Below are 40756 nucleotides of genomic sequence, written 5' to 3'. Positions count from 1 at the left end.
TAGCAGCGTAAGCGGATGCGGTTACACCAAGAGCCATTGCCATTGCGAGTACTAAGGATTTTTTCATTGTAATTTCCTCCTCTTATCTTAAGAGATTTTTATTTATTACAAAATCCTTCGCAAGTCCCCGCCTGCAAGTTCGGTAAGAGTTGCCTTGTTTCCTCTACCACGCAAAGCTTCGCCTATGTCAAGGATTTCATAATCAAGGGGTGAAATTTTAGATTGGAGTAACTCGTTTTTTGACTTACTCTAATCTAAATCATACTTATATTATAATGGCGGGTTACTAGCTAGTCAAGAGTCTTTTTCAGAAAATTTTTAACAGAATAAGAATTATTCCTAGTAAGAATCTTTACAACGACAAAGCAGCGCCTTGCACCGGCCTGCCAGCGCTAGAGTAAAACACTTGCCAAAGTCATTTTTAACGCGTTTTAAAGTATACTTACGAAAACTCCCGAAAAATTGAAAGTATACTTTCGTAAATTCGCCAAAAATCGTAAGTATACTTTCAATTTTGCTTGTGCTGTGCTTTTGAGTGGTTTATAATAGAATTGTAAGGCGGTGATATTATGGCTATTATTAAGCAAGAAAATATTTTAAAAGTCCTTGCAGGCTTCAACCCTTGGTGGAAAACTGGTGCAGTAGCCCCTGCATTTCTCAAAAGCTACAAACGAATTTCCTATTATGAAACACTGGAAAAAATTTCTCATACCACTATACGTCGCAACGTCATTCTTTCCGGTGCCAGACGTGTTGGTAAAACAACCATTATATATCAGGTTATCGATAATTTGCTGAAGCAGGGTGTTGCGCCTGAGCAAATCGTTTTTATCTCCCTGGATCATCCTATTTTGAAATTAAGCAGCATGGATGCCATATTAGAATGCTATCACGAAAATATTCATCCTGACAAAGATGTTTATTACTTTTTTGATGAAATCCAATATGCTGCTGATTGGCCCGGTTGGTTAAAAATCATCTATGACACACAACCTGAAAGCAAGGTTATCGCAACCGGTTCTGCAAGCCCGGCTCTGGTAAAGGGCAGCACCGAAAGTGGTGCCGGCCGCTGGTCTGTAATTCAGGTGCCAACGCTTTCTTTTTATGAATATTGTTCACTTATCGGCATCAGTATCACAAATCTTCCCGAAAATCTGTTGCTTTCACAGCTGCTGACGATGACTCAGGCCGAGCGTACCAATATTATGCTCAAATTAGAAAGCCTCCGACTGCACTTTAACCGCTATCTTCTTGTTGGTGGCTTCCCGGAGCTTGCTTTAGCTGAGGATGATTTTTTTGCGCAGCAGATTATGCGTGAAGACATTGTAGACAAGGTTTTAAAGCGAGATTTACCAGCCTTGTATAATATCCGCAATCCTCTGGAATTGGAGCGCATCTTTCTCTACCTGTGCAACGTTTCCTCTGAAATCGTTTCCTATGACAGCATTGCCAAAGAGCTGAATGGTGTATCGCGCCCTACTGTGGAAAATTACGTCCGCTACCTGGAAAGTGCTAATTTAATCTACATCAGTAATCCGGTCCATATCGAAGGCAAAAAAATTCTCAAAAGCAAGCCGAAAATCTATATTGCTGATGCAGCTATACGCAATGCCGTGTTGATGAATGATGACCTGCTCACAAATACTGCAGAAATGGGTAAAATTGTAGAAACAACTATTTATAAGCATGTCAAAACCTTCTGTTATCGCAAGGCTACCAGCGTAGGCTATTATCGTGCTACCGGTTCAGAAAAGGAAATAGATGTCGTTGCGGAATATCCTGCTGATAAAGATATTTTGATTGAAGTAAAATATCGCGAGCAAGCACCTATCAGCAACAATGACGCTATCTGTACCCTTGCAGGCAAAGCAGAGCTTGGCATAATTATTACTAAACGTCAGGATGATTATGGTGTACATGACACACCTGACGGCAAGCAGCTTTTGCGCATCCCTGCCTACGCCTTCTGCTACCTTTTAAGCTTGGCAGAAAAGAATAACATTACCTCTTTTTAAAGTATACTTGCGAAAATTCCTGAAAAATTGAAAGTATACTTTCGGAAATTCGCCGAAAATCGTAAGTATACTTTCAATTTTGCTTGTGCTGTGCTTCTTTCTGCGCAAGCGCAAAAAAAAACAGCAGCGCCATGCGTTCGGCACTGCTGCTTTCAGAGGGTTGATGTTGTGAAAGGATGTATAAAAAAGAAAAGGGGTATTGTGTATCAGCTAGAGGGATTGGCTAACTGATGAATTTATTATAAAGCCAACTGACTGATTAGTCAATGGATAATCTGTGAACTTTGCATCCTTTTGATGAACTCTAAAAAATCATTTTATCACTGCCATCAGTGCATAAAAAATCGGCGGTACGATAAGCGCCGGCAGCATGTTCAGCGTTTTGCAATCGCGCAGCTGTAAAATTCCCAGGCCGCTGCTCATCAGAAAAATGCCGCCCAAAACAGAAATCTCTCCCATCAGCGCCGGTGTCATGTAAGGAGCAATCACGCCAGCGAAAAGATAAATGCTCCCCTGCCACAACAGCAACACCAAAGCCGCCGCCGCAATGCCAATGCCGTAGGCCGAGCCAAGAATAATTGACGAAACAAAATCAAGCGTCGCGTTGGTAAACAGATAGGTATTGTTGCCGTTGAGCCTGCTTTCAATCGGCCCCAAAATAGAAAGCGTGCCGATGCAGAACAGCAAAATAGCGGTTGAAAGTCCTTCCGCCAGCTTGCTGCCACCTTTGGCGCTTGCCAAAAGCTTGTGAAAACGTCCGTCGATATCCAGCCACGTTCCTATAACAGTACCGATGGCGATGCTGGCGATGAATAATACCGGATAGGTTGTTTTCGGCATATTGCTGACAAAGGCGTTCGCTCCCAGGCCCACGGTTGCCAAACCAAGGCCGTCGAAAAGCGCTGTTTTGTAGCGTTCATTAACACCTCTGCTGAGAAAGCTGCCGATTACAGAGCCGGTTAAAATTGCACTTACATTAACGATTGTTCCTAACATTTTTTAAATCCCCTCAAGTTTACAAATACTTCCTGCGCAGGCTACAAAGATTTTACACTTTCCCCGCTCAGGCATCTTTACAGATACCCTTTTATTTTATACTATATTAGTACCAAATACAATTCCTACAAGGGGGGTAAACACGAATGAAAAAAACACTTCTCACGTTATTTTTGGCAATGGCAGTAGCAGCAGGTGCGTCGGCTGCACAGCAAACTGAAGTTGACAAGGGCGAGCGCTTTGACTATAAATATCCTGTTTTCACGCAGGAAAATCCGCAGGCAGCAGAGCGCATGAATCGCGATATCCAAAAAATGGTCAACAAATCGCGTAAGGATTTGCGCCACCCGGATATGCGTGCTGTCGGCAGCAATTATGAGGTGATTTACGAAAACGACCAATTTGTCTGCCTCACCTTCAATACCTGGTACTATTATGACAGGGCTGCTCATGGTATGTATTATACCCACGGCATTGTTTATGACAAGGCTACCGGCAAGCGCGTTCCCTACACCCGCTTCATGGAAAAGCTGGACGCCGAGCAGCTGAAGCAGGATATCAAAGCTAAAAAGCTGCCTGTTTACGGTGCAGATTTGAAGACTGTCAGCGAAGCGCCGTTTATTGATAACATCGATAAATTTAAAGTCAGCAAGGATTATATCATCACCGAGGATGGTCATCTTTATCTGATGTACCAGCCCTACGAGCTTGACTGCTACGCTGCAGGCGTTACCTATGTCCAAGTAAAATAAGCATAAAAAGCAAAGCACTGCTCTGCATTTCCCGTAAGGAAATGTGAGCAGTGCTTTTTTACAGCATATTTACTTCTTATCCAGCACGCAGATTTCAATACCTGACGCAGCCATCATATCCTCCGCCAGCTTATCCGGGTAAGGATTAGCATAAACAATGCGCTTAATGCCTGCGTTAATCAAAATCTTGGTGCAGACCACACAGGGCTGATGCGTACAATAAATTGTACCACCATTGACAGACACACCATGATAGGCAGCCTGCACAACAGCATTCTGCTCTGCGTGAATACCGCGGCACAGCTCGTGCATCTGCCCCGAAGGCACATGCAGCTGCTCGCGCAGGCAGCCCGTAACCTCACAATGAGGCAGATCCTTAGGCGTACCGTTATAGCCTGTCGCTACAATCTGCTTATTTTTGACGATTACCGCGCCTACACTGCGGCGCATACAGGTTGAACGGCTGCTGACTACTTGGGCAATCTCCATAAAGTAATCATCCCAGCCAGGTCTTGTTTTGCGTTCCATAATTTTTTATACCGTACCAAAAATTCTGTCGCCTGCATCGCCCAAGCCCGGCACGATGTAGCCATGCTCATTGAGATGGTCATCAAGCACAACAGTGTAGATAGGCACATCAGGATGTGCTGCATTCAGCTTTTCTACACCCTCGGGAGCAGCAACGAGGCACATAAAGCGCAGGTTCTTCATACCGCGCTTTTTGAGCTGGTCGATAGCAGCAATGGCACTGCCGCCGGTTGCCAGCATCGGGTCAACAACAATCGTATAAGCGTCCATATCCGCAGGCAGCTTGCAGTAATACTCCATCGGCAGCAGAGTTTCTTCGTTACGGCTCATGCCGATATGACCAACATTGGCTTCAGGAATAACACTGAGTACGCCCTCCATAAAGCCCAGGCCTGCACGCAGGATAGGCACAACAGTGACACTGCCTTTAATACGGCAGCCAGTGGTTTCGCACAGCGGAGTGGTAACCTTTACTTCTTCCACAGGTAAATCTCTGGTAGTTTCAAAGGTCAGCAGCGCTGCAACCTCACTGATGATGTGGCGGAAGGTTACGCTCTTGGTATCCTTGTCACGCAGGATAGTCATTTTTGCTTGCAACAAAGGATGGTTTACTACATTGATTTGCATTGGATATATCGCTCCTTTTCTGATTAAGACGAAGCGGATAAGCCTTTATCGGTCGTCTTAATTATAAATTAGTATATAACGGATACTTAGCGCACAGTGCAGCAACGCGTTTTGCAGCCTCTGCATGCTTATCAGTATCTTCAGGGTTATTGAGCACCAAGCCCATGATAGCCGCAACCTCTTTGAAGTCCTCTTCCTTGAAGCCACGGGTAGTAGCAGCCGGAGTACCCAGACGGATACCGCTGGTTACAAACGGGCTGGCAGGATCAAACGGAATAGTGTTTTTATTGCAGGTAATGCCAATATTATCTAGCAGCTTTTCTGCTTCCTTACCGGTCAGATTTTTGTTGCGTACATCAACCAGAATCAGATGATTGTCAGTACCGCCGGAAACCAGACGGAAGCCTTCAGCCTTCAGACCTTCGGCAAAAGCCTTGGCATTCTTGACAATGTTTTCTGCGTACTCTCTGAATTCAGGCTTCAGAGCTTCGCCAAAAGCAACAGCCTTAGCAGCAATAACGTGCATCAGCGGGCCACCCTGGATGCCGGGGAAAATAGCCTTGTTGATTTTCTTGGCATATTCCTCATTGTTGGTCAGAATCAGACCGCCGCGAGGACCACGCAGAGTTTTGTGGGTGGTAGTGGTTACGATATCAGCATACGGAACCGGAGACGGATGCAGACCTGCTGCAACCAGGCCGGCGATGTGTGCCATATCAATCAGCAGCAGAGCGCCGTTAGCATGAGCAATATCAGCGATGCGTTTGAAATCGATAATACGCGGATAAGCGCTGGCACCGGCAACAATCAGCTTCGGATGATGCTCTTTAGCCAGCTTGTCCATAGCTTCATAATCAATCAGCTCGGTTTCCGGATCAACGCCATAATGTACAACATTAAAATAGGTACCGGAAATATTTACCGGGGATCCATGGCTCAGATGACCGCCTTGGGACAGGTCCATACCCATGATGGTATCGCCGGGTTTCAGGAAAGCAAAGTACACGGTCATATTGGTGCTGGCACCGCAGTGAGCCTGTACGTTAGCATATTCAGCATGGAATAATTTTTTGGCACGTTCGATTGCCAGAGTTTCAACCTTATCAACATATTCACAGCCGCCATAATAACGATGACCGGGATAGCCTTCTGCATACTTGTTGGTCAGTACGCTGCCCATAGCCTCCATTACTGCGGGAGTAACGATGTTTTCGGATGCAATCAGTTCGATTTTGTCACGTTGGCGGTTCAGCTCCGCATCAATGTAACCTTTCAGCTCAGGATCAACTACGCTAAGTTTTTCCAGATTCATTTTAAGTCCCTCCTAAAAATAAAACATTAAATATCAACCAGTTTTATCCACAGGCTGTGGATAAGCGCTCAGAAATTCTGCTCTACTAAAAGACGCAGATGGTGCCTTATACCATAGGAAATTTGTAAATCGTTCATAAGATTTCAGATGCTAGGCAGCATTTCCGACAGCGTATTTTTCATACGTCGAGGAAATGATAACTACACAGATGATGCTATGGACGATTGTAAATTGCTCAGAAGGTGCCAGATGCCAGGCGTCACTGCCGACGGCGTATTTCTATACGTCGAGGCTGGAACAACAACGCAGATGGTGCCTTATGGGCGATTGTAAATCGTTCAGAAGTTATCAGATGCTAGGCAGCATTTCCGACGGCGTATTTTCCATACGTCGAGGAAATGATAACGACGCAGATGATAAGTTATGGACGATTTTCCAGGTATTGGGCACGCGGTCCCCCAACCAACGGCGGACGAGTTTTAGCGGCAGTCAGCACTGCTTCGCCAATTTTTTTATATTGCAGGCGTACAGGAACAGCAACTCGTTTGAGATGCATGCCGATGAGCGTCTGGCCAATATCAATACCAAGATGGGCAGAAATTTTTTCTACCACTACAGGTTCAGCAAAATTTTCGTAAGCGGCAGTTGCCATAGCGCCGCCGGCATGAGCCACCGGACGCACGGTAACCTCCTCAAGATTGTAGCGTTCAGCTGCAGCAGCCTCCACTACCAAGGAACGGTTGAGATGCTCGCAGCATTGTACGGCAAGATAAAGCTCGTGTGCATCGCACACTTCCTTCAGCGCCTTGAACATAGCAACAGCTGTTTCACTGCTGCCGCCGGTGCCGATTTTGTTGCCGAGTACTTCGCTGGTACTGCAGCCAAGCACGAAAATCTGTCCCTTTTTAGGCTTTGCTATGCTAATGAGCTCTTCAGCAGCTGCTGCCAGCTCCTTAGCTATTTGCATATTTGTTTCCATTGTTGCTTTACTTCTTTTCTGTTTATTTTCAGAAACGCAAGAATCGTTTAGGCTGCGACGCAGAAACGATTATTTTGCTTCCAAATCCATGATTTTATTTACACGGCGTTCATGACGACCACCGGCAAATTCGGTTTCCAGCCAGGCGTCGGTAATCATTTCTGCCAGACCTACGCCCAAAACACGCTCGCCCATGCAGAGAACGTTGGCATTGTTATGCTCGCGGCTCATTTTAGCGGAGAAAACATCACCGCACAGAGCAGCGCGAATGCCCTTGCATTTATTGGCAGCGATAGAAATACCGATACCGGTACCGCAAATCAGGATGCCCTTTTGCGCACCGCTTGCACCGCTGGTAATATCCTCGCACAGCTTAGCAGCATAATCGGGATAATCTACGGAATCTTCGCTGTAGGTACCATGGTCAACAACCTCGATGCCTTTATCCTCTAAATATTTTTTGATATGCTCCTTCAGATGGAAGCCGCCATGATCACAAGCCATTGCAATTTTCATAAATAATCTTCTCCTCTCCTGCTTTTTAATGCCGGGATTATCTTTAACCTTTATTGTAACATAAATGTCGGTAAATTTACATTATTTTTTAAATGCAGGCTGCCGTTTTCCAGCGTTATAATCTGATAGCCCGCAGCCTTACGCAGGCGGTTCATAATTGCCAGTCCCAAGCCGTCCTCCTCTACGCCTTCGGCGAGGATGACATCCGGACAGGTACGGTCAAAGTCTCGCAGCAGATAGAATAAATCCGCTGCCAGCTGCTCGCGGCTGTCGCCCCAGCAGGAAAGCTGCAGATGCTGCTTTTCAACAAGCTCTGCCAGCTCGCTCTCCAGCTCACGTCCGCACAGCACGCCGACGGTTTTGCCTTCAGCCAACGCCTTGGCAATAACCTGTGGCAAACATTTGCAAGCTTCGCCTTCAAACAGGTAAACAGGTGCTTTCGGCGCATAATGACGGTACTTCATTCCCGGTGCCTTCGGCTTAAAGTTTTTATCTCCCTGCAGCGCCGGATCGATTTCTACCGCGCCCATAACCTCCGTCAGCATTTCATAGGTAATGCCGCCCGGTCGCAGGATAGTAGGCACAGCACTCGTTGTATCCACCACGGTGGATTCCAGACCGATGCCGCAGTTACCGCCATCAAGCATACCGGCAATTTTGCCCTGCATATCCTCCAGTACATCCTGAGCATTCGTCGGACTCGGACGACCGGAAATATTAGCCGACGGCGCCGCAATAGGACAACCACAGGCACGGATAAAATCCTGGGCGAATTTATTGGATGGGAAGCGTACAGCGACAGTTTCCAGCCCTGCGCTTACAGCGTCAGGCACAATAGCAGATTTATTGACAATCAGCGTCAGCGGTCCCGGCCAAAAATGCTCCATGAGCTTTTTGGCATTAGCGTTCAGTCCGGTAGTCAGCTGCGCAATATCTTCCTTTTTAGCAATGTGCAGAATCAGCGGATTGTCATTCGGTCTGCCCTTGGCAGCAAAAATCTTGCCCACAGCCTCAGGATTCAGTCCATCCGCACCCAGGCCGTAAACTGTTTCCGTCGGAAACGATACAACCTCACCCGCACGGATTAATGCCGCTGCCTGCTGCATAACCTCCTGATTATCAGAGTTCTTTTGTAATTTCCAGTAGGATGTTTTCATATTTATCCTCACCCTCTTTTTCTTTTAAAGCAAAAACCATGCGCGGAATACCTGCATAGTCCATACGCACGGCAGTTTTGGCAAAGCCATGCTCCAGGCACAGCTTCTGCACTGCCTCGCTTTGGTCAATGCCTATTTCAAAAGCCAGCAATCCATCCTCAGCCAGATGCTCTGCTGCTTCGGCACAGATGCGGCGGTAAAAATTCAGTCCGTCCGCACCGCCGTCAAGCGCAGTGCGTGGCTCCTGCTGTACATCCTGCGCCAGCGTTGCAATATCGGCAGCAGGAATATACGGCGGATTGGAAACGATGATATCAAACTTTTTCTCCACAGGCACGTTGCTGAATAAATCGCTTTGGCGGAAGGCCACGCGCTTGTCTACGCCAATCGCTGCAGCATTTTCCTTTGCCACCGCCAGGGCAGCGTTGCTGATATCCACACCCACGCCCACGGCAGCAGGCAGATAATCAAGCAGCGAAACGATAATTGCACCACTGCCTGTACCGATATCCAGCGCCTTGACAGCGCCATCGGCGCGCAACATCGGCGCTGCCTTCACCAGGCTTTCCACCAGCAGCTCCGTTTCCGGACGCGGCACCAGGGTAGCAGGCGTAACCTTGAAGCTGTTGCGCATAAAAGCACGCTCGCCGATAATGTAGGCCAGCGGCTCATGCTTGGCGCGGCGCTCTACATAAGAGCGCATCTTGTCGCGCTCCTCCTCACTGAGAGGCTTGTCAAACTCGGTATACAGCTTGATGCGTTCACATTTCAAGACAGCACAAAGCAGCACTTCGGCATCAAGGCGTGGATTTTCCACGCCCTTAGCCTCAAAGTGCTGCTTAGTCCAGTTTAAAATTTCCATAATCGTCCAAACTGGCTTCCCCATTTTATTTCACCTGCCGTAATTGTTCGCTTTGCTTAGCAGTAATCAGCGCACCCAGTAGCTCGTCCAGGTCGCCGTTGACAATGCTGTCCAGCTTGTGCAGTGTCAGACCGATGCGGTGATCGGTAACGCGTCCCTGCGGATAGTTGTAGGTACGGATACGCTCGCTGCGGTCGCCTGTGCCTACCTGGCTCTTGCGGTCCTCGGCAGTAGCGGCACGCTGCTCCTCCTGCGCCTGCTCCAGAATACGCGCACGCAATACGCGCATACATTTCTCACGGTTCTTCAGCTGGGATTTTTCATCCTGGCACTGTGCCACAATGCCTGTCGGAATATGGGTAATACGCACTGCAGATTCGGTTTTGTTTACGTACTGGCCGCCGGCACCACCTGCACGATAGGTATCGACACGCAGGTCTGCAGGATTAATCTCTACATCAACCTCTTCAGCCTCCGGCAGTACAGCCACGGTAACGGTAGAGGTGTGTACACGTCCCTGAGATTCGGTTTCCGGCACACGTTGTACACGATGTACGCCGCTTTCAAATTTCATACGGCTGTAAACGCTGTCGCCGCTGATTTGGAAAACGACCTCCTTGAAGCCACCCAGCTCAGTCGGGTTGGAATCCATAACCTCAACACGCCAACCACGGGTTTCTGCATAGCGCAGATACATACGGAAGAGAACACCGGCAAAAAGCGCAGCCTCATCACCACCGGCACCACCGCGGATTTCCACGATAACGTTTTTGTCATCGTTCGGGTCGGAAGGCAGCAAAAGAATGGTGAGCTTCTCCTCATATTCTTCAATCTGCGGCTTAAGCTCCTTCAGCTCCTCCTTAGCCATTTCCACCAGCTCTTCGTCATCGCCTGCTGCGAGCAGCTCCTCTGCCTCGTCACGTGCCTTTACCATATCGCGGTATTCACGGTAAGCGGTAACAATCGGCTCCAGCTTGGCATGCGCTTTGGTAGCCTTCAGCCAGTTGGTCTGGTCGGCAATAACCTCGGGATCACTGATTTTTGCTTCTAAATCTAAATATCTGTCTTCTAGTGCCTGCAATTTGTCGAGCATTAGAAATTCTCCTCTCAAGTGTTATGTTAGTCTTATAAATTAAATTTGAAGAAATCCGTTATTATAAAGCTCTGCTGATACAAGCCCCTCTCAGTCGCCCTACGGGCGCCAGCTCTCCCCAAGGAGAGCCTCATAGAGCAGCCTGCAAATCTATAAAATCACTTTTACTCTATAATTTCTTCAGGCGGCAGCACTGCCTTCAGGGAAGCAATCGCCACCTCAATCTGGCTGTCATCAGGCTGACGCGTAGTCAGCTTCTGCAACAAAAGTCCCGGCATAATCGCCATATGCACCAGCTTGTTATCGTTATGCGCTCCGGCAAAACGGATAATCTCATAGCTGACGCCCGCAATCACCGGCATCAGCACTACGCGGGAAGCAATGCGCTCCAGCAGGCTGGGCCAGCCCAGGAAGGTAAAAATAAACATGCTTATCAGCATGACAATCATCAGAAAGTTGGTACCGCAGCGCGGGTGCAGCGTGCTGAACGGACGCACATTTTCTACACGCAGGGGCAATCCTGCCTCATAGGTATAAATAGTTTTGTGCTCCGCACCATGATACTGAAATACGCGCTGAATATCCTCCATCGAGGAAATCGCTGCAATATAGGCCAGGAAAATAACCATACGCAACACGCCCTCAGCCAGGTTGAGCATCATCGGATCCTCAGTCAGCTCATGCAGAAAACGCATCGACCAGGTTGGGATAACAATAAACAGACCTACAGCCAGCAATACGGAAGTAGCAATAGTCATCGCCATTTCCTTGCCCGTCAGCTGCTCGTCCTCTTCACCGGAAACCTGCGCTGAATAGGCCAAGGCCTTGATGCCGTCATATAATGATTCAAATAAAGCAATAACGCCGCGAAGCAGCGGTTTTTTCAAAATAGGATATTTATCACGGATACTGTTGACAGGATTTACATCCACGGCAATTTCTCCGTCAGGTTGGCGCACGGCAACAGCCACCTTATGTGGTCCGCGCATCATAACGCCCTCAATTACAGCTTGTCCGCCTACAGATAATTTTTTCGTGCTCATAGATATACTCCATAAAACTAAATAAAGCAGAACCCGCATGTGCAAGCCCTGCCTTATTGTATAGATTATTGTTCTTTGTTGTAACGTTTGTTGAACTTCTCGATACGACCACGAGCAGCTACGTTACGTTGTTGACCAGTGAAGAATGGATGGCATTTAGAGCAAACATCCACGCGTAATTCTTTCTTAGTGCTACCAGTTACGAAGCTTGCACCACATGCGCAGGTAGCAGTAACTTCACCGTAATTCGGATGAATCTTTTCTTTCATTCTTTACACCTCTCTTTGCTAAGAACATTATATTCATAATTTAGAAGCTGCCTTGCTTGGCAAAGCGGCTTGCATTAACACTAGATTAGTGTAACATATCCTACAAGTAAACGCAAGCTATTTTTTACTAAAATCGGCAACACCCTGCAGATAATTAATAAACTGCTGCGCTGTACGTCCGGAAATGCCGCCGTGATGCAGCTCCCACTTCCGCGCTTCGGCACAAAGGAAGTCGTCATCAAGCTCCAGTCCCTGCTTTTTAGCCAGCTCGCAGACGATTTTGTAGTACTCCTTCTGCGTAGGCTGTCCATAATAAATCGTGCAGCCAAAGCGGTTAACAAGAGAAAGCTTTTCCTGCATCGTATCCGACTTATAAATGCCGTCCTCCTGTGTTACATCGTTGCGGTCCTTCCACGTTTCGTTAATCAGATGTCTGCGATTAGATGTAGCGTAAATCAAAATATTATCCGGACGCACCTCCAGACCGCCTTCGATGATAGCCTTCAGATATTTGTATTCGATTTCAAATTCCTCGAATGACAAATCATCCATATAAATAATGAAGCGGTAGTTGCGGTTCTTGATTTGGGCAATAACCTGCGATAAGTCGCGGAACTGATGCTTGTAGATTTCAATCATCCGCAGGCCCTGATCATAATATTTGTTGATCAGCGCTTTAATGCTGCTGGATTTGCCTGTACCACTGTCGCCAAACAGCAGCACATTATTTGCAGGGCGGCCTGCTACAAAAGCCTCTGTATTTTCCAGTAAACGCTGCTTCTGGTCCTCATAACCGATGAGATCGTCAAAGGTAATCTGCTCTGTATTGGATATCGGCACCAGCTCCGGCTCGCCCTGCTGCGCCTCCGCTATGCGGAAGGCCTTGTTCAGCCCCAGCTTGCCCACGCCATAATCATGATAGAATTTGGTAACGCAGGCGAAAAACTCATCAGCATCGGCAGCGCCTTCCAAAGCAGTACTGAGTGCCTGAACTTTCTCACTGATATTTTTGTTATAGCGACGCTCCTGCTTCACCACCGCCTGATAATTGCTGATTAACGAAAAGCAGTTAATCTCCAGCGCATGCTCCAGCTCGCTGAAATCATAAGCAAAAAGCTGCTGAAAGATTTTGAAGTCATGCTTGGCAAACTGATTCACGCTGCCATCGCAGGCACCAACCTTTTCGCAGGTAATGGCAAAGGGATTTTCACAGCTGACTAGCAAAAATGCCAGATAATTGTGCCAAAGATTTTTGTCAAAGCCATAAACAGTGCCAATATCAAGCAGCTTATGTACCTGCTCATAAATTTCCGCTGTCAGCTCCTCGCGATTATAATTCCCGCCGGCAAATTCAGCGCAGATTTCTGCCAACGGCTCCAGCAAATTGTCCGCCGGCAGGTTGCGGTAAATAACTAATTGTGATACAAGCTTATGCATATCTTTCCCCTCAAATATCTCTATTTTATAAATTCAAATTTTTCCGTATCGAACATTCCCATATCCGTAATGCGCAGCTTAGGAATAACCGGCAGTGCCATAAAGCTCAGGCTGATGAACGGATCGATGCCGTCTAAAACTCCCTGCGCATGCGCCTTCGCCGCAATCTCATCAAGACTGCCGATAAGCTCCTCGGCAGGCGCGCTGCTCATCAGGCCACAGATATTCAGCGGCAGTGTATCAATAACCTCGGTGCCCTTGACTAAAGTATAACCGCCCTGTACGCGTACCAGCTCCTTAGCGGCAGCATTCATTGCTGCCGGACTGGTGCCGATAACAATCAGGTTGTGTGAATCGTGCGCCACAGTTGTCGCTACTGCGCCATCCTTCAGCCCATAACCACGCAAAAGGCCGAGGCCAACATTGCCGGTGCCGTGATGTCTTTCCAGCACGGCAATCATATACACATCACCTTGTTCCAGAGCAGCGGCAATATCCTTGCCCATAATGGTACTCTTTTCGGTAAAAATTTCACCGGGAAGCATAGTAATAACAGGATATTCCCTGTCGTCTGCAAAATGCGATAAAGAGAAAGTTTCCACGTCAAAGGCAGCAGGCTTCACGCTGCCCTGCAGGCTAGCATTAGGAGTAACAGGCGTAATCTTTTCGCAAGCCTTGAGCGCATCCACGCCCTTATGGAAAACAGCCTGCGGTTTCAGGCTTTGCAGGTTGTCAAAAACTACCAGATCCGCCTGCCAGCCGGGAGCAACGGCACCCACGCGGCGCAGGCCGTAAATACGTGCTGCGTTGATGGTTGCCAGACGCAGAGCACGCACAGGCTCCATGCCTAATTCTATCGCCATTTGTACGCAATGGCGGATGGTGCCCTCGTGGCGGATATCGGCAAGATGCTTGTCATCTGTACAGAAGGCCAGACTGCTTACATCAATACCTTCTTCAATAACGCCGCGCAAAATTGCCGTCAGATTACGCGAAGCACTGCCCTCACGCACCAGCACAGCCAGACCGTTACGCAGCTTTTCCTTCGCCTCGTCCCAGCTGATGCTTTCATGGTCGGTATCAATACCACTGGCGACATAGGCAGCCAGCTCCTGGCCACGCACACAGGGTGCGTGACCGTCGATTACGCGGCCCAAACTCTGAAACAAGTCCAGCTTTTTCTGTACCTCGGAGGAATTATAAATAACTCCGGGCACGTTCATCATCTCGCCCATTCCGAGTACACCAGGCTCATTGACAAGCTTAATCATATCGCGCGCATCCATCACACAGCCGCTGTGCTCAAAGCGTGTCGCGGGCACGCAGCTCGGCAGGTTCACATAATAGTTCAGCGGCATCTGTCCGCCGGCCTCCAGCATATAGTGAACGCCTGCCGCGCCCGCTACGTTGGCAATTTCGTGCGGGTCGGTAATCAGCGTGGTTACACCCCAGCGCAGCTCCTCGGCACAGTAATGCTCCGGCACAGCCATCGAACTTTCTACATGGCAATGTGCATTAATCAAACCGGGCGCAACATATGCTCCCTGCAGGTCGATGATTTTTTCTGCCTGGTCATAACTGCCGACACCGGCGATAACGCCATCGGCAATAGCAACATCAGCTTCATAAATTGTTTCGGTCAGCACGTCAACAACCCTGCCGTTCTTTAAAAGAATATCAGCAGGGCTGTTACCGAGTGCGACCGCTCTTACACGGTCCATCATATTAATTACCTCAATCCTTTTACACGTAAATATATTTCAGGATAAAGATTACTGCCAGCACATACACAATCCAGCTGGTTTTTTTGTTTTTGTATTCACCGCTGAGCAGGTTAATTGCCACATAGGAGATAACGCCCATTGAAATACCTTCGGAGATAGAATACATAAAGGGCATTGCTACTGCTGCAACAAAAGCAGGAATAGCTTCTGTCATATCATCAAAGTCTACATTCAGCAGGCTGCTTACCATCAAAAAGCCTACAATTACCAGTGCCGGAGCGGTAGCGAAGGCAGGAATTGCCAGGAAAATCGGTGCAAAGAACAGGCTGAGGAAGAACAGAATTGCTGCAGTAACAGCAGTCAGACCGGTACGGCCGCCGACAGCAACGCCGGCACTGCTTTCTACGAAGGTAGTAACGGTAGAGGTACCCAGCAGCGCACCACCGGTAGTAGCGATGGAGTCGGCCAGCAGAGCGCCTTCGATTTTCGGCAGCTTGCCGTCCTTGTCCAGCATTTTAGCCTTAGAAGCAACACCAATCAAAGTGCCGAGAGTATCAAACAAATCTACAAACATGAAGGAAAGCATGATTGTAATAAAGTTAAAGGTAAAAATAGCACTGAAATCCAGCTGCATAAAGGTCGGTGCCAGGCTAGGAACGGAAATGCCGTTAGCAAAGCTGGGCATAACGGAGAACATACCGAGCTTCGGATTCGGTACATAAATGCCGGTCAGCTCACAAATCATGCCTAAGCCCCAGGTAACCAGAATACCAACGAGGATACCGCCGGGAACCTTTTTAGTCATCATTACCGCAGTCAGCAGAATACCGATAAGCGCCAGCAAAGCACCGATACCGGTGGAGCAGAAGGTGCCGTCTGCCAAAGCAGCCTTAAACGGATACAGGCCGACAAGAGTCGGTCCCGCAACAACGAGCTTGGAATTCTGCAGGCCGATAAAGGTAATGAACAGACCGATACCGCTGGTAACGCCGAACTTAAGTGCAGGCGGAATGGAGTTGAACAACGCTTCGCGCACCTTAGTCAGGGACAGAACAATGAACAGAATACCTTCGACAAAAACTGCTGCCAACGCAATCTGCCAGCTGTAACCCATCTGTCCTACAACAGTATAAGCAAAAAAGGCGTTCAGGCCCATACCCGGAGCAAGAGCAAAAGGATAGTTAGAGAACAGCGCCATGAGCAGAGTACCAAGACAAGCACCCAAAGCAGTAGCGGTAAATACAGCGCCCGCATCCATACCGGCAGCACTTAAAATGCCGGGGTTAACAGCTAAAATATAAGCCATCGTCATAAAGGTGGTGATACCGGCAAGAATTTCTGTGCGGACATCCGTCTGATGTTCCTTCAGGCGGAATGTTTTTTCCAAAAAGTCTGTCATTATTATAGCCTCCTATGCTATCTATTTGCCCAAGCTGCAGGGCCCGGGCACAATAATAAAGATTAAGACTGCCTGCACAGCCGTCAAGCCATTAATAACTCAGAATCTCCGGACCGTTTTCGGTAATCAGAATCTGATGCTCCCATTGAGCGGAAAGACTGCCATCACAGGTATAAACAGTCCAGTTGTTGGCTTCGTCAACAAAGATATCTCTGTGTCCCATGTTAATCATCGGCTCAATAGTAAAAATCATTCCCGGCACAAGCACCATACCGGTTTTGCGCTTGCCTACATGGCAGACGAACGGATCCTCATGGAATTCTACACCAACGCCGTGGCCGCCGAATTCTTCGACAACGGAATAGCCGTGCTTATGTGCCAGCTTGGAAACGGCAGCGCCGATATCTCCCAGGAAACCCCAAGGCTGAGCTGCTTCAATACCGCGCAGCAGACATTGCTTGGTGATTGCAACCAAATCTGCAGCCGGCTTAGCAACCTTGCCAATCATAAACATGCGGGATGCGTCAGCATAATAACCATTGTAGATAGTAGAAACGTCTACATTCACAATATCACCGCTGCGCAGCACGTCATGCTCGCTGGGAATACCATGGCAAACCTGGTCATTGATAGAGGTACACACGCTCTTCGGGAAGCCTTCATAGCCCAACGGTGCAGGAATAGCGTTATGTGCTACTGTATATTCGTAAACGATTCTGTCGATATCAGCAGTAGTCATACCGGCCTTAATATATTTGGCAACCTCATCCAATACACCGGTATTGATTTTGCAAGCTGCACGAATACCTGCAATCTGCTCCGGGGTTTTAATCATATCGCGGTCAGGAACCTCGCAGCCCTGAGCCTGCAGCAACGCAATTTTTGCATCATTCATTTTGTGGCAGTCTGCATATGCTTTACCACTGCCACACCAACATAATTCTTGGTCCAAAGAAAACACTCCTTATCTAAATAATTGTTACAACTTGTACATTACAACCTTATAGCTTCTATTTTACCACATATTTAAGGGAAAAATCACATTTTCGGCTTAAAATTCTCTTACAACGTTCGGTTTTTTGTGTTAAAATTATTTTATATGACTCAAGGTTAAGAAAGGAAATTTTTATGGAAGCATATGCAATGTATTTTATCGATTTAATTTTGCACCTGGACAAGCACCTGCCGGAAATTATGATGGCCTACGGTCATCTGATTTACGCCATCCTGTTCATGGTAGTGTTCTGCGAAACCGGTCTGGTAGTCACCCCATTTTTACCGGGCGATTCGCTGCTTTTCGCCTGCGGTGCCCTTGCCGCTGCCGCACCCGAAGGCATGGATATCAAAATTATCGTGCCCATCTTTTTAGTTTCGGCTGTGCTGGGTGATGCCTGCAATTATATGATAGGCGAGCATCTCGGTATGCACATGATTAAGAAGAACATCATCAAAAAGGAGCATGTCGACAAGGCCAGCGCATTTTATGACAAGCATGGTCACAAGGCTATTTTCCTAGCTCGCTTCGTGCCGATTGTCCGTACCTTTGCACCCTTCGTTGCCGGCATCGGCAAAATGCACTATCTGACCTTTGCTCATTACAATGTCATCGGTGCTGTAGTGTGGGTATTTCTCTTTGTCGGCGGTGGTTATTTCTTCGGCAACATCCCTGCCATCAAGCATAATTTTACGCTGGTAACTTTGGGCATCGTTGTCTTTTCCCTGCTGCCTGTGTTATATGAATTCGTAGGCAAGAAAATTTTAGGCAAGAAATAAGAAGGTCTTGGAATTTTGGTAACAGGCTCTCCTACGATAGACAAGGTGAATTGCCCGCAGGACAAGAGAGAGCACCCTGTGGTGGTTGGCATTGCGCAGCGCGCTATTTATAATTAAGATAGTATATTCCCCTCTCAGTCAGCTTCGCTGACAGCTCTCCCCGAGGAGAGCCTTTACACTATCAAGCTATTAAAATACACATATAAAACAAAAAATTGAAGGTGATTTAAAATGACTTATCGTTTCAACAGTGACTACACTGAAGGCTGCCATCCTGCAGTCCTCGAAAAGCTTGTGCAAACCAATATGGAACAGACTGACGGCTACGGCCTTGATCCCTACTGCGACGAAGCACGCAAATTGATTAGAGAAGCCTTCGCCTGCCCGAACGCTGATGTGCATTTTCTCGTTGGCGGCACCCAGACCAACCTGACGGTTATCTGCGCAGCCTTGCGTCCGCATCAGGCTGTTTACGGCGCTGTTCCCAGCCATATCAATACGCATGAGGCCGGTGCTATTGAGCATGTAGGCCACCGCGTACTGCCGCTTCCGAGCGAGGACGGCAAGCTCACTGCTGAGCAAATCCGCCACGAATGGAAAATGTACGATACCGATCCCAGCCGTGAGCATTGGGCACAGCCGAAAATGGTTTATATCTCCCAACCGACCGAAATCGGCAGCATGTACAGCAAAAAGGAGCTGCAGGATTTATACCAGGCCTGCAAGGACTGCGGTCTTTACCTCTTTGTTGACGGCGCACGCTTAGGCTATGTTCTCGGTGCTCCCGACAACGATATGACTGCTGCCGACTTGGCAGCCAACTGCGACGTATTCTATATCGGTGGCACCAAATGCGGCCTGCTCTTCGGCGAAGCAGTTGTTATTTTGAACGACGCACTCAAGCCCGACTTCCGTACCATCGCTAAGCAATGCGGTTCCATCATGGCCAAAGGACGCCTGCTCGGCGTACAGTTCGGCGCACTTATGAAAGATGACCTTTACAGCAAAATCTGCGGTAAAGGCACACTGCAAGCGCTGAAAATCCGTGATGCACTGTTAGCCAAAGGCTTTAAGTTCGTTACCGAGTCCCCCACCAACCAGCAATTTGTGATTATGACTCCGGCGCAGTTCGAAAAACTGAGCGAAGAATTTGCTCTCAGCCATATTGCTTACCTGGAGGACGGCAATTACAGCGTGCGCATCTGCACCAGCTGGGCAACCAAGGATGAAGAAGTTGACAGACTCATTGCTATGATCAACGAGCTGTAAGCTTGACAGAAAACGTAAATTTGCTATAATAAAGACAAAGAGAGACTCTGACAGTGGTGTGTCAGCCCTCTCTGTTAATTGTGTATATTTGACAAAAGGCTGACATTGACCTCTAATGTCGGTCTTTTGTTATTTTGTAAGCAAACTTACTTACGTTTAGACATAATGGTCGCAACAAGCAAACCAAATGTTAACATTATCTGTAACGCTTCGGCTACTGTCATGCTCCCACCTCCTTACGGAGGAACCGACCTGTCAGAATCTCTAATGTTATTATAACAGTTATCTTATTTGTTGACAATATGTTCATGTAAATAAAAAGACGGTCGCTTGACCGTCTTTTTTTGCGCTTGTTACTTCAGTTTTTCTACAACGCTCTGCAGCTTTTCCTGCCAGTCGGCGCAATAATCCGCACCGCCCTGCGAGCAGTCGCTCTTGCCACCGCCACGACCGCCAAAGGCTTCGTTAAGCAGCTTGATAACGCTGCGGCAATCGCCTGCAGTATCCATGCCCAAGGCAACTGCGTAGCTGATGCGCTCAGGCTGCACTGCTACCAAAAGGCTCAGCGTGTTTTTCAAGGCAGTAACCTTCGGCAAAAAGGCTTTGATATCCTTGGCATCGTGACCTTCCATAGGCAGAGCCAAAACCTTGACACCCTCAGCATTAATCGGCGCAGCAGCATACGTTTCCTGCAGCTTTTCCTCTTCAATCTTCAGCAGCTTGCTCTTGGCAATGTCAAGCTGTGCCAGCAAATCAGCTTTCTGCTTACTTACGGCAGCAGGCACCTGCTCAGGCTTTACGGAAAGACTTGCAGCAACGTTTAGTAAAGTGCTGTTCTTGGCGTCCGCATCAAGCAGTGCTCTGCGGCCGCAGACAAATTCTACGCGGCAACCGCCCTTGTGCTTTTCATGGCGGATAACCTTAACGCTACCCAGCATCCCAGTAAACGGCGGATGCGTACCGCAGCAGGTGCAGATATCGGCATCCTCAACGGATACAATACGTAGCGTGCCGGTCAGCTTGCTGTTGAACTTACGCATCTTATCCTTCAGCTTGACAGCCTCTGTGCTGTCCATATAGCTGATATGTACCGGGCGATTCTCCCAGATGATCTCATTCGTATATAATTCTGCCTGCAGCAGCTCCTCGTCCGTCAGCTCCTTGTCAAGGTCAATGAAAACATCATCCTCATTCATATGAAAGCCGATGTTGTTGGCCTTAAACAGCTTCCAGCAGGCGTAGGACAAAAGATGCTCGCCCAAATGCTGCTGCATTCTGTCCAGACGCACAGGCCAGTCCAGCACAGCCTCTGCCTCGGCACCAACCTCCAACGGCTTGTCGCACTCATGGTAGATGTGACCGTCCTTTTCGCTTACATGACTTACAACAGCATCAGCCAGCTTGCCTCTGTCGCTCAGCTGACCGCCGCCCTCCGGAAAGAAAACTGTCTGGTCAAGCTCAACCAGATATTTGCCATCCTTCGGCGTGCAGGCCGTAACCTTCGCCATGCACTGTTTGAGCAACGAATTGTTTTCAAAAAGCTTCATCGTCATTTTTTAGTCCCCCTCATAAAATGTATCTGTCTCTAATAACCATTATTGTATCACTAAATCGCCAAAGTGTGTTATAATCAATTATACAAATCCAAAAAAATTCTATTAACGCAAATAAGGAGCAATAAATGTTTCAAAATTTACTCTTTGATTTAGACGGTACCCTGACAAATTCCGCCGAGGGTATCACCAAATGCGTACAATACGCATTGCGCGCTCAAAATATTGAGGAGCCCGATTTAAAAAAACTGGAGGTTTTCATCGGCCCGCCACTGCGCAATAGCTTTATCAAATATTACGGCATGACCAGAGAGCAAGCTGAAATCGGTGTAGAAAAATATCGTGAACGCTACACTGATATCGGCATCTGGGAAAATGAAGTTTATCCCGGCATCATGGAACTATTGGCAGACCTGAAGCAGGCTGGTCGCCGCCTTGGCATGGCTACCGCCAAGCCGGAGGTTTTTGCGTTGCGAATTGCCGAGCGCTTTGGCTTCAACCCCTATCTGGAAGCTATCACCGGCTGCAGCCTGGACGGTAAAACAGACAAGAAAGCTTTGGTAGTTGCCGCTGCTTTGGAAAAATGGCAGCTCACTACGCCCGAAGCAAAAAAGACTGTAGCACTTATCGGCGACCGCCGCGAGGATGTTCTCGCCGCTCACGCCAATGGTATCGCCTGCATCGGCGCAGGCTTCGGCTTTGGCAGCTACGAAGAGCTGGCTGAGGTTGGCGCTGATTACTATGTTGCCGATGTTCCGGCATTAGCACGCTTCCTGCTTGGCAAAGCTTAAAATCGAATTTAACACTTAAAGGTGATAATATTATGCATATTTACGCAATAGGCGACCTGCACTTATCAGGCGAACCTGCTAGCAAGCCCATGGAGGTTTTCGGCGAGCACTGGTGCAACCATAAGGAAAAGGTCGCTACTAATTGGCAAAACACTGTAACCGCACAGGACACTGTTATTGTCTGCGGCGATATTTCCTGGGCCATGACTTTGGAAGAAGCAGCACAGGATTTAGACTGGCTGGCACAGCTGCCGGGGCGCAAACTGCTGCTGCGCGGCAACCATGATTACTGGTGGAGCAGCCTGAGCAAAATGCAGCAGCGTTACGGTGCTCATTTTGAATTTCTGCAGAATGACTGCATTATGGTAGAGAATATTGCTGTCTGCGGCACCCGCGGATGGCTGCTACCATCGGCCGAAAGCTTCAGTGAAGCCGACAGGAAAATCTATAACCGCGAGGGTATCCGTTTGGAGCTTTCCCTGCAGCAGGCACATAAAATGCAGGCGCAGCAGATAATTACAGCCTTTCACTATCCGCCGCTTTTTGCACGCACGGAGCACACCTGCTTCACTAATCTTATGCTGCAGTACGGCGTGCAGCACTGTGTCTACGGCCACATTCATGGTGAAAACCACATTCCTGTTTTTGAAGGATTGCGTGAAGGCATCAACTACAAGCTTGTTTCCTGCGATACGCAAGGCTTTCAGCTTTACAACGTAATATAACAGCGAAACTTCGCTGAAAAACAGACAGGCTCCCCTGAACGATTCGTTCAGGGGTGCTTTGTTTAGGTTAAGCGAAATATTATAGAGCTTTATATATCGATAACTTTTGTCAAAAGTCTATTGGGGTTATGATCTGGAATATAGGCATACAGCACGTAGATATTATAAATAATCAAAGCTGTAAATACTATAGCTATGCTATAAATCTGCAGTCTATGCATAGTTACCTCACTAAGACCAGTAACAGATATTGTCTCCGTCACCTTGTATTCTACCATCGAGGCCTTGCTCAGAAAAATAAATTTCTGCTGCAAATTGCTATTAAGCAACAAGCCATTTGCTGTTACACGTGCCATCAAAGTCTCAGACTCATTAATACTCTGTACTGCTCCTGCCAGTGCTCCGCGTAAATGCTCCAAAAACTGTTCATCTGCCATAAATTTCTTGTAGGCAAATAGCTTTATGGCTATCTCAACAACATTTGTCTTTTTTTCTAGCTTCAAAAAAGGAAACTGTTGCTGAAGCCCATCAAGTATCTTATCTACAGTCTTTGATTCATCTGCGGTAATTTGTAAAAGCTGAGTATTCTGTTTGCTGCATATAATAATCTCACCTGAAAGCGTTAATCTTTGACCACCAACATAATTACGTAACATTTGTAAATATTTATTGCCCATTTTTTATTCCTCGCTCTTTAGCGGTGCACCACAGCTTGCACAAAATTTTGTACCTGGTACAACTGGCGCATGACAACTAGGACATAACAGCTCTTCAGCTTGAGGCTGATACGCAGTACTCTCCGTGAGAGTTGCTTCAGAAGGCACTCCATCTGTCAAATCACTACGACAAAATCTGCATTTTGTTGCATCAGCACGAATTAATTCCTTACAGAACGGGCACTCTCGCATCGGCACAGCTTCTAAAACCGAACCACAATATCTGCACTTAACAGCACTGGACTTAATGCTTTCACCACAATGCGGACACTTTTTCATTCCTTCATCCAGCATCTGCGTTTTTGACTGAGAACCAGAATCTAACATACCAACCTCTTTTTTGATGCTTGAAATTTCTTTTTCCACATGTTGAAAGCGTTGATTCATCTGGACTTCATTAACAGCCATCCGCTCCTTTATATCCTGCTGTTCCATGCCAACCTTGTTAACAGCCTCATCTTGGGACAAATCCTTAACTAAAGCCAAAATTATACCAGCAAGCAACGGACTAATAAATACCGATGCAAGACCCCATGCCAAACCACTACGTCCTTTTCTCTGGGCAAACATACCAACTGCTACACAAAATCCAAGAAAAATGAGAAATTCCATGATAACCCCTCCAAAATTTAGCGGCGATTATTCTTTAGAATAAGCAAAACTATAAAGCACAACAAAGGGCTGAAAAAAGCCGCTGCAATCCCCCATCCTATACCACTGCGACCGCGCTCTTGGGCAAAATAACCAATAGCGACTGCCAACGCCAGCCAAATCAAAGTACCACTGGTAATCACAAAAATCATCCTTTCTATTTTACATAAAATTAAACAGCTCACTTAATCTGCATCGTAAATATTATTTACAGTTTTACTTCATATCATTCTTATAAAATAATACTATTTCAATACGTCTGTTTTTAGCTTTAGCAGCTGCATCAATATTTGCTTTTTCTAGCTTTGCTCTGTCATATTCCTGCCCCGCTTCACGCCCAACTGGTTTATACTTGCCAAAAGATGTAATGGACATCAAATATTTCGCCGGATCTACAGATACCTCTGTCTGCAAAAATTTGTATACTGCAATAGCTCTGTTAGCAGCTAAAGTAAGGTTATAGTCATCTGTATCTTCAATATCAGCATGACCTTGAATCTGTATTTCACTAATATTAGCAAGATTGTTCATAACAACCGGCCCGACAACCTTCAATACATCATAACCAGCAGGCTTCAATTCACTTTTACCGGAATCGAACAAAATCTTATCACTAAAAGTAATTGTCTGCCTATCAAGCTTATTGACAATTGTGATATCTGCCTTGTTATCAAGCATTTTTTCAGATGTTTCTTCATTACTTTTGTCGGAAATAACTAAAATTGAATAATTCTTTCCAATTTGACTTTCAATTTGGTTTTGAATCTTTTTCTGGCTTTCTCTTGCTTTATCCAAGTTTTCTGTACCAGCAGCAATCATCTTAGATACTACAAACAAGATGATCAAGACAACAAGTACTAATGATAACATTAAATCAGTAAATGAAGGCCAAAAATTAAAGCCAAACTTATCCTTAAGCACTATGCTTCCCCCTTACTGACCTGCATTATCACCTTTCAGCAATACCTGGTTAACTCTTGTCTGTGCCTGCTCCAATTCACCAATGCGGCTAACCATAACACACTGAACTGCAATACTAATGGCAAGCAGAACAGCTACAGCTATCGGCATTACAGATTTTACAGTTTCCAGCATGTCGTCCTTTTTAGACTTCGGTTGACCATTATCAATTTGAATACCAGCATTAGCCTTTAAGCAATGTAAGATTTCATCTAACGTTTCTTCCATTTTGTCTGTATTTGCATAACCGCCTCTGCTAGCCGCAAATAACTTTTGAGCATCTTCCTTGCTTAAGCCACCCTTAGCAGCAAACATTTGCTCCTGCGTCTTAACAATATCACCAAATGTTTTTTGAATTTCTACAGCAGCCGTATTGAGCGGATTATTGATTTTCTTTAATTGCTCATTAATTTGTTTTAAATTTACAGCCAGCTGAGTAGACATATCCTGCAACTGTTCATTTAAAGGTTTACCTACGGTCGTGATAATTCTCTCATCGCGTTCCGTCAGGTTATCAACAACATTTTGCATTCCATCGGTTGCTACAATCAGCTTATTATTTAACTCAACTTGATTATCTAAAGCATGCTGATCGTAAAGCTTTAATGTTTGCACAACCTCATGCAATTGATTGTTCTGATATTCAAAGCTTTGCTTAACCTCTTCTGCCTGCTCCTGCAAAAGCTGTTTATTGCTAGCTTGGAATTGAGTAGTTTGCGTAAGGGTATTGGTCATCCACTCCTGATAATGCTTATTATTATCAGTCAGCTGCTGTGACAATGCAGCTATAGTTTCTTGCAATTCCTTAATTTTATTGCTGCCATCATCAAAACGCTCTATAGATTGATTAAGAGCAACTGACATATCATTTAAAGCCTTAACCGTACCATTAGTTGCAGAAAGATTATTTAAAAGATCTTTAGCGCTATCGTTAATTGTATCCGCATTATTTATGGTATCCTTCAGGCGGTGCATAGTGTTTTCGCCCTTTTGGAAATCTGTAGGATACAAAGCTGGCAGCCAAACCTTGATAGTATTCGTCGTCAGCTTATCAGTTAACTTATTGATACACCCTTCTTGGATAAAGAAGGTATAGCAGATTACAAATAAAATGGTAAAAAATACACCCCACATACTAGGTGCAAACGCACCGCGCAAATTACTGAACAACTTGGATAATTCTTTGGCCGTATTATTCGCTTGAGCGTTAATGATAAAACTGTCACCATTAAAGGAACCTATACTTAAACCTAAGCCTATCAAAGTACCTAAAATACCAATAACCAAAAAGATGGAAATGCAGCTTTTAATCATATCTACATCGGTGCAAATTTTATCTATAGTATTCTTAACCAATAAATCTGCATCAAGACGACTGCTTTTGCGTCCAGCATCATAAATAGCCTTTAAATGTTCAAAAATAGGAATATTATTGTCAGTTCTGCCATTATTATCTTCAAACATTTTAAAGGTTCCTTCATAGTCTACACTATTAAGTTTCAATGTGTTTTCCAAGTACTCTACTGCAGCCCTATTGCCAAGCTCGTCTACTTTTTGCAGGTTCTCATGAACTCGCATACGTAACTTTACACACTTAGATACTACAAAAGCAGCAACACAAATAAGTGCTATTATTACTACACGCAGTATCCATTCCTGTGGCCAAAATATATGCAAATAAAAATCCATTTACTTATCCCCCTTAAAATTCAAGTATACCTTTTTCACATACTCTATATCTGTCGCCTTCTTTTTTAACACAAGCTGGTTTAATAAGCTTAGGTTTTATAGCAGAACCATTATAGTTTTTTAAATCAAAAAATGTCATAACCGCAGCTTTTACCATCGTTGTTTCTGTAAAACCTAAAGAATTGGCTGGCTTTAAAAAATAATATTCTTCCTCCTTAACCTTATCAGTATATTTACATACATCATAGGCATAATATCTAGGCTGTCCTTTTGTTTCTACTAAAATCACCTTATCTTTTTTATCAAAATTTGACCATGACGAATAATTTAGATTCCCCAATTCTTCTGCGTATTCATCAGCTACACTTAATGGAATGTATTGGTACTTATAACTATTAACCATAAATTTTTGATATGTAGAACTTAACTTCTCATAACTACCATCCGTATTACGGGACGAAATTTCTTGACTTTCTTTCCTCATAATAGCATTTTTGCTTTGCCAATCTTCCTTAGTATTCTTTTCATTAATTACACTGTTTACAGCTGATGTTGTTGTATCTTTTATTGTTTTTTGAATGACTAATTTTTCTAAAACATCCTCTGTAATTTCTTGGTAACATACTTTTTCAAAAAGAATATCTATAAAAGCAATTTGATTTTTTATATTTTCTTCATCTTCTTTTTGCATTTTCCCTAAATAATCAATCATCTCTTGTCTGCGTTCCATAGGAACTTCAATTTTATTGTTCAGGAATTCACGATATTTTTGATACTCTTTGTCTTTAATTCTTGCCAAACTATCTAATGAAGATTTGATATCGCTAAGTTTACCTTTATACTCTTCATAATCCAATTCTGTCACTTCCTTCTACATAATGCAACTAAAGAAGGCCCAAAATAAATATTACTTTGGGCCAAAAATATTATTTAGAAAGTAATTCCAGTGCCTGCTTCAAAATAATAATAAAAGGTGGCTCCAGGTTAATTTCATTTGCTTGCAATCTGGATTGCTGATCTAAGTACTCATTAGTCTGATCTTTAAGTTCATCGAATTCTCTCTCGCCAAAATTGATAAGTGGAATCTGCTTCCTACTCAAAATAGCATTGAACGCATTCAAAAAGCTTTTGAAATTCGGTAAATTAGCATCCACAGAAATACCCTTTTGCACATCATTTGTAGTGATCATAAGATCTTCATATGCATTTCCATTAATCCAAATCTTTTCTCCAGCAAGCAAGCTTTTGTCATCATATTGATCTATTGTATTAATGCCAAGATCAGCAAGCGGGTCATAAACCTCGTTTTCATAAGTATTATTTTGAATATTAGACGCAGATACAGTATCACACACTAAACCATACGCAACTTCTTCCTTGGGATTGCTGCTCTGAAGAACATTGAATGCTACTTGATTTTTCATCAGATTTTGTTTCCTAAAAACAGCAACTCTCAAGAATGCCGTATAAACATCCTCAAATTTTTGGCTAATAGCATAATTGCCCTCAGCAACCCAATCAAGTAGTTTTGAAGCATTACCGCCAACAAAACAATGTGGTAATGACTGGTTTTTATCACTAAAATCAAGGCATTCACCTACAATACCGCCAGCATAGTAAAATATTCCAGATAACGCAAAGGCAATGTTACGTAAAAAAAGTTTAACATTTCCACACTCACTATTTGATTTTAAGCCCTCTAATAGAATATTCTGCTTATATTTTAATAAAGCTTCCAATTCCATATTAAATTGGTCTTGCTCACCCGCAGGTATGTCAACTAATCTTTTAATAAATGCATTGAGAGCATCGTCATTACTTTCAAATCCAAGCAAAATATTGCGTTTTTTAAAAAGTTGTCTATTAAAAATGTCCTGTCCTGCAAACATCAAAGAGCATTGACCTACTGGCTTATCATTATTGGAACCCTGCCAAATCGCAATATCAGTAGAACCACCGCCAATGTCAAAGCAAACCATACCTCTTTTGAAAGTTCCCTTCATTTCATTCTTGAAGAATTCTGCCATAGAGATGCTTTCAGTTTTAGCTATAGCCTTATGTTGAGAATTAATTGGTGATATATTTTTGCAGTTATTTAAAACAGAAATCCAAATATTTTCTAACTTCCCAATCTGATTATCATTAAAGGCCTTTGGATAAGAATAATACCACTCTATATTGGTAGCTCCAGCAATAACAGCCTCTGCCATACACTGGACTGTCATCTGATATAAAAAGTAACTCATATAGTTTACGCCTTGAGCTGCAGTTTGAGCAGAATCCCATTTCATATCCCGGCCTTGTACCAGTTTATCAATATTCCTGTCATCACCAATATTATTCATGCCATCCAAATAATAAATTACTCCAGGGAATACCGCTTGATTAATATTTCCACTAAACGCACCCTCGTTAGGGGTAAACAATGTTCTAATGGAAATAGATTCACCATTTGGCTGTGCTGTTGAATTAAAAAAGTGTCTACGTAATTCCGTCACTGTTTCACTATAAACTGTTGTGACATTATATAGCCTGTTTTGTAACTGAATCATATGTTGGTTGTCATTCATTGACATATAAGTAACTGTATTGGTTGTACCAAAATCTACGCCAATCCTACAAGATTTTCCTGTGGATAATTGCAGATTTTTAGGTTTTTGTATAAGTATCAACCCAAGCTCTATTTCGCGTGGTCCTGAAATTGTATGCATTTTATGCCAGCAGACAAAGCCTTCTGGAAATATTTTTCCCTTACATATTTCAACTTCAACATCACTAAAAGTCAAATCGCGACAATCATAGCTACCTTCTTCCCATAATGGTTGCGCAAAGAAAGAATTAGGATAGCCATTGTTATCACAGAACGAATAATATGCCTGCCATGTATCTTCATTACTAGGGATAAAATTAGGCCAAATTTGAATAATAGGGGCAACTAAATCGTCAATAATATCTCTTTCCCATTCATTTAATACTTGTTCATCATTATATTCTTTACTAATGGTCAATACATTACCATTTTCATCAAATCCCTTCAGAGGTAAATCCAATTCTACTTTTATTCCTTTATCAGTAACATTACATCTGAAGTGCTGAACTAAATACTCTGGTGAAAGATAATCTAAAAGCTCCTTTTTAATTGGCATTAAAACATTCTTAGTAGAACCATAATTAATCTTTATATTTGTTAAAGCATTGGGAAAAATGTCATCTTGAGATTCAATTAAACAAATTTTTTCCGTAAAGAAATCTGTGCCCATGCGAAGCTCGACATTATATTTAGATAAATCGATACCATTCAACTTATCTTTTTCATACAATCTCCCATCACAAGGCAACGCTGCATCTAGATTTACATTTCCTGCTACCATTATATCACTAGCAGCTTTATTCCATTGCTGATACATATCTTTTGTCATTACCAACAAGTTTTTAGCAGCTTTATGACGCAAATTAATGAGCATTACATTGGATGCAGCCAAAAATTGGGAACCATCTATACTGCAGCGAATCGGCTTATCAAGTGCTTTGCAAAAACCTGTAATATTAAGCCCAGAACCTAAAGCGTAATTAGACACCTTTTCTGTGACCTGCAAATCATCCTGAAAATCCTGTAATAATTTCATTAATTTATTAGCTTTATAATCATTCTCAGGTAAGCTATCCTTGATCCCATCAAGCCATTTTTTTAGTAAGCATTTTTCTTGATCGCTAAGGCTAGATACTGGATCTTTAATGCCATTATATTCCCACCAAGATATGCTTCTGTCTATCTGGTAATCCAAACTTACAGCGGGACACAGTAAAATCGTAGGCCAAACTATTGCTACAGATCTCTCCTGATACGAAATCAGCTGAATTTTATAACCATCATCAACTGTTTCATCCTTATATTTATCGCTTTTATATTCTTCTGGCAAAGTATTTGCCAAAACCTTCAAAAATACCGGAGCATCTTTAGCAAGTTTAGTAGTTTCTGGCAGAATAATACTATGGCATTTTACATCCTTAAAATTGCGCATTTCACGTAACGCCAGTATTGCCAAAATCCCTCGCCACTGTTCCAGATATTTTTTGTGTAAAGGATGATTTTCATCAAACAACACTATCTCGTACATTTTGGGACGTGCCCATGAATCTGGAATAGAAGTAATAGTAGATTTATAATCTGTTGTAACTTTTAAATCTTTAACTAAATTAGGTAAAGTATTCTGAGAATCGGATTTCCATTCGCCTCTTTTGCTGAAAGCAATCTTTTTCTCATCATTTAATCTTGGAAGTAAAGGTATCGATGACATAATCAGGTTCTCCTTTAATTTTTACAAATTTCATAAACCGCACACATTAAAAATTCCGAACCGCCTGCGTTGGTAGTTTTCAACTTGCCAGTATAATTACACAATTCTTTCCAAAAAGCTCTATAGGTAAGCTTTTCCTTGCGTTCCTTGATTGGCAAAACAACTTGATAAATGTCTAAGTCTTTCTTTTCCCACAAGCCACTTTCCCAAAGCTGTTTATTAAGCAATTCAATCTTACGTTTGTCATTAGATAAAATAATCTGACGCCACCAATCGAAAAAGCAATCAGCATAATCACCTAAAGCATTAAAGGTGTCCATAATTTCACGATCATGATATACATCAATCTTACCAAACTTTTCAACTAAGTCTTTATACCACGTCACATTTCTCTTTTCGGTTTCTGATGCAGCACATTTAGCTAAATTAATCAGAATGCAGTTCTTGTAAGCATACAAAAAGCGAATATACGCTGCAAGCTTATCCTTTACATTGCCATCTAAGCAAACATTAGGAATATCATCCCAGGTTATCTTATCAATAGTATCAGAATCATCTTCATCCCCACGGGCAATCATTGGTGTTGTAACCTCAGAGAAATCTGTTTTATTAAAGAAATCGAAAGCAGCTAAGGCAGCATAAAGCTCAATAAAATGTGCATCATTTTTCTGAGGATCGTTCCCCAAGCTAAATTCTTTCATCTCTGTTAAATCATTATCACCAACTAAGTAAATATTGTTAAACACATCACCTAAGAGGCCACTTTTATCATAATAGTCTAATGCTGATTTAGTGTTCAACATAAAATCTTCAACCTTAGCCTGCATTTCTTTTTCTTTTTCACTAGGAGGACTAGGAAATTTAAAATAAGGCAATATCAAAGCACCACCAATTTTAGTAAGCGGTTTACCATTTTCATCCTTTTTTAATTTGCTTTTAAGAATTTTGGCTATTGTAGGAAAGCCAGATGCTCCCATACCACCAAAGACAGACGCAAATAAAAAAACTCTAGCGTCCTTATCAGTATTAATCTGCTGCTCTAATTCTTTCCATTGCTCTGACTGCTCTGCAATCATTCCCTGACTCATAACAGCAGCACCGACAGCAGGATGGGCGCGGAAGCCCTTATCCAAGGGAGTTACACGTTCCTGTTCTGTAAACAAGGCATCATAAAGCATGCCTAAATCCTTATATTTCTCCTTATTAACAAGACTTGTACGTTGAAAAACATCATCTGTATTTACGCAGTTTTCTGGAACCGGTGTCCAAGGAGCATAAGTAGTAATCGCATTTTTTAAAATTCCAGTATCGCCAAAGCCTATCTTTTGCGCTTTAGCATACAAATCTGCAGCTTTTTGGGTTCTTTGCAAATTACCACAGGTTACATCAGAATCTACGTAAACAATTTTTACAGGTTGAGAATCCTTTAAAAGTCCTGCGCCACACAAATGAATAAAAGACTCTAAGCACTTGGCTCCCGTGCCACCAATAGCAATCATATAGTAACTCATAACTAATCCTCCATATTATTTATGTATAACTTCACCCAGAGGCGGAATATACTTAACCTGCGGTGCACTAACAATCAAAGAAGAAAGATAGTACAAAAGCATAGGAAAGATGATTACAAATAAGCTAGCCCAGCCACTTCCTTCTTGTGAAGCAGGAAGGAACAAAAAGTTTGCTGCAACACCAAAAACGAAAGAAACAATTAACAATCCATAATACTTTACAGAAATGCCACTTTCACCCGCAAAGCCATCGCCTATATAGAACCAGATTGCCGCACAAATAAAGCCAAGAATGCCACTAATGCCACCGCACAATCTAAAGCCTGCCAGCCATTCATCTACCTCCATACCCTCTACTGGTACAACACTGTCAGCCAACACCAAGTTACCATAGCCAAAGAATAATAATAACCAAAAAACAATAAACAGTACAAATGCTCCAACCAAAAATTTACCCCAATTCATTTTTTAACCTCTCCTTTAATAGTAAAATTTTATTTTAAAGCTTCCAAATAAATATATACATCATAGAAGCCCGGCTTATTCATCTCATAATTCAATGAAGCAACCATCTTGACAAAACTGTCTACATTTAATGTTTTACCGCCTATAGTTTGTAATTTTGCCGAATCAGTGGCGATATCATCGCCAAAATTCCATTCTTTAAAAGCAGAATTGCTTGCCAAATATTCTTCCTTTCCCGGTAAAACAGCTATATTTAAGCGATATTTGCCTTCTGCTTTTCTAATACCCAAAGGATTAAACTTAAACAGCATATCTACATTAGCATCTGTTCCACGCAATCCGGAATTACCAGCCATAATCTCTACGAAATCCTTTGCGGGAACTTCTTCAAAAGTAGCGCCATTTTCTGTTTTGCTACTCTTACCCATCAGCTTATCAACAAAACCAACTTCTTGCTTTTTTCCCTGCTGTTGCTGCCATTTTTCAACCTTACAAGTAAAGTTCTTATAACTTTCCGGGCAACTGCCAATAACATCTTCTGCTATCATTGTCGCATTAAAGCCTGATTGTTTTTCATCAAGCTTCAAACGATATTGTAGAATATCACTGTTACTACCAAGCAATGTGGAAATCTGCGCCATGCTCGCCAGCTTTTCTTTTTTGTTATTCTTCACCGTCTTGCCAGGCAAAAGCTTTACATTATTACCAATATTTTTAGAGAACATAGCCACCTTTAAAAGTTTAGCGTCATTAAAGCTTTTGCTATAGCTTTCAGTAAAAGCTCTTACATCTGCTTCCTTACCCATAACTAAAAGATAAAAAGGCCTATATGAAGCTATATCTTCCTTACTGGTGTAATTGAATGCTGCACCACTCTTGCCAATATCATAAATATTGCCATTGAACTGGCTTTTTACACCTATTAAAGCCATACCTTTACTACTATCAGCAAAACAAGCTTTTTTTAAGGCAATAATCAAGCTGTCAATATCCTGATTTGTTTGAAACAAATCCGTAACCAAGATATTCAGCTTTTTCGGATCCATAGCTGCGATTACTGTCTGTAAGCTCGTATCATTTTCCTGGTAAAAACCTACATTATTAGATTGCAAAAATTGCTCCCTACTGAGATTCTGTAAGCTATCGCCAAATTTAACATACTGTACTTTTTCCTGCTTCCATGTACTGGTAACTGTGCGTTCAATTTTTTTCAAGCCATCACTATACACTGTAGCAGACGGATAGTTAACGTAACCACTCATCGAATACGTTCCATCAAGATAAACTGCTACATCAATAGAATCTGATTTTGCTTGCGTTACTTTTGTTGGTTTTTGAACGTTACGATTATTAGGTGAAGTTCCACCACCACAGCCACTCAAAATACTGCTGATGATTATAAATATCACCAACATCAATAATTTTTTCATTGTTAACACTCCATTCATCAAAATAGCTTTAAAAGAAAAAAACAGACTAATCATTTAACTGATTGTCTGTAAAATTTTAACCACATCCCCTCAAAGCATTTATAAATTCTTCATACAAGGTCCATCCTTTTAAACTTTCAGGTCAATTTTTAACTTTTAACTTTTAATGTTAACTTAATCTAAGTATAACACCTTGTCCCCCCCAGTCAAGCAAAAGTGCATCGAGCACTTTCCCTTGCAAGCCGTTGACACGGCTTGTTTCATTTGTAAATTTTAACCTTCCATCACTACCTTTGGTAAACAAAAACTGCTGCCTCCGTCAGTCTCTTCAACAAGAAGAGGCAAGCGGACTGCAGCAGTCTTTATAGTACGTTTATTTAATTATTTAGGATAGTTGCTGTTGGAGTTTTCTTTCAGCATAACGTCATGTGCGCCACCTTCAACCAGGCTGGTTGCGGAAACAAGAGTCAGTTTAGCCTTCTCCTGCAGCTCGCGGATGTTCAGAGCACCGCAGTTGCACATGGTGGAACGAACCTTAGCCAGAGTCAGGTTTACGTTGTCCTTCAGGCTGCCTGCATACGGAACGTAGGAGTCAACGCCTTCTTCGAAGGACAGCTTAGCTGCGCCGCCCATATCATAGCGCTGCCAGTTACGTGCACGGCTGGAGCCTTCACCCCAGTATTCCTTCATGTAGGTGCCGTTAACGTTAACCTTGTTGGTCGGGCTTTCGTCGAAACGAGCGAAGTAACGGCCCAGCATCATGAAGTCAGCTCCCATAGCCAAAGCCAGAGTCATATGGTAGTCATAAACGATACCGCCGTCGGAGCATACCGGAATATATACGCCGGTTTCTTCGAAGTATTCGTCACGAGCCTTGCAAACATCAATCAGAGCAGTTGCCTGGCCACGGCCGATACCTTTTTGCTCACGGGTGATGCAGATAGAACCGCCGCCGATACCAACTTTAATGAAGTCAGCGCCAGCGTCAGCCAGGAAGCGGAAGCCTTCAGCGTCAACTACGTTGCCTGCGCCAACCTTAACACTGTCACCGTAGTGCTCACGGATCCAGTCCAGAGTGATTTTCTGCCATGCGCTGTAGCCTTCGGAGGAGTCAATGCAGAGTACGTCAACGCCTGCATCAATCAATGCAGGAACACGCTCAGCGTAGTCGCGGGTGTTGATACCAGCACCAACGATGTGGCGTTTTTTGCTGTCCAGCAGCTCTAACGGATATTCCTTATGAGTTGCATAGTCTTTACGGAATACCATGTACAGCATACGACCGTCGTCGTCAACGATAGGCAGAGTGTTGAGTTTTTTCTCCCAGATGATATCATTAGCCTGTTGCAGGGTGGTATCCTTCGGAGCATAAACCATTTTGTCAATCGGAGTCATGAAGTCACGAACCTTAACGTCCAGGGACATGCGGCTCGGACGATAGTCACGGCTGGTAACAATGCCTTCCAGCTTGCCGTTTGCAGTACCATCGCTGGTAACAGCAACGGTGGAGTGACCGGTGCGTTCCTTCAGTGCCAGGATATCAGCCAGAGTGCTGTCCGGACGGATGTTGGAATCGCTGCTTACAAAGCCTGCACGATAGCCTTTAACGCGAGCAACCATAGCAGCCTCGTCTTCTACGGATTGAGAACCATAGATGAAAGAAATGCCGCCCTCTTTGGAAAGAGCTACAGCCAGCTTTTCGCCGGAAACAGCCTGCATGATAGCAGAAACCATCGGGATGTTCATAGTAATTGCCGGTTCTTCACCTTTTTTGTATTTAACCAGCGGCGTACGCAGGTCTACATTGGCGGGGATACATTTTTCAGAGGAATAACCGGGAACTAACAGGTACTCACTAAATGTGTGAGCAGGTTCATCATAATAAAAAGCCATTCTTTCATCATCCTTTTCTTAATTATTTTTTTTACCACAGCCAAAGCAAATTACACTTTGTAACAGAATTACTGAGTAAATAATTGCTTTTCTGCAGTCCGAGTAGGTATTTTACCTATTTTACCTCTTTAAGGCTCTCCATGCAATATCTTTTCTGCAAAAAGCGCCATCAAAATTAATTTTTTCTACAGCAGCATAGGCACGGTCGCGTGCAGCCTTAATATTGGCGTCCACAGCAGTTACACCCAATACACGTCCGCCGTTGGTAAGAACCTTGGCGCCGTCAGCCTTTGTACCTGCGTGGAATACAACAACGTCTGTATCAGCAGCAGCGTCAGCCAGACCGGTGATTTCCAGTCCTTTAGCATAACTTTCGGGATAACCGCCGGAAGCCATTACTACGCAAACTGCAGCCTTGTCATACCAACCAAAGTCTACCTGATCCAGAGTACCGGTAGCGCAGGCCAACATAATCTCAGCCAGGTCACCGTCAAGCAAAGGCAGTACTACCTGAGTCTCAGGGTCACCGAAGCGGCAGTTGAATTCTACAACCTTCACGCTGTCGCCCTTGATCATCAGGCCTGCATAGAGACAGCCCTGATAAGGCATGCCTTCTGCTGCCATAGCAGCGATAACAGGCTTCAGAATCAGCTCAGTTGCTTTTAAACGCAGCACGTCGGTCATAACGGGAGCGGGAGCATAAGTTCCCATACCGCCGGTGTTGGGGCCCTCATCGCCGTCAAATACGCGTTTGTGGTCCTGAGAAGCAATCATCGGCACAATGGTTTTGCCGTCGGTAAATGCCAGGAGAGAAGCCTCCTCGCCTTCCATGTATTCTTCCAGAACGAGGCGTGCGCCTGCGTTGCCGAATTTATGGTCAGCCATCATTTCGTCGATAGCATCAAGTGCTTCCTGCTTAGTCATTGCAACAACAACACCCTTGCCAGCTGCAAGACCGTCAGCCTTAACTACGATAGGTGCGCCCTTTTCTTCAACATAAGCCTTGGCAGTTTCAATATCCTCGCAAATTTTGAAGAAAGCGGTAGGAATATTGTATTTTGCCATCAGCTCTTTGGAAAATGCCTTGGAGCCTTCCAGCTGCGCTGCAGCCTTAGAAGGACCGAACACCGGCAGACCGCGGCGCTTGCAAACGTCTGCAAGACCTGCAACAAGCGGTGCTTCCGGACCTACAACGGTCAGGTCAATGCTCTTTTCCTCAGCGTAATCTGCTACGCCCTCCAGATTTTCAACATCCAGAGCAATGCATTCGCATTTAGGCAGCAGTGCCATGCCCGGGTTGCCGGGAGCAGCATAAATTTTTTCAACCTTAGGGCTTTGCGCCAGCTTCCACGCTAAAGCGTGTTCGCGGCCGCCGCCACCGATTAATAAAATATTCATGGTTATTTCTCCAGTTGCTTCTTCAAATATTCGCTGATCATTGCATCGTATTCAGCAGTATGAGTGAAGGCTTCCAGTGCCAGCTCCTTACGGGTGCGTGCATCAACGTCGCCTTCCTTGGCGAGCATTTCCATTAAGCCTTCGTAACGGCTCGGATAGGTTACGATAACAACGTCCTTGAAGTTTTTAGCGCTGGCACGAACCATTGCCGGACCGCCGATATCAATGTTTTCAATAGCCTCAGCCTCAGTTACGCCAGGTTTGGCAACAGTTTCACGGAAGGGATAAAGGTTAACTACAACCAGGTCAATCGGGGTGATGTCATGCTCAGCCAAAGCCTTCATATGCTCCGGATTGCTGCGTACAGCCAAAATTGCACCATGAATCTTCGGGTTCAGGGTTTTTACACGGCCGTCCATGATTTCCGGGAAGCCGGTTACGTCACTTACATAGGTTACAGGAATGCCTGCTTCCTTAATAGCCTTCATGGTGCCGCCGGTAGAAATAATTTCTACACCGTTGTCACTCAGGAATTTTGCCAGCTCTACAATGCCGGTTTTATCACTAACGCTTAATAATGCTCTTTTAATTTTCATGCTTTAACCTTTACCTTTCTACCTTCGATTGTCAGCTTTCCTTCTGCCCAAAGCTTTAAAGCCTCCGGCATTGCAATATGCTCCTGCACAAGAATGCGGTCAGCTAAAGTATCCTCGGTGTCGTCATCCATAACAGGAACAACCTTCTGCAGGATAATCGGGCCGCTGTCAGTGCCTGCATCGACAAAATGAACGGTGCAGCCGCTGAATTTTACGCCGTAGTCCACAGCCTGCTTCTGGCCGTGCAGACCGGGGAAGCTCGGGAGCAGCGCCGGATGAATGTTAATAATCTTATGCTGCCATTTATTTACGAAATCAGCGCTCAGAATACGCATGAAGCCTGCGAGAACTACCAGCTCACAGCCCTCTGCCTCCAGAGCAGCGTTGATTTTTGCTTCAAATTCTTCTTTGGAAGCGCAAGCCTTACGCTCTACGGCAACGGTTTTGATATCGGCCTTTTGCGCACGCTCCAAAGCAAAAGCATCAGGCTTATCGCTGATTACAACCGCGATTTCCAGCGGCAGATAGCCATCAGCGATACGGTCCATAATTGCCTGCAGGTTGCTGCCGCGACCGCTTACAAGTACGCCGATTTTATGCACCGAAAACGCCGCCTTTCATAATCGTTTCTTTGTGGCCGGGAACAACCTTACCCAGCTCATAGAAGGTTTCGCCCTCAGCCTTCAGGTGAGCGCGTACAGCGTCAGCCTCAGACGGGTCAACAACCAATACCATGCCTACGCCCATGTTGAAGGTGCGGTACATTTCAGCCCAAGGCACATTGCCCCATTCCTGCAGTTTTTTGAATACAACAGGAATTTCCCAAGCTTCGGCATTTACCTCAGCATCGCAGTCTTCGGGCAGAATGCGGGGAATATTATCATAGAAGCCGCCGCCGGTGATGTGCACCATGCCGTGCAGGTCGAATTTTTCAATCAGCGGCAGGCAGGTTTTCGGATACAGACGAGTCGGAGTCAACAGCTTTTCGCCCAGAGTGCAGCCAAATTCCGGAACTTCGGTGTCCATGGTATAACCCATAGCCTCAAAGCAGATTTTACGTACAAGGGAGAAGCCGTTGGAATGCACTCCGCTGGAGGGCAGGCCCAAAAGCACGTCGCCGGCCTTAACCTTATCGCCGGTAATCATTTTGCTCTTCTCAACTACGCCAACACAGAAGCCGGCGATATCGTATTCGCCTTTGGAGTAGAAACCGGCCATTTCGGCAGTTTCGCCGCCGATAAGAGCACAGCCGCTTTCCTTGCAGGCATTGGCAACACCCTTAACGATGTTGGCAACCTTTTGGGAATCAACCTTATCTACTGCAATGTAATCCAGGAAGAACAAGGGCTCTGCGCCTTGTACCAGGATATCGTTAACGCACATTGCTACAGCATCCTGACCGATAGTATCATGCTTATCAGCCATGAAAGCCAGCTTCAGCTTAGTGCCTACGCCGTCAGTACCGCTGACGAGCACAGGCTCCTTGTATTTGCCGCTGTTTAAAGCAAACAGGCCGCCAAAACCGCCCAGATCACCGATAACCTCAGGTCTGTAAGTAGCACGTACGCTGTCCTTCATTAATTCTACTGCTTTATTACCAGCATCAATATCTACACCGGCATCAGCATAAGTAAGTTGTTTCTTTTCCTCGCTCATGAGCCTTCCTCCTGTTATTCAATAATGCTTTCAGGTTCTGCTTTGATTACACTATCTGCGTTATCGGGGTATTTAGCGCTGAAGCAGGCACAGCACAAACCATCGGGATCAATTTTATCAATAGCACGTTTCATGCCATCCATAGAAATATAATGCAGACTGTCTGCCCCAATATAACGGCAGATTTCATTTTCCGTGCAACGTGCCGCAATCAGCTCTTTGCGCTCGGAGGTATCAATACCATAGTAGCAGCTGTCTGTTACCGGGGGAGAAGAAATGCATACATGCACTTCACGTGCGCCTGCCTCCTTCAGCAGTTTAACAATCTTGCCGCTGGTAGTGCCGCGAACGATGGAATCATCGACCATAACAACAGATTTGCCTTCTACAACGCTGCGTACCGGGTTCAGCTTCAGACGTACTGCATTAGCACGTTGCTTTTGCGTCGGCTGAATAAAAGTACGGCCTACATAACGGTTCTTGGTGAGACCTTCCAGGAAGGGAACACCGGCCTCCATAGCATACCCGATTGCCGCCGGAGTACCACTGTCAGGAACGGAAATAACGATATCCGGATGAATATCAGGAGTTTCCTTAGCCAGCTCGCGTCCCATCTGGATACGTGCATCATATACAGATTGGTTGTCGATGATACTGTCATTACGAGCAAAGT

At 44.6% G+C, this 40756-nt stretch carries 39 protein-coding genes (1 of these 39 running past the window's edge); 6 read left to right on the top strand and 33 right to left on the bottom strand.

Annotated elements, in window-relative coordinates:
• The first annotated feature begins 569 nt into the window (after positions 1 to 569).
• Entirely contained in the window at positions 570 to 2015 is a 1446-nt protein-coding gene (locus tag Q0612_RS03955) for an ATP-binding protein (RefSeq protein WP_298881040.1), read from the top strand.
• 312 nt (positions 2016 to 2327) lie between these two features.
• On the opposite strand, the gene Q0612_RS03950 is transcribed toward Q0612_RS03955, so the two are convergent.
• Complete coding sequence (locus tag Q0612_RS03950) at positions 2328 to 3011, bottom strand: DUF554 domain-containing protein (protein ID WP_298881038.1); 684 nt, start codon at positions 3009 to 3011, stop codon at positions 2328 to 2330.
• Between the two features lie 146 nt (positions 3012 to 3157).
• Here Q0612_RS03950 and Q0612_RS03945 point away from each other — a divergent pair, with 146 nt between their 5' ends.
• On the top strand, positions 3158 to 3763 hold the full coding sequence (locus Q0612_RS03945; RefSeq protein WP_298881034.1) for a DUF3298 and DUF4163 domain-containing protein: 606 nt from the start codon (positions 3158 to 3160) through the stop codon (positions 3761 to 3763).
• A gap of 69 nt (positions 3764 to 3832) precedes the next feature.
• On the opposite strand, the gene Q0612_RS03940 is transcribed toward Q0612_RS03945, so the two are convergent.
• From Q0612_RS03940 to Q0612_RS03875, 14 genes are all read right to left on the bottom strand, one after another.
• Positions 3833 to 4291, bottom strand: a complete 459-nt coding sequence (locus tag Q0612_RS03940; RefSeq protein ID WP_293692977.1) for a cytidine/deoxycytidylate deaminase family protein — start codon at positions 4289 to 4291, stop codon at positions 3833 to 3835.
• Positions 4292 to 4297: 6 nt separating this feature from the next.
• Positions 4298 to 4918 (bottom strand): uracil phosphoribosyltransferase, encoded by a 621-nt coding sequence (upp, locus tag Q0612_RS03935; RefSeq protein WP_009146085.1) that lies wholly within the window; start codon positions 4916 to 4918, stop codon positions 4298 to 4300.
• Between the two features lie 61 nt (positions 4919 to 4979).
• A complete protein-coding gene (gene glyA, locus Q0612_RS03930; RefSeq protein WP_298881028.1) occupies positions 4980 to 6230 on the bottom strand; it encodes a serine hydroxymethyltransferase in 1251 nt (416 codons plus the stop codon).
• Between the two features lie 421 nt (positions 6231 to 6651).
• Complete coding sequence (locus tag Q0612_RS03925) at positions 6652 to 7209, bottom strand: TIGR01440 family protein (RefSeq protein ID WP_298881025.1); 558 nt, start codon at positions 7207 to 7209, stop codon at positions 6652 to 6654.
• 69 nt (positions 7210 to 7278) lie between these two features.
• Entirely contained in the window at positions 7279 to 7725 is a 447-nt protein-coding gene (gene rpiB / locus Q0612_RS03920; RefSeq protein WP_009146082.1) for a ribose 5-phosphate isomerase B, read from the bottom strand.
• 50 nt (positions 7726 to 7775) lie between these two features.
• Positions 7776 to 8882 (bottom strand): L-threonylcarbamoyladenylate synthase, encoded by a 1107-nt coding sequence (locus tag Q0612_RS03915; protein ID WP_298881021.1) that lies wholly within the window; start codon positions 8880 to 8882, stop codon positions 7776 to 7778.
• On the bottom strand, positions 8845 to 9768 hold the full coding sequence (prmC, locus tag Q0612_RS03910) for a peptide chain release factor N(5)-glutamine methyltransferase (protein ID WP_298881018.1): 924 nt from the start codon (positions 9766 to 9768) through the stop codon (positions 8845 to 8847). The genes Q0612_RS03915 and prmC overlap by 38 nt, the downstream gene beginning before the upstream one ends.
• Before the next feature lies 1 nt (position 9769).
• Complete coding sequence (gene prfA, locus Q0612_RS03905; protein ID WP_298881015.1) at positions 9770 to 10837, bottom strand: peptide chain release factor 1; 1068 nt, start codon at positions 10835 to 10837, stop codon at positions 9770 to 9772.
• 164 nt (positions 10838 to 11001) lie between these two features.
• On the bottom strand, positions 11002 to 11880 hold the full coding sequence (locus tag Q0612_RS03900; RefSeq protein ID WP_210683825.1) for a DUF1385 domain-containing protein: 879 nt from the start codon (positions 11878 to 11880) through the stop codon (positions 11002 to 11004).
• Between the two features lie 65 nt (positions 11881 to 11945).
• Positions 11946 to 12149, bottom strand: a complete 204-nt coding sequence (gene rpmE / locus Q0612_RS03895) for a 50S ribosomal protein L31 (protein WP_021720275.1) — start codon at positions 12147 to 12149, stop codon at positions 11946 to 11948.
• 117 nt (positions 12150 to 12266) lie between these two features.
• Complete coding sequence (locus tag Q0612_RS03890) at positions 12267 to 13586, bottom strand: ATP-binding protein (RefSeq protein ID WP_298881012.1); 1320 nt, start codon at positions 13584 to 13586, stop codon at positions 12267 to 12269.
• Between the two features lie 20 nt (positions 13587 to 13606).
• Entirely contained in the window at positions 13607 to 15310 is a 1704-nt protein-coding gene (gene ade, locus Q0612_RS03885; RefSeq protein WP_298881009.1) for an adenine deaminase, read from the bottom strand.
• 19 nt (positions 15311 to 15329) lie between these two features.
• On the bottom strand, positions 15330 to 16709 hold the full coding sequence (locus tag Q0612_RS03880) for an NCS2 family permease (RefSeq protein ID WP_298881006.1): 1380 nt from the start codon (positions 16707 to 16709) through the stop codon (positions 15330 to 15332).
• 91 nt (positions 16710 to 16800) lie between these two features.
• Positions 16801 to 17661 (bottom strand): methionyl aminopeptidase, encoded by an 861-nt coding sequence (locus tag Q0612_RS03875; RefSeq protein WP_337398659.1) that lies wholly within the window; start codon positions 17659 to 17661, stop codon positions 16801 to 16803.
• 176 nt (positions 17662 to 17837) lie between these two features.
• Between Q0612_RS03875 and Q0612_RS03870 the strand changes: the two genes are divergently transcribed.
• Together Q0612_RS03870 and Q0612_RS03865 are read left to right on the top strand one after the other, a co-directional pair.
• The gene (locus tag Q0612_RS03870; RefSeq protein ID WP_210683817.1) at positions 17838 to 18482 is read left to right on the top strand and encodes a DedA family protein; all 645 of its coding nucleotides are present in this window, start codon (positions 17838 to 17840) and stop codon (positions 18480 to 18482) included.
• Between the two features lie 231 nt (positions 18483 to 18713).
• On the top strand, positions 18714 to 19751 hold the full coding sequence (locus Q0612_RS03865) for a low specificity L-threonine aldolase (protein ID WP_298881000.1): 1038 nt from the start codon (positions 18714 to 18716) through the stop codon (positions 19749 to 19751).
• A 146-nt stretch (positions 19752 to 19897) separates the two neighbouring features.
• Here the strand turns inward: Q0612_RS03865 and Q0612_RS11900 are convergent, their stop codons facing one another.
• Positions 19898 to 19975 carry a putative holin-like toxin gene (locus Q0612_RS11900; RefSeq protein WP_222859573.1) on the bottom strand — a complete coding sequence of 26 codons (78 nt, stop codon included), beginning with the start codon at positions 19973 to 19975 and terminating at the stop codon, positions 19898 to 19900.
• A 129-nt stretch (positions 19976 to 20104) separates the two neighbouring features.
• Positions 20105 to 21304, bottom strand: a complete 1200-nt coding sequence (locus tag Q0612_RS03860; RefSeq protein WP_298880997.1) for an alanyl-tRNA editing protein — start codon at positions 21302 to 21304, stop codon at positions 20105 to 20107.
• 128 nt (positions 21305 to 21432) lie between these two features.
• Between Q0612_RS03860 and Q0612_RS03855 the strand changes: the two genes are divergently transcribed.
• On the top strand, positions 21433 to 22095 hold the full coding sequence (locus Q0612_RS03855; protein ID WP_298880994.1) for an HAD hydrolase-like protein: 663 nt from the start codon (positions 21433 to 21435) through the stop codon (positions 22093 to 22095).
• A gap of 32 nt (positions 22096 to 22127) precedes the next feature.
• Complete coding sequence (locus Q0612_RS03850; RefSeq protein WP_298880991.1) at positions 22128 to 22820, top strand: metallophosphoesterase; 693 nt, start codon at positions 22128 to 22130, stop codon at positions 22818 to 22820.
• Positions 22821 to 22909: 89 nt separating this feature from the next.
• Here the strand turns inward: Q0612_RS03850 and Q0612_RS03845 are convergent, their stop codons facing one another.
• The 16 genes from Q0612_RS03845 to purF all read right to left on the bottom strand — a co-directional run.
• Positions 22910 to 23497, bottom strand: coding sequence for a hypothetical protein (locus Q0612_RS03845; RefSeq protein ID WP_298880988.1), 588 nt, complete (start codon positions 23495 to 23497; stop codon positions 22910 to 22912).
• Positions 23498 to 23500: 3 nt separating this feature from the next.
• Positions 23501 to 24148, bottom strand: a complete 648-nt coding sequence (locus tag Q0612_RS03840; RefSeq protein WP_298880985.1) for a zinc ribbon domain-containing protein — start codon at positions 24146 to 24148, stop codon at positions 23501 to 23503.
• A 17-nt stretch (positions 24149 to 24165) separates the two neighbouring features.
• Positions 24166 to 24330 (bottom strand): hypothetical protein, encoded by a 165-nt coding sequence (locus Q0612_RS03835; protein ID WP_298880981.1) that lies wholly within the window; start codon positions 24328 to 24330, stop codon positions 24166 to 24168.
• Positions 24331 to 24403: 73 nt separating this feature from the next.
• On the bottom strand, positions 24404 to 25108 hold the full coding sequence (locus tag Q0612_RS03830) for an OmpA family protein (RefSeq protein ID WP_293850457.1): 705 nt from the start codon (positions 25106 to 25108) through the stop codon (positions 24404 to 24406).
• Between the two features lie 12 nt (positions 25109 to 25120).
• Positions 25121 to 26836, bottom strand: a complete 1716-nt coding sequence (locus Q0612_RS03825; protein ID WP_298880976.1) for a MotA/TolQ/ExbB proton channel family protein — start codon at positions 26834 to 26836, stop codon at positions 25121 to 25123.
• A 13-nt stretch (positions 26837 to 26849) separates the two neighbouring features.
• Positions 26850 to 27692 (bottom strand): hypothetical protein, encoded by an 843-nt coding sequence (locus tag Q0612_RS03820; RefSeq protein WP_298880973.1) that lies wholly within the window; start codon positions 27690 to 27692, stop codon positions 26850 to 26852.
• A 70-nt stretch (positions 27693 to 27762) separates the two neighbouring features.
• The gene (locus Q0612_RS03815) at positions 27763 to 31134 is read right to left on the bottom strand and encodes a hypothetical protein (protein ID WP_298880970.1); all 3372 of its coding nucleotides are present in this window, start codon (positions 31132 to 31134) and stop codon (positions 27763 to 27765) included.
• Between the two features lie 14 nt (positions 31135 to 31148).
• Positions 31149 to 32645 (bottom strand): tubulin-like doman-containing protein, encoded by a 1497-nt coding sequence (locus Q0612_RS03810; protein WP_298880967.1) that lies wholly within the window; start codon positions 32643 to 32645, stop codon positions 31149 to 31151.
• 15 nt (positions 32646 to 32660) lie between these two features.
• Positions 32661 to 33110, bottom strand: coding sequence for a hypothetical protein (locus Q0612_RS03805; protein WP_298880964.1), 450 nt, complete (start codon positions 33108 to 33110; stop codon positions 32661 to 32663).
• Between the two features lie 29 nt (positions 33111 to 33139).
• Positions 33140 to 34540, bottom strand: a complete 1401-nt coding sequence (locus Q0612_RS03800; protein ID WP_298880961.1) for a hypothetical protein — start codon at positions 34538 to 34540, stop codon at positions 33140 to 33142.
• Between the two features lie 381 nt (positions 34541 to 34921).
• Positions 34922 to 36433, bottom strand: a complete 1512-nt coding sequence (locus Q0612_RS03795) for an IMP dehydrogenase (protein ID WP_293830039.1) — start codon at positions 36431 to 36433, stop codon at positions 34922 to 34924.
• A gap of 120 nt (positions 36434 to 36553) precedes the next feature.
• Positions 36554 to 37831 carry a phosphoribosylamine--glycine ligase gene (gene purD / locus Q0612_RS03790; protein ID WP_298880957.1) on the bottom strand — a complete coding sequence of 426 codons (1278 nt, stop codon included), beginning with the start codon at positions 37829 to 37831 and terminating at the stop codon, positions 36554 to 36556.
• 2 nt (positions 37832 to 37833) lie between these two features.
• On the bottom strand, positions 37834 to 38427 hold the full coding sequence (locus Q0612_RS03785; RefSeq protein WP_021720286.1) for an mGS-like domain protein: 594 nt from the start codon (positions 38425 to 38427) through the stop codon (positions 37834 to 37836).
• Positions 38424 to 39029, bottom strand: coding sequence for a phosphoribosylglycinamide formyltransferase (gene purN / locus Q0612_RS03780; protein ID WP_009146065.1), 606 nt, complete (start codon positions 39027 to 39029; stop codon positions 38424 to 38426). The genes Q0612_RS03785 and purN overlap by 4 nt, the downstream gene beginning before the upstream one ends.
• Positions 39022 to 40083 carry a phosphoribosylformylglycinamidine cyclo-ligase gene (gene purM / locus Q0612_RS03775; RefSeq protein WP_298880953.1) on the bottom strand — a complete coding sequence of 354 codons (1062 nt, stop codon included), beginning with the start codon at positions 40081 to 40083 and terminating at the stop codon, positions 39022 to 39024. The genes purN and purM overlap by 8 nt, the downstream gene beginning before the upstream one ends.
• 14 nt (positions 40084 to 40097) lie before the next feature.
• On the bottom strand, positions 40098 to 40756 hold the final stretch of the coding sequence (gene purF / locus Q0612_RS03770; protein WP_210683808.1) for an amidophosphoribosyltransferase. 787 nt of this gene lie beyond the right edge of the window; only the last 659 of its 1446 coding nucleotides appear in the window; its start codon lies beyond the right edge, outside the window; the stop codon is at positions 40098 to 40100.

It is taken from the genome of uncultured Phascolarctobacterium sp. (assembly GCF_937920985.1).
GTDB lineage: Bacteria > Bacillota > Negativicutes > Acidaminococcales > Acidaminococcaceae > Phascolarctobacterium_A.
This window is presented reverse-complemented; position numbering and strand designations above follow the sequence as displayed.

Coding starts and splice junctions, on each gene's coding strand:
- Q0612_RS03815 (WP_298880970.1), bottom strand. CDS start 31,134: ATGTCATCGATACCTTTACTTCCAAGATTAAATGATGAGAAAAAGATT.
- upp (WP_009146085.1), bottom strand. CDS start 4,918: ATGCAAATCAATGTAGTAAACCATCCTTTGTTGCAAGCAAAAATGACT.
- Q0612_RS03900 (WP_210683825.1), bottom strand. CDS start 11,880: ATGAGCACGAAAAAATTATCTGTAGGCGGACAAGCTGTAATTGAGGGC.
- Q0612_RS03840 (WP_298880985.1), bottom strand. CDS start 24,148: ATGGAATTTCTCATTTTTCTTGGATTTTGTGTAGCAGTTGGTATGTTT.
- Q0612_RS03860 (WP_298880997.1), bottom strand. CDS start 21,304: ATGACGATGAAGCTTTTTGAAAACAATTCGTTGCTCAAACAGTGCATG.
- Q0612_RS03795 (WP_293830039.1), bottom strand. CDS start 36,433: ATGGCTTTTTATTATGATGAACCTGCTCACACATTTAGTGAGTACCTG.
- Q0612_RS11900 (WP_222859573.1), bottom strand. CDS start 19,975: ATGACAGTAGCCGAAGCGTTACAGATAATGTTAACATTTGGTTTGCTT.
- Q0612_RS03845 (WP_298880988.1), bottom strand. CDS start 23,497: ATGGGCAATAAATATTTACAAATGTTACGTAATTATGTTGGTGGTCAA.
- Q0612_RS03870 (WP_210683817.1), top strand. CDS start 17,838: ATGGAAGCATATGCAATGTATTTTATCGATTTAATTTTGCACCTGGAC.
- Q0612_RS03825 (WP_298880976.1), bottom strand. CDS start 26,836: ATGGATTTTTATTTGCATATATTTTGGCCACAGGAATGGATACTGCGT.
- Q0612_RS03855 (WP_298880994.1), top strand. CDS start 21,433: ATGTTTCAAAATTTACTCTTTGATTTAGACGGTACCCTGACAAATTCC.
- Q0612_RS03800 (WP_298880961.1), bottom strand. CDS start 34,540: ATGAAAAAATTATTGATGTTGGTGATATTTATAATCATCAGCAGTATT.
- Q0612_RS03890 (WP_298881012.1), bottom strand. CDS start 13,586: ATGCATAAGCTTGTATCACAATTAGTTATTTACCGCAACCTGCCGGCG.
- glyA (WP_298881028.1), bottom strand. CDS start 6,230: ATGAATCTGGAAAAACTTAGCGTAGTTGATCCTGAGCTGAAAGGTTAC.
- Q0612_RS03940 (WP_293692977.1), bottom strand. CDS start 4,291: ATGGAACGCAAAACAAGACCTGGCTGGGATGATTACTTTATGGAGATT.
- Q0612_RS03865 (WP_298881000.1), top strand. CDS start 18,714: ATGACTTATCGTTTCAACAGTGACTACACTGAAGGCTGCCATCCTGCA.
- Q0612_RS03925 (WP_298881025.1), bottom strand. CDS start 7,209: ATGGAAACAAATATGCAAATAGCTAAGGAGCTGGCAGCAGCTGCTGAA.
- ade (WP_298881009.1), bottom strand. CDS start 15,310: ATGATGGACCGTGTAAGAGCGGTCGCACTCGGTAACAGCCCTGCTGAT.
- prfA (WP_298881015.1), bottom strand. CDS start 10,837: ATGCTCGACAAATTGCAGGCACTAGAAGACAGATATTTAGATTTAGAA.
- purM (WP_298880953.1), bottom strand. CDS start 40,083: ATGAGCGAGGAAAAGAAACAACTTACTTATGCTGATGCCGGTGTAGAT.
- prmC (WP_298881018.1), bottom strand. CDS start 9,768: ATGGGGAAGCCAGTTTGGACGATTATGGAAATTTTAAACTGGACTAAG.
- rpiB (WP_009146082.1), bottom strand. CDS start 7,725: ATGAAAATTGCAATGGCTTGTGATCATGGCGGCTTCCATCTGAAGGAG.
- Q0612_RS03850 (WP_298880991.1), top strand. CDS start 22,128: ATGCATATTTACGCAATAGGCGACCTGCACTTATCAGGCGAACCTGCT.
- Q0612_RS03785 (WP_021720286.1), bottom strand. CDS start 38,427: ATGAAAATTAAAAGAGCATTATTAAGCGTTAGTGATAAAACCGGCATT.
- Q0612_RS03945 (WP_298881034.1), top strand. CDS start 3,158: ATGAAAAAAACACTTCTCACGTTATTTTTGGCAATGGCAGTAGCAGCA.
- Q0612_RS03810 (WP_298880967.1), bottom strand. CDS start 32,645: ATGAGTTACTATATGATTGCTATTGGTGGCACGGGAGCCAAGTGCTTA.
- Q0612_RS03805 (WP_298880964.1), bottom strand. CDS start 33,110: ATGAATTGGGGTAAATTTTTGGTTGGAGCATTTGTACTGTTTATTGTT.
- Q0612_RS03950 (WP_298881038.1), bottom strand. CDS start 3,011: ATGTTAGGAACAATCGTTAATGTAAGTGCAATTTTAACCGGCTCTGTA.
- Q0612_RS03915 (WP_298881021.1), bottom strand. CDS start 8,882: ATGAAAACATCCTACTGGAAATTACAAAAGAACTCTGATAATCAGGAG.
- purD (WP_298880957.1), bottom strand. CDS start 37,831: ATGAATATTTTATTAATCGGTGGCGGCGGCCGCGAACACGCTTTAGCG.
- Q0612_RS03880 (WP_298881006.1), bottom strand. CDS start 16,709: ATGACAGACTTTTTGGAAAAAACATTCCGCCTGAAGGAACATCAGACG.
- rpmE (WP_021720275.1), bottom strand. CDS start 12,149: ATGAAAGAAAAGATTCATCCGAATTACGGTGAAGTTACTGCTACCTGC.
- Q0612_RS03955 (WP_298881040.1), top strand. CDS start 570: ATGGCTATTATTAAGCAAGAAAATATTTTAAAAGTCCTTGCAGGCTTC.